Source organism: Macrococcus epidermidis, assembly GCF_024205965.1.
GTDB lineage: Bacteria > Bacillota > Bacilli > Staphylococcales > Staphylococcaceae > Macrococcoides > Macrococcoides epidermidis.
On the sequence record NZ_CP073819.1, the window covers coordinates 1,499,458 to 1,555,078 of the forward strand.

Sequence of the window (55,621 nt, forward strand, 5' to 3'; positions counted from 1 at the left end):
AGCAGTCTTAATCGTACGCGAACCAATCTTATAAGGCTTAATCTTCATGAATGAATTAACGTTCCTCACAATGCTCTTCAAATAAAGCTTGAATGTTTGTAATAACACTCATTGGATCGTGACCTTCTATTTCATGTCTTTCGATCATTTTTACAATCTTACCATCTTTAAGTAAAGCAAATGATGGACTGCTTGGTGGATAACCTTCAAAGTAATCACGAGCTGTTTCAGTCGCTTCTTTATCCTGACCAGCAAATACAGTTACTAATTGATCAGGTAATTTATCATAATGTAATGCATGCGCAGCAGCAGGACGAGCGATACCGCCAGCACAACCACATACAGAGTTGATCATAACAAATGTTGTACCAGGTTTATCAAACGTTTCTTTAACCGCTTCAGGCGTTGTTAACTGTTTGTAACCCGCAGTTTCGATTTCTTGACGTGCATTGTTTACGAAATCTTCCATAAACATATTAAAATTCATATCCATTGATAAAACACCTCTTCTAAATTGATACAACTATCATAACGAATAAAGACCGTTAAATCTAGTGATTAATTCGTGAAATATTAAAAGGTGTAGATAATATATAGCTTATTGATTGCTAGAAGCGTATAACATAATATTTCATATTCGCGGTTGTTCGTTTGCTAACTTACTCAATGATATATAACAGTTGTATAATTGAAATAATCTAGGATTAATTATTAAGCATCCCTATTTTATTGACATACACACCGCGCTTCATTACTATTTACAGTAATCTTAAAGGAGGTATCCTTATGCCTAATACAATTCAAATCAGATCAATCCAACAAAAAGATAATCCCATCATCCATAAAATCATTCAAACGTCTCTTGAATCGTTCAACTTAGATATCCCTGGATCAGCATACTTTGACCCAGAACTAGCACAACTATCATCATATTATGGTGAACGTAAATATGCCCAATACTGGATAGCAGAGCAAAATGGAGAAGTTTTAGGTGGTGTTGGCATTGCTCCATTCAGTGAAGATGGGACGATATGTGAACTTCAAAAACTATATCTCTTAGAATCTTCACAAGGCAAAGGTATCTCTAAACTATTAATGGACCAGGCATTAGCATTTGCTTCACACTATTATAAGTCATGTTATTTAGAAACAATGAGTAAGCTAGAAGTTGCATGTATACTCTATGAAAAGTATGGCTTTCAATTATTAGAACAACCAATCGAAGGCAGTGACCATTCAGCAATGGATCGCTGGTATATAAAATCACTATGAAAAGAATAATCTCATTCTTCATTATATTATTATCATTATTTCTGCTTTTTATAAATCAAGATAGGATAATCGATAACTACTACACATTACGCATTGAACTTATGCCAGATCCGATGGCTATAAATACTTATGATAAAGGACAATGTACTTATTATGTATTTGATAAAGTAAAGAAAGACGGCAACATGATAGAACGATCCTGGCGTGATGCCAAGCACTGGGCGAAACTTGCTAAACAAGATGGATATAATGTAAACCATTCGCCACGAAAAGGTGCGTTACTTCAATCACCAAGAGGCACGCAAGGTCATGTAGCATAAATTGAACATGTATATCAAAACGGTAATGTAAAAGTTTCAGAGATGAATTATACACAGCCATATGAAATAACAGAGCGTATTATATATAAGAAAGATCTATCGAGATATAAAATTATCCATCCAAAGATAAATCCAAAAAAAGTACTAACTGATATATAAACAGCTAGTACTTTTTTTGATCTTATTAATACAATAAATTATTACCATTCTATAATAATAGTAAGATAATCTACTTTTCTTCATCAAACTCTCTTACTTTTACATCTTTTGTCGTTTCATCTCTTAATTGAAATAACATGATAAAACAGATAACAATTAAGCTTGCTGGTATGATAAACGGTAAATAATTTAAAAACTCATTGTCGTGAATCCTTACCAAATAATAAATGAAAAACATCCAGCATGCATTTAAAAATAAAATAAATAGTTTGTCTCCAAAATTCATATTATCCACCTCTTTATTTAATATTGACTGTTATTGAACCCACATTACCTACTTCATGTCTAATACTGTTCTTTGATGATGCTACAATTTCATTCCCTATCGTAATATCTAATTGCTGACCATCAATTTTAAGTGATTTATTAAAGGTTTGCATACGCTTTGATATTAATAAATCATCAACAACACGTGTTACTATACGCCCTCCACCACTATTGTGAATAACAGCTACCGCACCATATTGATTACCATCCATCTCATAATCAGCAATCATAACTTTAAGATTTTTAGGATTATATGGGGGCGTTAGAGTTACTACAGCCATTTCTAATGCATTCAGACTTTCAATATATTCATTTGAAATAATATCATCTAATCTTTGTGTATTATGTATAATCTGGTCTGTAAATTTAACCGTAAGATTTGTTGCTTCATCAATCACGCCAGATTCATATTTTTCAAGTTTATCATCTTCGTTATGCCCAGCATAGAATGTCGAAACAGTATTGCCAATGACAGTTTTCTTTGTTATACCTGTCATACCTTCTTCTAATTGGATGCCTGTATCCACAATATCTAGATGATATGTTTTTGATTGCGAATTATAAATGGCATATCCAAAAGCGTAATTTTTGTTTTTGTCATTTTTATCTTTCTCACTAACAAATATAGAGTAAAATTTAGGATTTGATTGCTTATCTGGATTTACAATCATACCTTCACTCTTTGAATGAGGAAAAAGCTTTTCTTTAAAATCTTTCATCGCAGCTTCACCATTTGCATACGCGTTACTTTCCAATTGTTTAATCAGTAAGCTCTCTTTTATCGGTTTAGATTTAACTTCTTTTTTTGTAGACTCAGAATACAAGATTCCTGCTGCGATTAGAAAAATGATTATAACAGAAGTTATTACACGTTTTGTGAAAGTCATCTTCATCCCTCCTCGTATTTTAAATTGATATTACCATAGTTTAACACTTAATTACATATATTATATAATTAACTTAATATGACAGTAAATATATAAAAAAATCTATCCAAAACTATGGATAGATTGTAATATATATATTCTTTCGTAAAATAATTACTGAATTGCATTCCAGACTTTCTTAGCCACGCCTTATGGCGATTGTGGATTTTGTCCGGTTATTATTTTTATATTATTATCATAAAACACCTTAATTGAAATGATTAGAGTATTAATTATTATTACTATGATATTCATACTTTAATTACACTACAAATTTGAACATACTTTCCAAAAAGTACGATTGTTATAATTTTTTAATCATTAATGTATCTTCATCTCTAACAGCAATTGGTTTAAATCCAATATTTTTATATAATTGTTGTGCATAATTTCCGTTCGTAACACTTAATGAAATTCCATTAACATTATTATTTTTTAATAAATAAATTAATTGTTCCATAAGAACTTTTCCTAAACCTTGTTTTCGAAAATCTGGTAATATCGAAATATTTAATTCAACAAAATCATCCTTATAGAACCCATAACTTTTATCAGTTTCATTAAATTGTCTACACCATGCTAATCCTATTACTCTATTATTTATTACTGCTGCCATAGTATAATCATCTTTTCTTCCAAAATCTTCATAATACTTTAATAATTCTTTTTTATCTACGATTGATTTATTAGGTTTTTTACTCCCTTCAGGAACATAAATTGCATGGTACAAAAATTCTTTTATAATGGAATATTCTTTTTTATCTAAAGATCGTATCCAAACTTCAGGTACATCTTTTTCCATTTTTGTATATTCTAGAATCTTCTCTGCATCTTTTACTTCAACCGATCGTATTATCATAATCTCACCTCTCTAAATTTTTTTATAATTATATCACTTTAAATTAATAATATTCTAAAAAAAAATTATAAAAAAGTTAAACTCCATAAAAAACAAACCATCCAAATATAGACAGTCTGTTTACATAATATTGTTATATTAGAATTTACTTAATTGCACTCCAAACTTTCTTCGCAACAATTTTAGGTGATTGTGGATTTTGTCCAGTAATGATATTACCATCCTGAACGACTTTCGAAGCCATCGGTAATACCGCTTTTTTATAATTCGCACCCTTCTTCTTAAGCTCATCTTCTAATAGAAATGGTACTTTATTCGTCTTTCGCACCATTTGTTCTTCTAGATTAGAGAATCCGGTTAACTCTGTATCTTTCAAACGATTGTCCTCAAAGTTCAGTAAAGCTGCTGCACCATGACATACAGATGATATCACTTTCTTTTCTTTATCCATTTCTTTAAGAATTCGAGAAATATCTTCATTATCAACGAAATCAAACACAGTACCATGTCCACCAGTAAAGTAAACTGCGTCGTAATCACTTACATCCTCTTCATGTATAGACTTTGTATTATCTAATAATTTCATAAACTCAGGATCTTTCATGTAATTCTTAGTCTTATAATCTAACATCAAAGTACTCACGCTAAATGGATCAATCGGTACTTTACCACCATTAACACTGTATAAATCTATCTCAACGTCTTTGTCTTTAAAATAATCATAAAAATGAACAAGCTCACCTAACCATAAACCTGTTTTTTCCTCTAAACCTTTATAATGATCTGTATTTGTATTTATAATCATAATTTTTTTCATTTAAATTCACTCCTAAAAAATATATACATATATATACCCATATTCATATGTAATTAATACTTTTTTGGTTTATACATATAATACAAAACAGCAAATAAAGTATAGAGAATAGCAATTGTAAAAATCATTTGTAGTATATTTATTAAAAAATTGATTATAGGTGCTTCTGATAAATATTCAATTCCACCATAAAAAAATGGTAAATGATCACTTAACAAAAGCGCGTAGAGAAATCCAATTAGAATGCCATATAAAAAATGCTTTAAGAGATATTTTTCAAAAATTGAATACATAATATACACCCCTATTTTAAAATGGATAATAAGTAATTTAATACCATTATAAGTTACCATGTTAATTTAATCTATCAAATATTTACACGACATATCATATTTTGACTATATTTTACATTTATGATTAAATGGTTACAAGAACTTTTAAGATCGGAGTTATAAAAATGATAAACATCACCGGTAAATATACACATGCGGTTATCATGACAGATAACATTGAAGACGCTGCCAGAAATAGAGTTCAGAATATGACGAACCTTGATTTTCTATCTGGCACTAATATTGTGATGATGCCTGATGTACATGAAGGAAAAGGTTGTGCGATTGGTACATCTATTCTAATGAACAAATCTAATGCCAAGATTCCACCTGCATTTATCGGTGTGGATATTGGTTGTGGGATGATGAGTTATCCATTAGGTAAACTTGATAATATTAACTTTCCTGAACTTGATCAGTATATAACTGATAATATTTCAACATATCTAAGAACCGATGAACTAAAAAATCCTGTATTTAATAATATACCTCAAGAAATTAAAGCAATTATTTTAGATAATTTAAAAGAAATTCAAACATCTTTACTATTTCAAAATGTAAATATGATTCAATTAATCAATTCAGTCGGAACTTTAGGCGGTGGTAATCATTTTGTTGAGATCGGCAAGAACAAATCAGATGAATATTACCTTACGATTCATTCTGGTAGTCGCTTCTTAGGGGCAAAAATAGAAAAACACTATCAGGACTTAGCCAAAGAGAGTCATAAAAATATTGATGTTACTCCTATTATCAATGTTCTAAAGGAACAAGATAAACATCATGCTATTCAACCAATGATAAAATTTGTAAAACAACTGAATCAGGAAAATCATTATGATGAAGAAGTTAGCTATCTTAAAGGTGAAAGTTTATCGCATTACATTAATGATATGACAGCTGCTTGCCGCTTCGCAGAAACGAGTCGTTTAATGATGACAGCCGTTATCCTCGATTACTTTGGAATACAGATGGACAATGCAAAAATCATAAATTCACCTCATAATTTTATAGAGGTAAAAGATAAAGAATATTTAATTCGTAAAGGTGCATGTGATGCGAGTCTTGATAGAGATGTTGTTATTCCAATCAATATGCGTGACGGCATCATCATTGGAAAAGGTAAAGGCAATCCAGAATGGAATTATTCTGCGCCACACGGTGCAGGACGCGTATTATCTCGTTCAAAAGCTAAACAGACGCTCAACTTAGAAACATTTGAAAAGCAAATGGAAGGGATATATAGTAGTACGGTTGTGGAGGATACTTTAGATGAAGCACCTGATGCATATAAACCGATTAATGAGATAATTAAACATATTCATGACTCAGTTGAAATTATTGACATCATTAAACCAGTATATAATCATAAAGGTATTGAAACACCTAAATGGTGGCAGAAGAAGAAGTAAATACTTATTTAGGAGATGTTATTATCAAATATTTAAGCTATAACAATCCAAATTTAGATAAAATGAATTTAGTACCACCTATATTTTCACTCATTATCTCACTTACATTCATCTTAATTAATATTCGTACTCTAAGCATACGCGATGAATTATGGGTTAAAATTGCAGTTTCTATTTCGCTAATAATCTTTGTAGCTTTTACAATTGTCAATATAATAACGATCTATCTCATTATTAAAAGAAAAAGTATTAATAAAAAATAAAGTAAGTGTCAATCAATCGACACTTACTTTATTTTTTGTATGAAATGATATAATTTTTCGATGTCATCTAAATGTTGATTACACACATTGCTATCATGACAAATATAATCACCCTTTTTCGTATATGTTCCGTCACTATTCGCTTTTGTCTTATTTAAGAATAATGAAACATCAGATTCATGGTGACAAATCGAACAAAATCCCTTCACTTTAGTTGGAGCTAATTCCCCGTATATACTTTGAAAAGCACCTTTACTATCTTTATAGACAATATACTTTCGATTTGCAGAATGGTCATTCCATCCGAGATAGCTCATCACCTGAAGATCATATTGATCACTTGGTGGTGTCTTTAATTTCTTTACCTTTTTGAATAACTTCTCTACTTGTTTAGCGGAAAGCATTTCAAAAGGTTCAACAAACTGTTTCATTTCTGAAAGAATCATAGTAGCTTTCGTCTTGGAAAGCCGAATATCATCAAGTTGAGTAATATACTCACTTGCATCTATACCATTCACAATGTAAATCGCTCTAATTTCGTCTAATATAATATTTTTTTGTGCTTTATTCGTCGTTGGATCATTTGTTTTATAAATCTTAAGTAACTGATTCACATTATTCATAACTTGCGCAAATTCATATGCTTTTATCATTATATCTATACCTCACTTTAATGATTTGAGTATAGCATAATATTAAAATGATAGTAAAAGTTAAAGTTGATGTGAGCATCTCCAATTTCGATAAGAAATGTTAGTTCGAAATTGGGGTTTTACCAATTTCAGATTGAATCTGTCTGCCTAAATTGGGGTTCTACCAATTTCATAACGAAATTGTGAGACGAATTTGGGGTTTTACCAATTTCAGATTGGATTTTCCTGCCGAAATTGGGGTTTCACCAATTTCAAATTAAATTTGTCTGTCGAAATTGGGGTTCTACCAATTTCAATCTCCTACTTCACATAAAAAGCAATTCCGAAAATAATAATCGAAATAATAATTCTAACTATAATATGAGATAAATGAAAATCTTTTATCATTAAGCCATGTATTATCGCTAAACCGCAAAATAATACCAATGATGTCGCTAATAGAATAAGATTTAAAGTCGGATAAACTGAAAATATCATTAAAATTGAATTTAACGCGAACAAAAGATACATGAAACTAAATCCACTATTTAACAGAGCTCCTACCGAAGCAATAATTGTCAGTAATGCATATATCATTACTAAAATGATTAACATTATCATCATTTAATCTCCTTCAATTTATTATTCATATTGTTTAATAGCTTTGCAGCAATTTCTAATTCATTTTTAATTCGGTCTATCTCTTCAATTTTTCTATTAATGAGATCTTTTAACAAAGACAAATCATCTTGTGGCATATTGTAAATCTCATCCATCGAATTAAATTTATTATCATATTCAATAAAAATTTTAATCTCCATAAGGCTAAATCTTGCTGTTTTTAAAATTTGAATACTTTTTAAACGTAATATATCTTTTTCTGAATAAATTCTAACTTTATTAATTATTGCTGGAGATATTAATCCCATCTTTTCATAATAACGAATCGTATCTTTGCTTAAGTCTACCGTTTTACTTAATTCTCCTATCTTCATATATTCGCCTCCTTATCTAAACAATAAATGATGGAGTTAACTCCATGTCAATCAACTTTAAAAATATATTGTAATTTTCATAATTATCTTATATATTATATCTAATAATAAAAAATAGCATTGATGAGAAGTTTTAATTCATAAAATAGAGAGCTTCGGTAGCTGAAAAGAAGTAACGAATTAAAGGATGACTCTAAGCTTCGCAAAGAAAGTTTGTATGAGTAGATTGCGACGTGCCCAGCGTTAATGGATTAAAGTTATTAACTTTATGAGGTATATTATGTGAGTAATATACGAACTTAGGTGGTACCACGAATATTATATATCGTCCTAATCGCATTTTTGCGATTGGGACTTTTTTTATGGAATTTAAGGGGGAGATTTAGAATGACAGTATTTATTGGAGGAGCATGGCCGTATGCAAATGGTTCTTTGCACATTGGTCATATCGCAGCACTATTACCTGGAGACATTATTGCAAGATATTACAGACAGACTGGTGAAAATGTATTATATGTGTCTGGAAGTGATTGTAACGGAACACCTATTGCACTACGTGCCAAACAAGAAGGAAAGACTACTCGAGATATTGCTGATACTTATCATCAGGAATTTCAACATTGCTTTACACGATTAGGGTTTACTTATGATTTATATACTAGAACAGACTCAAACAAACATCATGAAGGTGTAAAGTCATTATTCTTAAAATTATATGGTAATGATATGCTTTATCAAAAAACGATAGAGCAAGCGTATTGTGAACATGATAAGCAGTTTTTACCTGATCGATTGGTTGAAGGTGAATGTCCTAATTGTGGCGCAAAAGCACGTGGTGATCAATGTGATCAATGTTCAGCAATACTCGATCCACTTGATTTAATCAATAAGCGTTGTAAATTGTGTGGTAACGAACCGGTAATAAGAGAAACAAATCATTTATATTACAAATTTAGTAGTCTTCAGGAACAACTTGAAAAGTATTTTAAAGAAACGAGCACGAAATATCACTGGCGTCAAAATGCATTGGCACTCACTGAAAGATATTTAAAAGAAGGTATTCCTGATCGTTCTGTGACACGTGATTTACCTAATGGTGTGGATGTGCCAATCAAAGGATTTGAAGATAAAAAGATATATGTCTGGATTGAAGTGGTAGCTGGATATTTAACAGCATCAGAAGCATGGGGAAAACAAAATAATAAGGATTTTCAACAATTTTGGACGAAAGGAACAAAATCTTATTATATTCATGGGAAAGACAATATTCCGTTTCACACTGTAATTTGGCCATCAATTCTAATGGGCGCAAATATTGAAGGATTTCCACAATCAATCGTATCAAGTGAATATATGACATTGGAAAAACGAAAAATATCAACCAGCCAAAATTGGGCAGTCTGGATACCGGATTTAATAGAACGATATCACCCTGATACGATTCGCTATTTCTTTACAATCAATGCACCAGAATCTCGAGATGCAGATTTCTCTTTTAGAGAATTTATATATAGTCATAACAGTGAACTTCTTGGTGCATTTGGTAATCTTGTTAATAGAACATTTAAGTTTCTGGAAAAATCATATGATTTAGAAGTCCCTCAAGCTGAAATTGATAAAGGTATTAAAAATGAATTACATTCACTTTATCAAAAAGTTGGGCATTTAATAGAAGCAACTAAAATTAAAGAAGCGTTAGAATTAATATTTGAATTTATAAGAACATGTAATAAATACTTTGACGAACAACAGCCATGGATTACATTTAAAGAAGTAAAAGAAAAATGTGATGAAACTTTAGCTACATGTGTATTTATTATTCAAAATTTAAGTCAATTATTGAATCCCTTCCTCCCATTTAGTGCAGAAAAACTAAAAGATATGCTGGGAATAGAAACATTAGAATGGCATGTAATCGAGGATTTACCAAAAAGACTTGCATCTGTTTCACCATTATATGAACGAATAGATGTTAAGCAAATTGATGAAGAAATAGAAAGATTAAATAACAAAAATATGAACTAATGTTTGCGAAAATTACCACTACTATAATTTGACAGAGTATGTGGGAATTTTGATACTAATTTTTAAGAATAGTCACCGTATAAATGAATCTCAAGTGGAGTGTTCTCAGCACTCCACTTTTTTATTGATTTGTCGGTAATATACTAGCTGAAACAATCGTACAAATTTTGTTCAAGAATTCATCGCTTACCTTCTCAATTGTTTTATATTCTCTAGCATTTAAATCAATTGTCTTTGGATGTTGACATAATACTTTACCTTTAGTAAATAAGTTATCTTCTAGATTAATATGCAAAGGGAATGAATTAGTGATTGAATAAATAGGACATAAAATTACTAAATTTGTGAATTCATTAAAATCTTTATTACTTATTACTAATGCAGGATGATATCCAGCTTGTTCCTTGCCTTTAGTAGGATTAAGATCTAGCTTGATGATAGTACCCTGCTCTACCATATTTCATTACCTCTAGGTTTACCCCAATCAAATTCGCTTGGCTTATTTTCTGTTTCATAGTTTTCAAATAATTCTCTTATTAATGAGACATTTTACTGCTGCTTTGTTAAAATAATTTTTTCATCTTGCATTGTTAAATCAAATTTTTGATTTTTATCAAGATTCATTTCATTTACTATTGATTTTGGTATTCTTATGCCTTGACTGTTACCCCATCGTTGTAGAGATACCTGTATTTTATTCACCTCTTATAAAGTATACGTAGTATATACTGAAAGATATTTTTTGTCACTTATTACACTAAGAAATGATTCTATAAATCTTTCCAATAAAAGTATTGTCCAATATCTCCATAACATTTATCAATGTTAAACAATAATTTATATCCATGTTTTTCATAAAATTTTGGTGCTTGAAATGAAAAAGTATTAAGATACACATGCATTAATCCTTCTCTCCTACCTTTTTCCTCTACATAGGTTAATAATTTTGTGCCTAATCCATGTTTTCTATATGATTCATCAACAAATAAAAATTCAATCTCAATCGTAGAAAAAGTTGATTCCCCCACGATACCGGCAATAACTTTACCGTTATCTTCGATATTAAAATTATACGATTTTCTATCTCCCCAATTATGTTCATTATATTCTTTTATCTTCTGATGAATATATTCATTTGTAGCTTGTGAGCTTTCGTTTATCTCAAACATTAATCCACCTCAATTATTTTTTTGATTATTTTTTCTATCGTATTTACTTCATATATTGAAATGTCCTTTTGAATATATCGCTCAATTACTTTTCTCATATCATCTCTAAGTTTTATCAACTTTTTAACCATTTCAGTTTTATTATCAATCAAGGCGATTTCTGATTCAATCCAAGGCGAAGTTATTTTATAGCATTCACCTATTGGAGAAATTGAAATTAATGGATTGTATTCATCCTCAACTTCCATTGTATGATATTGAAATTCATCATTACTGCTTCCATTCAACCAATCATTCAATTGTAACCAGAATTCTATAATGGCAATATCTTCATCAAAATAAATAGTATTATTGTATTTGATTTTCAAATTTGCATCCAATGCCATAAAGTTTCCAGGTTTCGCACGTTCTTCATCTGAAAGTTGGTCCATAGGACTTTCTACTAAATGAAAGTCAAAGTTTAACATTATTGTACCCTCGTTCCCTGGTGAAAATACAATTTCCAACCATCTTCATTAACCCAAATTGAACTACGGTTAGATTTATTGTTCGTTACTTTATCTATCAATATATATGTAGCTAGCTTACTGTTATCAGAAAGATCTTTCACACGATAATCTATCACTTCAAAATCACTTTCAGGCATCTTAAATCCAACATAATCTGATTTCCTAGTCACTCTTCCTGATTGACCAAACTCCATATAGTCATCATGTAGAATGTCTGCATATTCACCACTTAATCTTCTAGCAGCATCTAAATGTAACATTTCGTATTCGAGCATAATTTCACCTCATTTATAATTTTCAGATAAAAACATATTAATTTCGTAACTTAATTCTAATGGATTAGATATATGAATATTATGATTCGACTTATTAATAAATTTAACAATTGAATTAGAACTTAGTTTTGACTGATTCAATATTAAATTATGCCAAATCTCCTCAAATTTTTTTGCATTATCTTCAGTCATATCATTAGATTTAATATTTTCTTTAATAGTAAAATTCTTGTCTCTACCTATGACCAGTAATGGATTATTGATTGTAATAAAGCTCTCTTTTAAGTTAGTTGCATCTTGGCTCCAATTCTTTGTTTCGAAATAGAGAACTCTATAAAAGTTTGGAAACATACTTGCATTTCGTTCATTTATTTTAAGATTGATTTTACCTTTTAATTGTATATGAGTCATCATTGATTTCTCTTTGCAATAATTCAGCCATGCGTCATCAGAATTTTGATTTGAAGTATTATTTTCATCAATTACATCTAATTGCTTATAATCAACTGAAGTAGAATCAATAAGAATAATTGAATTTTTTGATTTATATCTTGACACATAAACTTGAATACATAGCCCTCCATAAGAATGACCTATCAATGGTGCCTTTTCAATATTTTTTTGTTTAATAAATTCATCAAGCATCATAGAGGTGTTTTTAATCGAAATTTTTGAATCTTCGACTTCCCCATATCCAATCCCTGGTCTATAAAAAACGTAAATTTTATATTCATGTTTCAAAAGTTTTATAAATTCATACCATTCATCAAGAATACCATTCATCCCTAATAATAATACTATCGGCTTTCCAGAACCAAATTTAAAATATTCAATACTTTGTTTTTTATAAATAAACTTTAGCATCTTAATTCTCCATTATATTTAATAATTATTTTAACAATTATCTACTATAATTAATTCTATCTATATGCTCTTTGCTATCTCCAAACCTATAAAGAATTTATCCATATTATGATTTGCGTCACTTAAGCCGTCAACATTGTATTCATTTTCTGCAAGTACATCACCCGTTACCAAAAAGTTATAAAGTTCAAACCCATGGAAGTCACTAACCGCTTGAACACCTGCAAGTTCCATTTCGACTGCAATACATCCATCATTTTTGCGCATTTCAACATTATTTTTAGTTTCTCTCATCATAGCATCTGTTGTCCATACCTTACCTTGCACATAGGGTAATTCTAATATATCAAATATTTCAGCTACTTTATTACTATTATTAATTTCAATATAATCATTTGCTTTTGCGTAATGATAAGACATACCTTCATCTCGATAACTTTCCGTTGGAATCACAAATTTATTATCCGTCTTTTCTTTATCTAAACTACCTGCTGAACCTGACATTATAAACTGAGTAGCACCAGTTAACCAGTTAGCTTCTATACAAAATTGAGACGCTAGTGTTGATCCAATACCACTTAAATAAAATCCAATATCTTTACCTTCATGAATAAATTTATATATTGGATAACTACCGTTACAAGCATGGATCTCTCCAATTTTTTCACATTTATATATTTCAAAAATATTGTCATAAATATTTTTCGATAAAATAATCATACATATATCTAAAATCTTTTTCTGCTCCCCATAAAAACTTTTCAAAGTAACAATCGGTTCCGAATTATTATCGAAAGCATCTATAATCATAAAATCACCTCATATTTTTTCAAAAGTATAGCAATATTCCTGAATAAGAAAAATAGACAAATTTATGATTTTGTCCACAATTAAGGTTTAAATAAATGTAAAATACTTTTGACATTTCAGGAATGACTTGCTATATTATAAATGTAAAAAACATTTTACATTTGGAGGTTTGATTTATGATTATTCAACTAATTTTTGCTTTTTTGTTAACAATCATTGCTTTTATGTTTATCGTTAAATTTTTAAATTTTGGACCTGGTCATAGTGAATATGATGAAAGAACTCAAAGAATAGGAAATGAAGTATTTACAACAACTTTAACCTATCTTATTGCTTTCTGGATATTCAGTTTAATTATGAAAACCATAGATTTTAATAATATTAAATTTGATTATTTAAATGAATATCCAGAATTAATTAATTTAGCATTAGCTACTATTTTAATTATTTTCAATTACATTCGAATCAACAAAAAATATAGTGTCTAAAGGAGAAATTGTTATGAAAGTACTTGGTTTTATATGTATATTTTTATTTGCTGGTCTATGGGGATTTGTGATTAAAAAAGTTTTACCTAAAGATTTGATTGAGGGTAACAATAACAAAATTGATGAAAGATCATCGAAAATATTATGAGAAGTTTTTTCAAATACGTTAGTTTGGGTGGTATACGCGTTATTATTAAGTATAATATTAAAAATATTTAAACTGGGAAATCCAGAAAAAGCTATTCTACCTGAATTTCCTGAAGTATCGTATTTGCTAGTAATTATAGTTATATTTTTCATGAGTTTGATTTATACTAAAAGTAAGTATAGTGCTAAAGGTTGATGCTATTTGAAAAATAAAATCAAAGAGTTAAGAAAAGAGCTTGGTATGTCACAAGCTGAACTTAGTGACAAAACAAACGTTTCAAGACAAACGATCAATGCCATTGAAAATGATAAATATGATCCTACCCTATCTCTCGCATTTAAATTAGCTAAGTGTTTGAATGTCACGGTTGATGAGTTATTTTCATAAAAACGGAAATATAGTTATATTTCCGTTTTATTTTGTTCTAAAATAACTTAAAGCTCTCTTCTCCAATGCTACAACGTAATCGCGTTTAGCATTTCTATATTCAGGTGTTTCATCATATGATTGTGCAAGTTTTGTCTTTAAATCACTATAAGCCGTTACTTCCTCTGGATGTTCAAGTAAATAATCTCGAACAGCTAAATGTCGATATATCTCAGGATGACCTTCTTGATAGATATGTATATGATGCGTTCTATCATCTCCACCTTTTCTTAATAATCTTCTACCTGTGATTCCCCATTCTCCCGCCACATCGTATCCTTCTTTTATAAATTTCGAATTATAACTATCAATTTGATTTATGTCTTTAACCAATACCATCATATCTATTACAGGTTTAGCTTTCATACCAGGAACCGATGTACTACCAAAATGTTCAAATCTTACAACTTCATCAGGAATCATATCAGAAATTATTAGACATTCATTTTTAAAACTATCTTTCCACTTAGGATTATAATCAGATAATCTTACTTTCATAAAATTCCTCCTCAATTAACACTTAAACTTTCAACATTATATCTAATTTTTTATAAAGAATAAAGTCTTGAATTTTTTATTATTGAAGTAACAAAATAGAAACTTTTGCAACTAATTAAAACATTGTCTACTGATTATCCTATTAATGATAAATTAAATATAAGGAGGAACCTGATATGAAATTTAATGTAAACTTTAATAATCATCTTAATAAGGATGTTATCCATTTAGAAAGTCACGAAAGTAACAAAGATCTTGTAAATAACCTAACCAATTTTTTTGAGACTAAAATTACATTGATTGATATTAAATCTAATAAATCTATAAAAGTATCTGTAAATCATATCGAATCTATTGAAACTTTTACTCATTTGTCCAAAGTAATTTTAGTTGATAATTCACTTTTTTATATCAAAGGTAGGATAAAAGAATTGAAATATTTAACTAAGTATAAAATAGTTAAAATCAATAATACACAGATGTTTAATCTAAGACATTTAAATCAATTCTCTTCAGATAAAGCATCAAGACTATTAATACAAAGTAATTCTAATAAAAAATACATCGTCAGCAGATACTATTCTAAAGAGATCAAGGAGATGTTATTATGATAAAAGAACTAACTCAAAACTTCTTTCAAACATCATTTTTAAGCTTAATTTGGGTAATGGTTATTACTTCAATGTCCAACACTGATAACTTAATTTATTATAATTACTTTTGGAGATTGATTTTGATTTCTATATTATTCGGACTTTCTTTTGGCGTACTATACCCTTATTTATGGAAGTATTCAACTACTAAATCTAATTTTAATGTTATTGTTTGTTCAACTGATAATACTATAATTATTTTATGCTCTATTTATTTGTATTCTCCTCATCTATTTAATCAAATCTCACCATATTTATTTGCCCTATTAGTGATAAATTTGATTTTACATTATGTAATCTTCAAGTTATATTCAGATTATTTAAATCAAAAATATATTATGGAAATTCAAAATAGAAAAAGGTTATAATTATTAAATTATTTACTTTGAATGTTATAAATAAAAAAGCAAAGGAGTACATCTTATCACTCCTTTGCTCAATAATTTATTAACATTATTTAATTCTCTCTATAATTACTTCGACAATAGAATCTAAATTCATAACATTTGTGTCAATTCTAGTTCCAAAATCAAAGCTACCAAAAGCTTTAATACATTGATTTATTTGGTCATATGGCCATCTGTCGGATTCATTTCTTGAATTAAGTCTATCAATTAAAGTATTATCATCCGCTACCAATAAAAATTGACGAATTATTTTAGAATCTAAACCTGATACAATTTCTTGATAATAATTTAAGTTTGTAATTGTCATTGGGATAATAATAATTTTATCAGTTCTCTCAATTAATTTTCTTAGAATTTCATTATTAATATTTCGCCATTCTATATAATCCTGAAAATTATCTTTCTTTATTTCCTCAGGGTAAATTTTATTCAGCATAGTTCCTGCAATCTCAGGATCAAAAATAATACTATTTATTATCTTTGCTTTAAGTAAATTTGCTACTGTCGTTTTTCCTACACCAAAAGCTCCATTTATCCAAATAACCCTCAACTGATTATTTAATATCATACTTATATCTCCAATATTGAATCTTATATTTGATTTTTTTAAAAGAATTACTTTCTACCTATGTACATTTTATTTTATTCACTTTTAAACGCTTTATAAAATCTAATAGTTTCTTCGTAATCTTCTTAATCATTATATAAGTCTAAGACTTCTAACATTTTTATCGCAAAATCCACATATTTATTAGGTGGAGTTACAAGTAAATTATCATGTAAAGTAACTTTCTCTGTATTAAGCTTATCAAATTCAATTTCTTATTACACACTTAAAATATATACACCACCACAAATAATAGTGCCGTTAATGTTTAATTTAAATAGAAAAATATCTACATTTTTATACTAGTAGGTGCATAACATTCTATAAATCTTTACTTTTCATTTTATTTAATTCTATTACTTGTTTTTTATTATATGCTTTTCTTGCAGCATCATATTGACCACCTAAAACAACCATACCAATTACATACATTATTAAAACCGCCCATAATGGCCATTGATTGTCATTCATATAAAAGTATATTGCATATACTGTACATATAAGCGGAACAACCAGTCCTAACCATTTAAATTTTGTTGAAGATAATATATATTGAGCACCATAAATTGAAGCAAATATTAAAATTCGTATTATATAATCTGCCATACTAATTCTCCTTTTCACTATTATAAAGACTTATCAATTTCTTAGCTTCTTCCAAACTAATCTTTTCGTCGATTGCTAGCGATTTAATGTAACTCACAAGTCCTGAATTTTCTTCTTTAGATGCTAATTCCACTTTCTGTATTAAACTATTAAGTCTTATTCTGACTGTAGGATAAGATACATCATACATCTTTGCAATACTTTTTAAAGATCCTGATTCTAAAACAAAATTTTTCATAAATTCAATATCTTCTTTATCTAGTTTTAATAACCATTCTGGAATTTCATTTTTGTCCATAAGCAACCTCCTATAATGATTTTAATATTATTTTTATCATAATTCAATAATAAAATAACTTTATTATCAATAATATTAAAAAGTTCTTTAACTTTATTAAATTATAGTGTAGTATAAATTATGAAATAAATAAAAAATATACAAAAGGAGAATTTTCATGATAGCTATATTCGAATTAATAATTCTTATTGCAGTATTATTTGGAGCACAAAAATATTTATCAACTTTGGAACCAGGATGGATAGGATTAATCACTCCTATAATTTTCACCCTTTATATGTTTATTAAATTTTATTATCTCGATCAAGACATTGAATTCTTTTGGTTGAAATTAGGATTAGGTAATCTTGTTTTATTATCTGATTTTAATTTTGGTCAGAAGAAGAAAAAAGAACGTTATAAAAAAGAATTAGAAAATATGAAATCAAAAGACTTATAAAAGGAGAATATTATGATTGCCATTGCATTGAAAGAATTTACTAATTTATTTAAAAGTATTAAGAGTATTATAGTAATTTCAATGATATTTAGTGCAGCAATAGGCATTGCAAAATTACTAAATATTTTCAAAGATCAATTAAAAGATATGGGATTAGGTGAAAATCCAAATAGTTCAGGTTTAATGTTAATCATATTTATTTTTGGACCTATCTTTGTATTTATACTAAGTCACAATATTATAAATGAAGAAATGAAAACACGTACTATAAGATTTTTAGTTACTAAAACCTCAAGAAACAAAATCATTCTTGGTAAATTTTTAGGGGTTATAGCATTTTGGTTTTCCATCCTACTTATAACAATCATTGCCCTTGCCTTTTATACTAAATCATTCTACTTTATTCATATGTTGCAATGTTTAACTTTTTTATCATATTTTATTGCACTTGCTTTATTGTTATCGGTATTAATCGACAACCCTATATTGTCAAACTTTATTGGACTTGCTTTATCAATCATTATTTCTGGTCTAGGTTTTTGGAGTATACTGTCTGATAAATTAATATTAAAAATATTTAGTTATATAACACCTTACTATTTCATAAGTCAAGGTGATGGAATGGTATTTTGTACTATCATACTTACTATAATTTTATTAATTACTTCTTTAATTATATTTAAAAGGAGAGATTTATAATGTACGCTCTAAAAACAAATAAACTAACAAAAATGTACAAAGATAAAGTTGTCGTTAATAATATAAATTTATCTGTACCCAGAGGTTCTATTTATGGATTTTTAGGTAAAAATGGTGCAGGCAAATCCACGTTTATTAATATGGTAACTGGTATTATTATCCCAACTAGTGGTGAATTTAATATGTATAGTCCTAAAGATAAAATTGGGGTCTTACCAGATTATTCTTCATTTTATGACAATTTAACTGCAATAGAACATTTGAATTATTTTTCTCACATACTTGGACATAAATTATCAAAAGAAGAAATGGTGAATATTCTTAATAATGTTGGACTAGAAAAATCTAATAAAATTAAAGTTAAAAATTATTCATTTGGTATGAAGAAAAAACTAGGAATAGCACAAGCACTGATTAATAATCCAGATATTATTTTCTTAGATGAACCAACTTCAGGCGTAGATCCTAACTCAATATTAAACATACATAATTTAATTCGAAAGTTATCTGAGGAAGGTAAAACAATTTTTTTAACTTCACATAATTTAGACGAAGTCGAAAAATTATGTGATACAATCGCGATAATGGATAACGGCAAAATTATTATCGAAGGAAATTTAGAAGAAGTAAAAATGAATTATCAAAATGTGATTGAAGTAACTTACAAAATTCAATCTAAAAATAATGATATCAATGAACTGATAAATAATAAATTAAAAAAATATGCTTCTAATATAAATTATAATAAAAACACTATTATTTTGGAAACCACAGATAATGAGAATATCGCAAAGATAAATGAAATATTAGTAAATCATAATATAAAAGTTTATGGTATTAATGTTTATGAACCAACATTGGAAGAAATTTTTATTAATACAGGTAGTAAAAATTAATATTTAAAATAACACTAAATATAATTTTCATAATGAATAAGCACCTACAAAATCATTTGTAGGTGCTCATCATTTTTTACCCTCTACGTCTAGAGATCAAAGAATGTTCATTTAAACTAAATGTACTACGTACACGCATCATTTGATCAATACGTTCTTCTGCTAAACGTTCAGCTGCTAAAGCTGTAGAAATGTTATCACGTTTCGCGATTTCAAATACTTTATCCATCTGATCATAGATTTCATTAACTTTCTTTGTTGCACGATCTTCGTTATAGCCATTTAATTCATCAGCTACATTAATTACCCCACCAGAATTCACGACAAAGTCAGGTGCATAGATGATGCCACGTTCCTGCAACATCGCTGCATGTTTTTCCATGTCTTTCAACTGGTTATTAGATGATCCACATACTGCTTTAACTTTCAATTGTGGAATTGTGTCATCATTAAGAATCGCACCTAATGCACATGGTGCAAAGATATCCGCTTCTACACCGTAAATTTCATCAGGCTTCACTGCTGTTGCACCAAAGTCATTTACTGCTCTATCAATTGATTCCTGGAAGATATCCGTAACGATTAATTTCGCACCTTCTTCATGTAAATATTTACATAAAGTATAAGATACATTTCCTACCCCTTGTACAGAAATTGTCTTACCTGCTAAACTATCATCACCGAATGCTTCTTTCGCCGTACGTTTCATCGCACGATATACCCCTAATGCTGTCATTGGACTAGGATTTCCACTAGATCCGTAGCTTTCTGATAATCCTACGACAAAGTCAGTTTCTTCATGCATAATATCCATATCAGTAACTGTTGTACCTACGTCTTCAGCTGTAATATAACGTCCGTTTAAACTTTGAATATAACGGCCTAATGCTCTAAATAAAGCTTCTGATTTATCTTTTTTTGGGTCCCCGATAACAACTGTTTTCGCGCCACCTAAATTAAGTCCTGCTGCTGCATTTTTATATGTCATTCCACGTGCTAAACGTAATGCATCTTCAATTGCTGCTTCTTCTGTTTCATATGGCCACATTCTGCATCCCCCAAGCGCAGGGCCAAGTGTTGAATCATGAATCGCGATAATCGCTTTTAATCCACTTGCATTATCCTGGCAGAATACAACTTGCTCATAGTCATATTGTTCTAAAGTCTTAAAAATCATTTTATTTCCCCTTTTCATAAAATAATTATTAGATTAACACTTCCTATTTTACATTAAATATTATGTTTATAAAACAAAAATATTCATTTTTAAATTTATTTCTGTATATTTTATTTCGATTTCCGATATATTATTATATTCTATTGAATATTTATGTACTTCAACAAACTAAAGCGCTTACAACATGCTATTTAAGCGTATTTTAGATTCTTTTATTTATTCATCATTTTTATCTATTATTATATTTATATAATAATTTATTTATTATTAATATTATGATGTTTTTTTGTTATAATGCTATTGGTAGGTGAATTTATGAAAAAGATGATCGCACTTCTTGTATTAGTTATTCCAATTTACTTTGCAGGTTTAGGTATCAAATGGATGAGAGATGCTGTTTTTGGTATTCTTGTCCCAGAACTCCATTTTATTTGGCTGCAATTTGTAATTGGATTTATCTTAATGGTACTTGGTGTTAGTTTTGTAGGCGGCTATATTCTGCATATCGAAAAGAAAAGTAAACGTGCACAAGAAAAATTTTATAAAAAACAAGAGAATCAATCCTAATAATGGATGATTCTCTTGTTTTTTATATTTTAATCAATGTTGTTTTAACAAATAATCATTTTTTAGTTTAACCGCTACTTCTACTTCATCTGTTATAATGGCATCGATTTCTTCTTCCAGCCAATACTGTATTTCTTTTGCGCGATTAACGGTATAAACACGGGCTGGTAAATTATATCGTACTACTTCTTGTCTTTTCGCGTCGTTCATATAACTTTTTCCGTAAGGATGCACTGATTTAATACCATGTGACTCCATATATATCCACGGCTCTCCTAGTTCTTTATTCGTAAGTAATGCTGTGTCATAGCTCGGATCAATCTTTTCTATGTACAATAAACTTTCAAGATTAAAGCTTGATATAATAATACGCTCTTTCATGTCATATTGACTTAATAGTTTAATGAGTGTTTCTTCAAGGACACCTTCCGTAACACATTTTATTTCAATATTTAACGTCATATCGGTTGTAATGATCCAGTCCATCACTTCTTTTAACGTCGGTACTTGTTCATCAGTTACTTTAAATAAACCATTCTTATTACGTGCAATTTTGATTTCATCTAATGTTAATTGATTGACACGACCTTTTTGATTGGTAGTACGATTTAAGGTTGGATCATGGATGACAATAATTTCATTATCGACAGTCATATGAATATCAAGCTCTATACCATCTGCACCATGTTCATAGGCCTTTTTAAAGCTTAGCATCGTATTTTCTGGATAAAGTGCTGCATACCCTCTATGTCCAATTATTTTAGTCATGATAATCCTCCATAAGGTAATCAATCAGTTCGCCACTCGTCGGTCGATTTAATTTGCCACGTTTGTTAAAGACTTCCTGTAAACCGTTATCCCATGCTCTTTCAATTGCATGTCGAATAGAACGTTCTACATTCGCGTTCTTTACATTGTTTCTCTCTGCAATCTTTGGATATAAATCAATTGTTAAATGTACTTTCTTTGCTCGTTCCTGCTCGCTTCTGGCAAATAATATTTCAATGGCATCCTGTATATATCGCGTACCTTTATGTTTTTCTTTAAATCCTAACTGTTCTAATTTATTTTGTCTGAGGACAGATTCATCAATATTACAGATCTGACAAATACGATTGACAAAATTATCAAAATTAATCGGCTTTAAAATGAAATAATCAGCTCCGGAATCCATTGCTTCTGACAGCACAGAATCTTTTCCAAACGCACTTAAACAAATAATTTTAAAAGGATGATTCGTTGGAATATGCTCTTTTAACAGCGTAATTCCATCGATATGAGGCAATATCAGGTCAAGTAACAGTAAATCAAATTCAATATCATTGATCATATTAAGGGCATCCTTACCGTTATGACACATTCCGACGACCTGCAAATTATGTTTTTCCAGATGTGTTTTTATTGTTACTGCGAGTTCTCGTGAATCTTCAATAATCGCAACTTTAAGTACCATACTTCTTCATCCTTTTTTACTTCTTATTTTGATTGATTAATTCAGCTGCATGTTCTAATGTGAGTGGTGTCACTTCAACACCTGAGATCATTCTAGCAACTTCTTTTATGCGTGATTCTCCATCGAGTTCAGTTACTCTTGTAGTCGTCCTGTCATCTTGTTCTTTTTTCTCGATATAAAGATGATGATCACTAATTGCAGCAACTTGTGGCAAATGTGAGATACAGATAACCTGTATATGTTGTGAAATATCATACATTTTCTCAGCCATTTTTTGAGCGACTTTCCCAGAAACACCTGTATCTACTTCGTCGAATAAAATTGCTGTCTTGCCTTTAGATTCTGCAAATATACTTTTTAAAGCAAGCATCATACGACTTAGTTCTCCACCGGATGCTATTTTCTCAAGTGGTTTCAATGGTTCACCTTTATTTGGGCTAATCATAAATTCTAAAGATTCAATACCAGTTGCAGTTGGTTCTGTCTTTGTAAATGCCATTTCAAAGTTTGCACTTTTCATCTCTAAATTATGAATTTCATCCAAAATTTCATTGCGCAGTGTTTGAGCTACTCTACGTCTTGCTTTGCTTAAATCATTACCTAGTGATAAAAGTTTTGACTTTGTCTGTTGTATTTCGTTCATCAATTGAGTAGTGGATTCTTCAATATTTTCAATCGTATTAATTTCTTTTTCTAACTCATCAATAAAAGGTATCAGTTCATTTAGAGGTTTTCCATACTTACGTTCCAGAAATTGTATTTCATTCATACGCGTCTCTAACTGATTAAGTTCATTCTCATCATATTCATTTTGAGTCATTGCATCATGTAATGCATGTTTCGCATCATCTAATATATAATATAGTCCTTCAGAGTCTTCTAATGTCTTACTAAACTTGTTCGGAATAATTTCATCCACTTCTTTAAGTGATGCATTAAATTCAAATAGTAAATCTAATATTTGATTCTCTTCGCTTAATAGATTGACTGATTTCGTTAAAGCATCATTAAGTTTCTCATAATTCTGCAGTCGATTAATTTCTTCTGTTAACGTTTCTTTTTCTGAGGCGATTAATTTCTTCTCACTTAATTCTTTATGCTGATATTTTATTAAATCTAACCGTTGTAACAATTCTTCATCTTTTTGCTGTAAGTTTTTCAGTTCATTCGTTTTCTCAACATATTGTTTAAAGGTTGTCTTGTACTCCGATAGTAACGTATCATAATTACCTTTTGCATAATCATCTAATAATGTCAGATGATATTTTGGTTTTAATAGTGTCTGTGTTTCGTGTTGGCCATGAATATCCAAAAGCTCCTGCATGATACTTTTTAATTCTGTTAATGTTACGGTCTGATTATTGATCTTACATATGCTTTTACCCGTCTTTAAAATTTCACGTTTAACCAACATAAAATCATCTAATGGAATATCTTTTTCAATGAGCATATCCTTTACACGAGGATTATGGTCTATATCAAATATACCTTCAACAATCGCCTTATTCTCACCATGACGCACTAAATTCTGACTTGCACGCATTCCGATAAGTTGTCCGATTGCATCGATAATGATTGATTTACCTGCACCAGTTTCTCCACTAAGTACTGTTAAACCATCTTTTAATTCAATTTCTAATGCTTCGATTATTGCAAACTGTTTAATAGATAACGACAAAAGCATATAAAATCCCCCAATTAAAGCATGTTAAAAATACGTTCAGTAATCACTTCTCCTGCTTTTTTATCTTTACAGATTAATAGACAAGTATCATCCCCACAAATCGTACCGATGACTTCTTCCCATTCTAACTGATCTAAAATAGCACCGATTGACTGTGCATTTCCAGGTAAAGTTTTTAAGATAAGTAAATTGTCAGCACTATCCAATTTAACAAATGAATCCATTAAATAGCGTCCTAATTTATCAAGTGGATGGTATTTTCTATCTCGAGGTAATGAGTAGATATATTGGCCACTAGGTGTGGGTACTTTAATTAATTGTAATTCTTTTATATCTCTAGAAATAGTTGCTTGTGTTACATTTAAATTATATTCATTTAATTTCTCAACAAGATCTTCCTGTGTTTCTATTTGTTGATTGGAGATGATCTCTCTGATTTTAATTTGTCGGATGGTTTTATTCGCCATACCTACGCCCCCTTGTTCCTGTATAATTATACAAATTATTTTAGCATACATACAATTTATTGTATACGAAAAAACCACCGAATTTCCCCCGGTGGTTTAATCATTTAATATGTTAAATGCTTGTTCCACAATCATTGCTGTTGATTGTGACTGATTTTTATCAAAGGTAACATCGTTAATAATTTTATCATTATCAGCAATAACTTGACCATGTAATAAATATTCAATATTTCCTTTTTGACCTGTAATTGGTGAAAAGGTAATACCATTGACTTGAATATTCAGTTTCTTACATAGCTGAATCATTTCATCTAATACCCGGATATGTTCATCTTTATCGTGAACAATTCCTTTATCAACAAATTCATATCTTGCTTCAAATTGAGGCTTAATGAGTGCAATAATTGTCGCTCCGGGTTCAACTATTTCAACAAGTTTATTGAGAATCATCGATAAAGAAATAAAACTTACGTCTATCGTAATAAAATTCGGTAAAGGATCAAACTGTACTTTCGTCACATATCTAAAATTTGTCTGTTCCATAACTGTAACTTTATCATGAATGCGTAAACGATAGTCTAATTGATTCGTACCGACATCCAAAGCATATGAATGACGCGCGCCATTTTGTAATGCACAGTCTGTAAATCCACCAGTTGAAGATCCGATATCAAGATGAATGACATCAATTAAATTTAAATCAAAATAGTCAATTGCTTTTTCAAGCTTATATCCACCACGACTTACATATTTTTTTCGGTTATCTTTCACGCGGATTTTTGCAGTTATAGGATTAATTTTCTCACCTGCAGTGTCAATGCGGATATTATCATTAAAAATGAGCCCTGCCATGACAGCACGCATAGCGGCATCTTTTGTTTCATAATAGTCATGTTCAACGAGCCAATCATCAATTCTAATTTTTTTCATATTTACGCTTCAGTGATTGTTTTATTTCATTGATAATATTCGCCTTTGAAATTCCGATATCTTTCAGCAATAATTCTACATCACCATGTTCTATATATTCATCGTCAATACCGATTCGTTTAATATCTATATACTGATGTTTATCATTGAAGTAATTGACGATTAATGATCCAAAACCACCACTCAACATTGACTCTTCAACTGTAATTATCGCTTTATCTTCCTGTGCAATCTTATCCAGATAGTCTGTATCTAGTGGTTTAATAAATCGAGCATTAACCACCTCAATAGTGATACCTTCTTTTAATAGTTCATCACGCACTTCTTCAATAAGTTGTAATGTCGGTCCGAAACCTAGTACTGCGACATCCTCACCATCATGAAGTGTTTCCCATTTACCATAGGGTACGGGTTGCAAATTATCATCAACCTCTACACCAATACCATTACCTCTTGGATAACGTATCGCAATAGGTCCTGAGTATTCATAAAATGCACTATGCAGCATATGACGTGCTTCATTCTCATCTTTTGGCATCATAATTGTAATATTTGGCATATGACTTAAGAATGGTATATCAAAGACACCTTGATGTGTTTCACCATCTGCACCAACAAGACCTGAACGGTCAATACCAAATACAACATGTAAGTTTTGACGATCAACGTCATGTAACATTTGATCATAAGCACGTTGTAAAAATGTTGAATAAATTGCAACATAAGGTTTCATGCCATTCGCAGCTAGTCCAGCCGCCATCGTCACTGCATGCTGTTCTGCAATACCAACGTCAAAGAATTGATCCGGTAATTCTGCCTGAAACCTCGTCAACTTACTTCCTACAGGCATCGCTGGCGTAATTGCAACAATATGTTTATCATTTTCTGCAAAACTTTGTACCGTGTCACTGAAGATTTGACTCCATGCGGGTGCTTTTGAGCTACCTTTTACCTGTTCACCAGTTTCTAGTTTATATGGTCCTAATCCATGCCAAGTCCCTATTTTATCGTTCTCAGCAGGTCGATAACCTTTACCTTTTTTAGTAATAACATGAACGATAACCGGACCATTAATACGTTTAGATGTCTCAAAAGCTTCTTTAAGATCATTAAAATTATGCCCATCTACCGGCCCGACATATTTAATGCCAAGTTCTTCAAAGAATACACCTGTAACAACAAGATATTTCAGACTATCTTTAATGCGATCAGCTGAATCTCTTAACTTATGACCACCCGGTAATTTACTCAAGAAACCATCAATATCAACTTTTGCTCGATTATAATTTTGATTTGTACGTAATCGACCGAACATATTGTGCATTGCACCAACATTTGGTGCTATACTCATCTCGTTGTCGTTTAAGACAATCGTCATATCTGTTTTATCATGGCCGATATGATTTAATGCTTCTAGTGCCATACCACCCGTTAAAGCTCCGTCACCGATAATCGGCACGACATCATAATCTTCACCTAGAATATCACGCGCTTTCGCCATTCCAATTGCTGCTGATAATGACGTTGAAGAATGACCTGCTTCCCATACATCATGTGGACTTTCATTTAGTTTTGGAAATCCACTTAAACCTTTGTATTGGCGTAAAGTATCAAATTTCTCTCCACGGCCAGTTAAAATTTTATGAATATATGCCTGATGCCCTACATCAAAGATAAGTTTATCCTGTGGACTGTTAAAACTTCTATGCATAGCGATTGTTAATTCTACAACACCTAAATTTGCCCCGATATGTCCCCCGGTAATTGCACATTTCTCTATAAGAAACTGACGAATATCGCTACTTAATTCAACTAACTCATCATCTGTTAAATTTTTAATAAACGATGGATCTTTTATTTTCGATACATCCATGAATTCCCACCTACATCTCTCTTACTTTAATATGTTTCCTATTATATCATTGTTTACGAATGCATGAAAAATAAAAAAAGCCCTGCAAAGGCTTTTATTTGTTTCTATTGACAATAAAATCAATTAATTCTATAAGCGGCGCTTTGTTTAAAGTAATATTGCCAACAATTTCTACCGTCTCATTATAGATTTCATTTAGTCTTTGTTTAGATACTTCTAGACCAATTAGAGAGACGTATGTGCTTTTTGCATTTTCTACATCACTTCCAACAGCTTTTCCGATTGACTCGAAATCACCTTCTACATCTAAAATATCATCTTTTATCTGAAACATTAATCCAATATTTCTTCCTACTTTATCTAGTGACGACAGAAGATCATCTTTTTGTTCCAGAATAATACCAGCAGCATAGATAGATGCGTGAATTAAATCTCCTGTTTTATGATGGTGAATGGTCTCTAAAGTCATCATATCAATTGATTTATTTTCGCTCTCCATATCAAGCATCTGTCCTGCGACCATACCTTTTGACCCGGCAGCATCTGATAATAACGTTAGCAGTTTTATTTTAGTTACGTCTGAATAATTGCTTGATATTATTTGATGGAAACTATCCGTTAATAATGCATCTCCTGCTAATATCGCAGTCGCCTCACCGTACACTTTATGATTTGTGAGCTTACCTCTACGATAATCATCATCATCCATTGCTGGAAGATCATCATGAATCAATGAATAAGTATGTATCATTTCAACCGCCAAGCCAAATGCTAATCCATCATTAGGATTACCACCTAGACTCTCAAGCGTAGTCATTAACAGTAACGGACGTACACGTTTACCACCCGCTTTAAGCGAATAGACTATCGAATCATTTAATTGTGAAGACACAGCTTTTTCTTGATAGAGTTTATCGATTGCATCATTAATCGTATCAATATATGCCTTATTCATTAGTATCTGCCTCTTGAAGCTTTGCAATTTTCTCCTCTGCTTCTTTCAGTTTATCCTGACATGCTTTAGATAATTTCACACCTGCTTCATAAAGTTCTATCGATTTTTCAAGAGACACATTTTCATTATCAAGTTGTTTAACTATCGTTTCTAATTCATTCATCATCGTTTCAAAATCTTTAGCCATGAAAGACACCCCTAGTTATTTCTTTTCAATTATTTCACTGATTAGCTTACCATCCTTGATTTCAACTTCTAACATATCACCAATGTTAACATCATCTACAGAACGCACAATCAAATCATTATGACGTGTAATACTATATCCTCGTAATAATGTTTCTGTTGGACTTAAGCTGCTAAGCAGTGCCAATCGAGATTGAAATGCTGTTTGTTTCATTGACATCATATATTGAATTGTTCTATTCATTTGAAGATGTTTATTCTCAATATCTTTTTGAAGTTGACTGACTTTATCCTGTAAAGTTTTAGGCGTAATAAATTGTGTCAATGTTGATGTACGATGCTTTTGTTGTTGCAGCATCGTATTCACCAGGTACTTCATATTATTCTGAATTTCATCGATTCGCTGAACCTTTTGTTCAACAAGCATATATGGATTCTTAAAAATATAATAATTCTCAAGCTGATTTAAGTGCTGCATTTGATGACGTAATATATTGTTCATTTTATGATTCATGAATTCACGTGCTTTATTAATCTGCGCATCTAATTCACGGACGTCTGGCGTTGCAAGAACGGCCGCTCCAGTAGGCGTTGGTGCACGTAAATCTGCTACAAAATCTGATAATGTTGTATCCGTTTCATGTCCTACTGCTGAGATGATTGGTGTGCGTGCATTATAGATGGCTTCAACAACAATGGATTCGTTAAAAGCCCATAAATCTTCGATTGATCCTCCACCACGTCCAAGAATAATTACATCAGCATCGATAGCATCTGCCTGTTCAATATTTTTTACGATATCTTCTTTAGCACCTGCACCTTGTACAAGTGTTGATATATACGTTACTTCTGCTAGAGGATATCGATTATTTAAAGTAGTACGTATATCCTGTACAGCCGCTCCTGTACTTGCTGTAAGAACTGCAATATGTTTCGGATATTTTGGTAAAGCCTGTTTATGTTCTCTATTAAAATATCCTTTTTCCTGAAACTCTTTTTTAAGTTGTTCAAATTTCTCATATAATAACCCAATACCATCAAGCGTCATCGTATTAACATACAATTGATAGTTGCCTCGTGCTTCATAGGATGAAACGCGACCGGTAATAAGTACACTATCTCCCTCTTTAGGAGTAAAAGATAATTTACTGGCATCACGACTAAACATCATACATTGAATAATGGCACCATTATCTTTTAATGCAAAATAATGATGTCCACTGGAATGACGCTTATAATTTGAAAGTTCACCTTTAATATAGACCTCCTGTAAATAAGGGTCTCTATCAAACTTTACTTTTATATATTTACTTAACGCACTTACCGTTAAATACTTTTCCATATCATCACTACGCTTTATTTTTTATTATTTCACTTAAAATACCGTTGATAAATTTATAGCTGTCATCATCACTATAAGTTTTCGCTAAATTTACCGCTTCATTGACAACTACTTTTTCAGGTGCATCAGTGTATAGCAATTCAAAAGTACTCATTCTTAATATGATACGATCTATCTTATTGATACGGTCAAGCGTCCATTGTTTAAGATGCGGTGATATTTTACCATCGATTTCTGTTTCCTGAGCTTTCACACCACGAACGATTGATTCACAAAATTCATCCTTTAGAGGCGGTTCAATAATAAATGCTGTTGCTTCTTCAATTGTAATATCATGTTCTTTTGTTTCTAATTGAAATAATATTTGTACTGCATGTTGTCTTGATTCTGTTCTTGACATATGTTTCTCCTTCAAAAATTTAGAGGATGCAAGCATCCTCTAAATTAATTTTCTTTAAATTTTACATTAATGATATGCACATTGATTTGTTTCGGACTAATCGCAGTCATATTACCTAATGCATTTTTTATAGATTGCTGTACTTGTGTTGCCGTCTTAGAAATTTTTGTACCATAGTCGAAAGCACAGTATGCATCGATAATGATATCTTCACCCTTAACTTCCACGTTAACACCTTTTTGATTTTTAACGCCTAATTTATCGAGAGATTTGTTCTTTTGAACAAGTGATACACCTTTGACTTCAGATACAGCGATTGATGCGATGACTTCAATTACACTCGGTGCAATTTCAACTGTACCTAAATTGCCTTTTTTATTTGTTTCAATCATTGATATATGCCTCCCATCTCATATTAATACTATAACATGTTTTAAGTATAATATTAAATGCAAAATAAAAAAACGCATAAGCGCTTTTTTATGAAAGTATTTCATTTTGTTCTAAAAACTTCGTACTATATTTATTAGATTTAAAAATATCATTTTCCATTAATGCAAGATGGAAAGGTATCGTCGTATCCACACCGGTTACAACAAATTCATCTAGTGCACGTTTCGCGCACTCAATCGCTTCAGCGCGTGTTGGTTGATGTACGATTAATTTGGCCACCATCGAATCATAAAAAGGTGGGATTTTATAGTTCGTATAACACGCTGAATCTATTCTTACACCGTACCCACCTGGCACAACATATTGTGTAATTTGACCTGGAGATGGCATAAAATTCTTATAAGGATTTTCTGCATTAATTCTAAGTTCAATGGCATGTCCTGACATCTTAACATCATCCTGTTGTATTGTGAGTCTTTCCCCTGCGGCAATTTTTATCTGCCATTTCACCAGATCAATGCCTGTCACCATTTCAGTAACTGGATGTTCAACCTGAATACGTGTATTCATTTCCATAAAATAAAATGCTTTCGTTGCTAGATCATAGATAAATTCAACTGTACCAGCACCTTCATAGTTTACAGCTTCAGCTGCACGCACTGCTGCCTGACCCATTGCCGTTCTTGTCGTGTCATCTAAAATCGGTGAAGGTGATTCTTCTACAAGTTTTTGCATACGACGCTGAATGGTACAATCTCGCTCTCCGAGATGTATTACATTACCGTATTGATCGGCTAATATTTGGATTTCAACATGACGAAATTCTTCAATAAATTTCTCTAAATATAACCCTGGATTACCGAAAGCTGTAGCAGCTTCTTGTTCAGTCATCATATAACCATTGCGGAGTTCTTCATCATTTCTTGCTACACGAATCCCTTTTCCACCGCCACCAGCAGTCGCTTTTAAGATAACCGGATAACCCATTTGATTCGCAAGTGTCAATGCATCTTCAACACTTTCTAATAATCCGTCACTGCCAGGAACAACCGGAACATCAGCTTTTATCATTTCTTTCTTGGCTACGTCTTTGATACCCATTTTAGAAATAGAATAGTGGCTCGGTCCAATAAATTTAATTTGACATGCTTCGCACATTTCTGCAAAATTTGCGTTCTCAGCTAAAAAACCATATCCAGGATGAATACCATCGCAACCTGTAGAGCTTGCGATCATTAAAATATTCGGAATATTTAAATACGAATCTTTCGATTGTTTCGGTCCGATACAATAAGCTTCATCAGCAATTTGAGTATGTAAGGCATCACGGTCTGCCTCTGAATAGACAGCTACTGACTGTATATTTAACTCTTTTAACGCACGAATGATTCTTACTGCTATCTCGCCACGATTTGCGACTAATACTTTCTTCATATTATTTCACCTTAAATAACGGTTGTCCGTACTCAACCATTTGTCCATCTTCAACAAGAATTTCTACAATCTCTCCTGAGATTTCAGCCTGAATTTCATTAAATAATTTCATTGCCTCCAGAATACATACTGTACTGTCAGCATTGACTTTATCACCGACACTCACGTATGGTGCACTTTCAGGTGAAGGTGATTTATAGAATGTTCCGACCATTGGTGCGTTAATCGTCTTGCTAGTATCTATATGTTCTGCCTGTGTTATAGCGTTTGTTTGAGGTTGAGATTGTGTTTGTGACTGTATTTGCTGTGTAGGCATAACTGGTGCTGATGGTACTTCATATGTTGTAGTAATTGGTGTCTGTACTATTTCTTTTTCTTTTTTGATAACAATTTTATATTCATCCTGCTCTAAATTTAATTCAGTTAATGTTTTTGATGCGTCTATTAAATCTACAAGTTTTTTAATATCTTCAAATTTCATGATGTACCCCTTTTTTTATACAAGATTTTATGACTAGTTACTAATTTATTTTATCCTAGTGGTCAGACCAATACAAGAAAAAAATAAAAGACATGCAATATGTGCATGTCTTTATTAAAATTTATTGCTTATCCACGTGATACATATGAACCGTCAGTAGTATTGATAATTAATTTATCACCTTGGTTAACGAATAAAGGTACGTTTAAAGTATAACCCGTTTCAACAGTTGCTTGTTTTGTTGCCCCTTGAGCTGTATCACCTTTAATACCAGGTTCTGTTTCTGTTACTTCTAATGTTACAGTGTTAGGTAATTCAACACCTAACGTTTCTCCTTCATACATTTGGATATGAACTTCCATATTTTCTTTTAAGAATTTTAATTCGTATTCAATCGTGCTTTCTGGCAATTCTAATTGCTCATAAGATTCATTATCCATAAATACATGTTGATCACCTGAAGCGTATAAATATTGCATACGTTTATTATCGATTTGTGCTTTACCAACTTTTTCACCAGCACGGAATGTTTTTTCCTGAATAGCACCAGTACGTAAGTTACGTAATTTCGAACGTACGAATGCAGCACCCTTACCTGGTTTTACGTGTTGGAATTCAATAACTCTCCAAATCCCGTTATCTACTTCAATTGTTAAACCTGTCTTAAAATCGTTTACTGAAATCATTAAATTTCCTCCTAATTAGCTTTCTTATAAAATAATAAGGTCTTTTGTTGAATGTGTAAAGCGCTTTAGTCCATTTTTTGTAACTAAAACATCATCTTCAATACGTACGCCACCTAAACCATCGACATATATACCTGGTTCTAATGTTACACACATGTTTTCTTCCAGAATATGAGGTGATTTCGAAGATAACATTGGTCCCTCGTGAACTTCTAGCCCTATGCCATGCCCTAATGAATGTCCAAATTTTTCTCCGTAACCGTAAGATTCAATCACATCTCTCGCAATTTTATCAGCTTCTATCCCTGACATACCCATCTTAATCTCATTTAATGCTTTCATCTGTGATTCTAATACGATGTTATAAATCTTTACCATTTCTTCACTAGGATCACCAACAGCAATCGTACGTGTTATGTCTGATATGTAACCATTATATATCGCACCGTAATCAAATGTAATCATCTCACCAGACTGAATCACTTTATCACTCGCAACACCATGCGGTAATGCACCACGCAGACCACTTGCAACAATTGTATCGAAAGAAGAACCCGTTGCCCCTAGTTCACGCATTTTCATCTCCATTAAGTTATTAACCTGCATTTCAGTCATACCAGGCTTCGTTACTTGTAAGATATACTCAAAAGTTGCATCAGCGATATCGGCCGCTTTCTGGATGATTTCAATTTCGTGCGGCTCCTTTATCATTCGAATACGTTCTACTTCTCCAGCAACATTAACAAGTTCATAATGATTGCTTAATAAGTTTTGATGTTGCTGATATGTAATAAGATCTCCCTCAAATCCAATAGATTTATAGCCATATGTTTCTATCAACGTGCGAATCTCATCAAGTATCGGTTGACTATGTTTAACAATTTCAAATGCAGATGCTTGATCAGTAGCCTGTTCAATATATCTAAAATCTGTTACTAAAATTTTCTTATCTCTAGAAATGATTAAAGCACCGCTTGAACCTGTAAATCCAGATAAATATCTTCTGTTATACTGTGATAGTACAATAACAGCATCTAATGATTTATCATCTAACAATTGATTTACTTTTTCAAATTTCATATTTTTACTTCCTCTCTATATATAAGCTTTTTTATAACATTATATATATGTTAACATATATAAAGACACTATTTGAATTGAGGCGTAACAAAATGAAAAAAATATTTTTACTATTATCGACGAGTCTATTACTAACTGCTTGCGGACCTTCAGAAGCAGAACAACTTACGAAAGAAAAGAACACTTTATCTAAAGAAGTTGAGCATTTAAAAGAAAAAGTTGAAAACGAAAAAACGAAACATATTTCTAAAAATAACACATTGAATAATATAGAAAATGAACTCAAACAAGCTAAAAGTGGCAATACAATAACAAATGACTTGTACACTCAAAACTTTAAAGCATACACTACTCAATTAGCTACTGCATTTAAAACATACTCTGACATTGAAGGTAAGATTGATCAACTGAAAGGAGATGCGATGGTGTCAGATCGTTTATCTGAAGTAAAACAAACGATCGATGATGCGGTTCAAACATATGAAGCACCATTTAAAAAAGCGAATCCACCTAAAACGTTTGAAGATATCCATGACCAGATTCAGGATGCTAACAAGCATATGAAAATAGCCATTTCTAAGATTGAAAAAGGATATGATAAAAAGGATAAGGCGCTTGTTTCTGAAGGAAAAGCTACCTTACAGAAAGTAATCGATCAATTCAATGAAATACAGTTCCAATAAGAAAACTGGTATGATTCCTTAAATGAATCATACCAGTTTTCTTATTTATAAATGCATGACTTAAAGTAATCATTTTCGATATGTCCACGCATCGCTTTTATATTTTTCCATTAAACGATTCGTCTCATCTCTTAATGCATCGTTCATTTCAAAAGGAACTAATTTTTTATTTAAACCTTTTTCAAAACCTTTAAAGAATGCTTCTTCCATCATTTCTATCGTTATTTCTTTATCTGTTAGATCCTGTATACTGACCGCCTTAGAATAAAAGGCTTTTTTCATCTTATCTTTAAGTCTCGGATTTTGATATGTAAATAAGTCAAAAAGCTCGTCAACGTCAATGGACTGCAAAATAGAACCATGTTGAAGTATCACACCTTTTTGACGGGTTTGTGCACTGCCAGCAATTTTACGCCCCTCTACAACCAGTTCGTACCAGCTAGGTGCATCAAAGCAGACTGAACTTCTAGGATCTTTCAGTTTAGCGCGTTGTTCTTCTGTTCTGGGAACAGCGAAATAAGCATCAAAGCCTAAATCAATAAAACCTTCGAGTAGACCTTGAGAAATAACACGATAAGCTTCAGTAACAGTCTTCGGCATTTCAGGATGCGCTTCAGGTACAATAACGCTATATGTAAGTTCTTTATCATGTAGTACACCACGACCGCCTGTAGCACGTCGTACTAAACCATAGCCTTTTGATTTTACCTTTTCTAAATCAATTTCTTTTTCTATTTTTTGAAAATAACCGATTGAAAGTGTCGCAGGATTCCATCCATAAAATCGAATAACAGGAGGCAGCTTACCTTCTGAAACAAAATTAAGCAATGCTTCATCCAACGCCATATTAAAGTAAGGATCATTTTGCTTCGTATTTAAAAATAACCATTCTTCTTTTTTACTATTTTCCATCTCAATCAAACTCCCCAACGTAATCACACAAAATAAAAATAAAATAAAAGTAAAATAACTTTGAAATCATATGATTTTATTACTATAATAAATCTATGATTATAAAAGGAGGACTACTAAAATGACGATGTGGTATATTTTAGGAATCGTACTTCTTGCTTTGTTAGTTTACATTCTAATTAATTACTCTATCAATCGTAAAGCTGTTACTGAATTAAGTCAAGATGACTTTAAAAGCGGTTTAAGAAAAGCGCAGGTCATCGATTTACGTGAAAAAGCAGATTATGATTACGGACATATTAACGGTGCAAGAAACATTCCAATGACAATATTCAGAACGAGAATGCTTGGGTTACGTAAAGATCAACCAATCTACTTCGTAGATGCAAATGGTATCTCAAGTTATCGTGCAGCGCGCATGCTGAAAAAACACGGCTACAATAATCTTTATATGCTGAAAAATGGCTATAAAGACTGGAAATATGATTTAAAAGTGAAAAAATAATTTTATAATTCTTGACGAGACAAATTTGTCTCGTTTTTTTATTTTTAATATAAATAAGCAAAGCACGAAAGAATTCATGCTTTGCTTAAACTTAAAACTCTATATTACTTTTCAATCGTTCCTGAATATTTTAATACTGGTTTACGTGCTGCCATTGTTTCATCAAGACGGCCGATAACAGTATCATGTGGTGCTTCTAATACGATATCTGGATTTTCTTCTGCTTCTTTAGCGATTTGAATCATCGTATCACAGAATGAATCCAATGTTTCTTTAGATTCAGTTTCAGTAGGTTCAATCATCATACATTCCTCAACGTTTAATGGGAAATAGATTGTTGGCGGATGGAAGTTAAAGTCTAACAGACGTTTTGCCATATCTAACGTTCTCACACCAAGTTTCTTCTGTTTAGAACCACTGATTACAAATTCATGCTTACAATGACGATCGTATGGTAATACGAAGTAGTCTTGTAATCTTCTCATCATGTAGTTCGCATTTAATACAGCCACTTCAGATGCTTCTTTTAAGCCATCTGGTCCCATTGTACGGATATACGTGTATGCACGTAAGTAAATACCAAAGTTACCGTAGAATGGCTTAACACGTCCGATAGATTGTTCACGATCATAATCAAATTTAAATCCATCTTCAGTCTTAATAATATGTGGTTTTGGTAAGAATGGTACTAAATCAGCTTTCACACCAACTGGTCCAGATCCTGGTCCACCACCACCGTGTGGTCCAGTGAATGTTTTGTGTAAGTTTAAGTGAACTGCGTCAAATCCCATATCTCCAGGACGTACTTTACTCATGATTGCATTTAAGTTTGCACCATCATAGTATAATTTACCACCCGCAGCATGAACGATTTCACGAATTTCTAAAATATCTTCTTCAAATAAACCTAATGTATTTGGGTTTGTTAACATGATCGCAGCTGTATCTGGTCCAACTACACGTTTTAAATCTTCAATATCAACTAATCCAAATTCGTTTGATTTTACTGTAACTGTTTCAAAACCAGCAACTGTTGCTGATGCCGGGTTAGTACCATGCGCTGAGTCTGGTACGATTACTTTTGTACGGTTGTGGTCTCCATTCGCTTCGTGGAACGCACGAATCATCATTAATGCAGTCCACTCACCATGTGCACCTGCTGCAGGTTGAAGTGTAACTTCATCCATACCAGTAATTTCTTTTAAGTGTTCTTGTAAATCATAAATCACTTCTAACGAACCTTGAATCGTTTTTTCATCTTGTAATGGATGCGCTGCTGCAAATCCAGCCATACGAGCAACTTTTTCGTTGATTTTTGGATTGTATTTCATCGTACAAGAACCAAGTGGATAGAATCCAGAGTCAACACCGTGGTTTTTGTTAGATAATTCAGTGTAATGACGCATTAAATCTAATTCAGCGATTTCTGGTAACATCGCACGTTCTTTACGAATGAACTTGCTATCTAAAATATCTTCAACTTTTTTATTTTCAACTTCTAATTCAGGTAATGAATAACTGAAACGATTTTCTTTTGAACGTTCAAAAATTAATGGAGAGCTTCCTTTAAGCATTGAACACACCTACTTTCGCGATAAATGTATCGATCTCTTCTTTCGTTCGTAACTCAGTAACAGCGATTAACATATGATTTTCATACTTGCTATCCACTTGACCAAGATCATAACCACCAATAAATCCATCTTCTAATAATTTTTCATTGATTTCAGAAATTGGTGCGTTAAATTTAACTACGAATTCATTGAAAGTTGTACCAGCTAATACTGTGAAACCTTCTTCAATCATTTTTTCTTTCATATAATTAGCTTTTTGTAAGTTCTGGTTTGCCATTTCATAAACACCATTCTTACCTAATGCGCTCATTGCAACAGATGCAGCCAATGCATTTAAAGCTTGGTTCGAACAAATATTTGAAGTCGCTTTATCACGACGAATATGTTGTTCACGTGCCTGTAAAGTTAGTACGAAACCACGGTTACCTTCGTCGTCCTGAGTTTGACCAACAAGACGTCCAGGCATTTTTCGCATTAATTTGTTTGTTGCTGCGAAATATCCACAGTGTGGTCCACCAAGTTGAGCTGGGATACCAAATACTTGTGCATCCCCAACTACAATGTCAGCACCAAATTCACCAGGTGGTGTTAACAATCCTAAGCTCATAGGGTTACTTGATACTACGAATAATGCTTTTGTACCTTCTGTGTATGATTTAATCGTTTCTAAATCTTCAATACTACCAAAGAAGTTTGGGTATTGAACCATAACACAAGCAGTATCTTCATCGATTGCTGCTTTTAAAGCATCTAAATCTGTCACAGTATCTTTAACATCAATTTCAACAACTTCTAAATGTTGACCCGTCGCATAAGTTTGTAAAACAGCACGTGATTGGTCGTTAACTGCTTTAGATACAATAATTTTTTTCTTTTTAGTGTGTCCACATGCTAACATCGCCGCTTCAGCAAAAGATGTTCCACCATCATACATAGATGAGTTAGCGCAATCCATACCTGTAAGTTCAGCAATCATCGTCTGGAATTCAAAGATAGCCTGTAATTCCCCTTGAGAGATTTCTGGTTGATATGGTGTATACGCTGTATAGAATTCACTACGAGAAATAACATGATCAACTACTGTAGGTATATAATGATCATAAACACCAGCACCTAAAAATGATGCGTGTGTGTCACTCGTAATGTTTTTATTTGCAAGCGCAGATAATTCTTTTAATAAAGGTGTTTCTGCTTTACGAGGTTTAATATTTAAATCCCCTTGAAAACGTACGCGTTCAGGAATGTCCTGGAATAATTCGTCGATAGACTTGATACCGATTGTATCCATCATTTCTTTTTTATCAGTTTCTGTTAATGGTATATAACGATGACTCATTTTTTCAACCCCTTAATTTTTATGGAATGGTGTTTTCACAATTTTTGCTGGCACTAATTTCTTACGGACTTGAACAAATACTTCATTACCAATTTCTGTCTGATCGATATTAATCAATGCTAACGCAATTGAACGACCAGTAGATGGTGATTGGGTACCACTTGTAACATAACCAATTTTATTGCCATCTTTATCTTGAACTTCATAATCTGTACGTGCGATGCCACGTTCTAACATTTCTAATCCAGCTGATTTACGAGCCAAACCTTCTTCTTTTTGTTTTGCAAGAACTTCACGACCAATAAAATCGCCTTTATCTAATTTTACGCTGAAGCCCATTTTAGCTTCATAAGGAGTAATGTCAGTAGATAAATCTTGTCCATGTAATGGTAACGCTGCTTCTAAACGTAATGTGTCACGCGCACCTAAACCACAAGGTACAACACCTAAATCTAATAAACCTTCCCAAATTGCAACTGTGTCTTCTGCAGCACAGTAAATTTCAAAGCCGTGTTCACCAGTATAACCAGATTGACTAAAGATAACGTTCTTACCGAAGATTTCAACATCTTGAATAAATTCAAACATTTTTAATGATGCAATATCTTCTTTAACTTGTGACTTTAATATTTCTAATGCTTTAGGACCTTGAACCGCAATTTGTCCGTATTCTTTCGATACGTTCGTTACAGTTACACCATCAATTGTATGTTGTTGTAACCATTCAAAATCGATGTCTGTATTACCTGCATTTACTACTAATAAATATTTGTTTTCATCAAGTTTGTAAGCAACTAAATCGTCGATTACGCCACCATTTTCGTTACAGATCATTGTATATTGTGCTTTTCTGTCAGTTGCCTTTGAAATATCGTTCGTTAAAACATTTTGAAGATATTCTACAGCATTTTCACCTTCAACAATGATCTCGCCCATATGACTTACATCGAACATTCCAACATTTTCACGAACAGCAATGTGCTCTTCTTTGATGCTAGAGAATTGAACAGGTAAACCCCATCCAGAAAAGTCAATTACTTTTGCACCGTCTTCAATGTATTTGTCATACAATGGTGTTTTCTTTAATTCAGTCATGATTATCCTCCTAAAAATATAATTAAAAAAACAGCATAGCAAATGCTATCCTGTTGATTTCTTCAGGTTACGTCCGAAAATTATCCTTTTGCCTGAGAGTTTATATAGCTTGCCCCTTCGGCGATGATCACTCATTCTCTCTAATTTTCATCATCCGTCATTATTTGATTGTGAATTTCCTGCACACTTAAAGTTACATCATGTTCATTATAGACCTTGATGTATGCGATTTCATTATAACGTGAAATTCTACTGTTGTACAACTTTTTAATTTCTTCAAACGATTTATTCTGAGCATTGGGACGGTTATTATCACCAACAATTCTATTATACACAGTATCAATGTTCGCATCTACCCAAATATTTAAATTGTTTTGCTTTAATATTTCTATATTGTTCGGATTTTCAATTATACCTCCTCCAGTTGCTATGATAATATTCTTGTTTATATATGTTTTTAATACATCGTGTTCCAATTTACGAAAATAGGCTTCTCCAAATTTTTCAAATATTGCAGGAATCGATAAATGCTCTAATTCTACTATGGCTTTATCTAAATCTATAAAGGGTATATTCATTTTACGAGAAAGTAATTCTCCAACAGTTGTCTTTCCTGCACCCATAAAACCAATTAATACTATTGCCATCATTTATCCCCCTATTTAAAAAAAGCTATTTCTTTTGTGAAATAGCTTCAATAATTTCATTAAAATAATAATGCTCAAGATTATCTAATGTATTAAATTTTAACATGTATCTTGTGCTGAAGTAACTCAAAAATAATATTGTAAGCATTAACAATATCAGCATAGATGGAAAGATAAAGCCTTCAGATGATTTGATACGTAACTGTATGCTTGTTGAAACGTTCAATAGATAGGTATACTGCATTATCATGTATTTCAAAATATGCATTTTTGACTCCTTCCAACATAATAATATATCCCTCTTGATTAAGCTTTCTGATAATGCGATGTTTATGATATAGATATTGTATAATATCATCTCCGGTATATATCCAAAGCTGATTATTTACGATTTCAACATAATCAGCATTATTTAATTCGTCATAGAGATCTCTTTGGAACATAGCATTATTAACATCAAAATGATCTGTGCTTTTTCCACTTAATTGATAAATGTTCATATAAATAAGCGGTAACAAACTCATAATCATTATTATAATTGATAAATTTATCATCATTTCGATCATCGTAAAACCATTACTTTTTCTTAATGCAGTATACTTTATCTTTCTTATAACAGATCTGGTCACCTTCAATGAAACCACCTCTTTCATTGATGACTATTTCTACATATGCTATTCGATACATTTCCAACGATTTTTTCTTTTGCTCATATGTATGAGATAATGTGAAATACATTGGCAACAAAGATAAAGTAATTAAAGCGACTACTGAAAAAGAAAGCAAGCTATCAATCAGCATAAATCCATCATACTTTTTCAATTCGTATTCTTCCTCTGTGTATCTGTACAACGATTTGATAAAGTGTATCACCAATATAATATTTAATCGTTCCACCTGTTCTAACTCCATTATTCTTAAAAATGATTTCACTATTTGCTAAACTATTTCCTTCATATATTTCACCTTGATTAATTATATATTTACTATTAATCCCTAAAACTTTTGATTGAATATAGATTGTATCGTTCCTTGGTGGGAACGATACAACTATAACTTCACCTGTTTCATAAGATTTCGTTTGATAATAATTTAGTAAAGAAATAATTTCATCGTTAATTTCTTCATCTAGCACTTCATTTTCATCAATTTTTGTGACTGGAACGATGATAATGATGATAACGATGATTAACAATACAAGTAATGATTCAATATAACTAAATCCATTATTATTTTTGTGCCACCGCTTCTCCATTTTCAATATTGATTGGATCACCATTTTTACATTTCACCTGATTTTCCTTTAAAAATTCCGGTACAAGTTCATTAATCGACGTTGGCGTCTTTCCATTCTGAAGTTTATATGCTTCTATTTGTCCTTGTACCATCTTCACCTGTGCTGTACAACCTGTATTCTGAACATTATCAGATTGTTTTGCGATATTTGGAATAATCACAATGATTAATACCGAAATAACAAGCAAAACAAGCAGCATTTCTATTAAAGTAAATCCATCATTTTTACTGAATTGATTTTTAAAAGATCGAACAAAATGATTACTATGTGTTTTAATAAATTTATACATTGTTATTCCTCCTATTGAATGCCCTCCATCATCTGGAGCATCGGTAATATAATGACTAAATACATTGCGACAATTAATAATCCTAAAACAATAAAGATGATTGGCTGGATACTTTTAATCAATTTGAAAATCCTCAGTTCAAATTTTTTAAAGACGTACTGACTATAATATTCGAGTTCTCTATCTAACTTCGAATTCTTCTCTCCATGCTGCATAAATTGAATCATAGACTTTTCAAATAACTGCAATTTAGAAACTGCATCAGGAAGTGCTTCACCTTTGATCAATTCCTGGTTAATGCAAGCTGCAATATAACTTAACGTTTGATCATTATTTTGACCTTCTAAAATTGAGATGACGTTTTTCATCATGACACCATTACTTAAAAAGAATGAAAGTTCAGCACTTACACGATAAGTTATAAATAAACGAAACAGTTGATTAATAACGGGAATTTTTTTAATGGTATAAAGTTGATTTTTAATATTGGATTTTTTAAAAATAAGAAAATAATAAAGTATTAGAGAAATGAGAAGTAATATTGTATATATAATTATTTGTGGAAGTGTATATAGTATATTTGTAAGGATTATGAGTTCTTTGCTTAAGGTCACACCCATTGAACTATACATATTTTTAAATTGTGGGAGTACAGTATGATTAACAGTAATGATTAATGCGATAAATATAATGATAAGTACTAACGGATATTGAATCGTCTTTATAAACTGCTGTTTCAGTTTCCGTTTTGAAAGATTATAAGCATAGCAATGTTTTAACGTTTCGTTAACATTTCCAAATGACTCACTGAAATGAACCTGCATTACAATATGATTACTATAGTTTAATAACTTCAGACAATCCGATAAAGTTTTGCCTTGTTCAAGTGCAGATAATACTAATTTCTTATCTGAAGATTTTACTTCATCATATTGAGAAAATAAAAACTTAATTGCTTCATATTGTGTAAAGCCGTTTTGCGTCATCTCACTTAAGCGGATTAAAAAATCATCTTCATATAATTTTAATTTGTTTCTATTCCAAAGCATAACGTTCATACTCCAGCTGCGTAATCTTTTCTTCGTCGTGCATAACTTGCAATTGTTCTGATAAAGGATGATAATGCTGAACTTTTCTATCATTTAAATAATTACGTACATCGCCTTTTATCAACTGCTCAAAAATACGTGTTCGATTTGTAGTAGTATTTACTAATCGCTGATTAATGATTATTTCCAGACACTGCTCAAGTTCAACTTTGGTTACCCCCATTTCCATCAACCGATGAATAGCACCAAAACATGTATTTGCATGCAGTGTCGACAGCACAAGATGACCACTTAAACTTGCATTGATGACTTGTTTTGCAGTTTCAGCATCACGAATTTCTCCTATCATAATAATATCCGGATCACAGCGAAGAATGGCCTTTATTGCATTCTGATATGTTATATTAGCTTTTTTATTTACATTGATTTGAATCATACCTTGAATTCTCTGTTCAACGGGATCTTCAATCGAAATAATCTGTTTATTTAAATTTAGCGCTGCATAATTTAACATTTGGTACATCAATGTACTTTTTCCGCATCCCGTAGGACCACTAATCAAAATTAATCCGCTTCCTTTATGCATTAAAGATAATAATTCCTGTTCGATTGAAATATTTTGACTAAATAATGCTGGAATTATTCGCATCACACAAGCTTCATGTCCAATCGTATGCGGTAATGTCGATGCCCTGATATTGTAAAGTATTTCATCCTTCTCATAGGTCAATATACCGCTCTGTGCTTTATTTTTTTCAGAAACATCAAGATGTGTTATAAACTTTACATATGATAATAATTTTTCGAATTGTTCAGTATTTAACTGATTATAAGCATACATATTACCTCCAATTCTGAATTTCATCATGACATTATCAGCTTCGGGTATAAAGTGTACGTCTGAAGTTTTTTTAGTGATTGCATCATTCAATATTGTATGTAATAGTTTTTCCATAAATCCCTCCTCTACATTAATATCGGGAACTTCTTCTATTTTATTTTTTTACATCAGAATTTTTATTTCATTAATTTATTTTCTTATGAAACGGTTGAATAAATCCATTTATTTCCATCATTTTTACAAAATTAGAGGTTTACTTATTAAATGCTTATCTTTATAATAATAAGTGATATGAAGAGTTTGAATATAGGGGGAATAACCATATGGATAAAGTTTTTAAAACTTTAGGATTCTGGACAGCGATATTTGCAGTAATGTTCTACGTTGGCGGTATGTCAATGATGTCATTCATTTTCGTTGCTCAAACTGGATTTTTTGTATTATTAGGTTACTTAAAATTAACTGAAAGAATGTATATGTATATTTTTGCAGCATACTTAGTTGTATGTTTCGTAGGTTTCACATACTATTCAACTTTCTTATTAGAGCCAAGTTTTGGCCATCACGAATAAAAAACCTTCCTTTACGGAAGGTTTTTTTTAATAGCCATTTAAAAACGGATTACGATCCATCTCATGTTGAACTGTGGTATATGCACCATGTCCCGGACAAATAATAAATTGCTCATCAAGTGTCATGAGCTGCTGATCAATACTATTTAATAATTGTTGTGTGTTACCCTCGTATAAGTCAGTACGACCGATACTTTCTTTGAATAATGTATCGCCAACTATTGCAAAGTTATTAAAAATAAAAGATTGACTACCTGGCGAATGTCCGGGTGTATGACGCACATCAAACGTAAACGAACCAATCGTCTGCTTCCCAAGTTTCATTATTAAAGGCTTTGTCTTTGCAATCACTGGTTCTAGACCATACTGTTTAAATTTTTCTGAACCATTTTTAATCGTATCCGTTAACCAGTATTGCTCTTCTTGTGATACATAGACCGGTACATTAAATCGCTCACAAATCGCATCTACTGCTCCGATATGATCAAAATGTGTATGTGTTAGAATAACAGCGATCACTTTCTTATTTAGTGGTAATACAGCATCGATAATCTTTTCTGGTTCATCTCCAGGATCAAAAATCAATATTTCAGAATCATTATGTATGATATAGCAGTTTGTTTGTATTTGCCCTAAAGATAATTTTATTTTATCCATAAATTGCTCCTCCTAAAAAATGTACTCGACAAAGTTATTTATTAATTATACAATATTAATGATAATAAAAGTAATTTCATGGGGGTTATGTTATGCCGTTTATTAACACAGGCGAATTATTTGAAATCTTTGGTACAAAAATTCATATTGGTGTAAATATCTTTTCACTTTTAATGTTAGCAGTATTTTTCTTATCAATCAAAGCTTTATTAAATGCTGTTAAATCTAAAAATGTATTAGGCATTATCTTTGGCTTATTAGCTACTTTATCATTTGGATTCTTTTCACTAGCAACAATCTTCACATACGGATATCCAATTTTACATCACTAAAAATAAGACCAGGACATTTTGTCCTGGTTTTATTTTTTATTTCAGATGTTTATTTACTGCATCTATCTTGTCAATCATCTTTCGTTTTTTATCTCTTCTGTCATCAATTCTAATATTTGTACATACACGATCTAATCCCTGCTTAAAAGGTGACTCATGTATAGCTTCTAAAGCCATGAGACATTCGTGTAATTCTCCTTCTATTAAAGTACTCATTGGTGTTAACATATAATCGATTTTACCCTGCTGCTTTAAATCTTCTAATATTACTTGAATTTCCGCGATATACTTACTCACACTGATCGACTTACCGTCTAAAGGAATTACTACAACATCAATAATTGCCATTATACTTGCTCCTTTTTCACATATTGTTTGATCAAACCTGCAGCACCAATAATTCCAGCATCATTGCCTAAAGTCGCTGTTACAACTTTAGTACCTTGCGTTGCAGGCGTAAAAGTTATTTCACGATAGACATCTTCAATATGCTGAATTAAGAAATCACCAGCTTTAGATACACCACCACCAATGATGATATATTTAGGATTCGTTACAACACTAAATACACTCAATGCATATGCTAAATTTCTCGCAACTTTCTTTATAACGTATGTCGCAAATTCATCTCCAGCTTTTGCAGCATCAAAAACCATTTTAGCCTGTAGTGTTCTATTTTTTATCGCATCTTCAATTACCGTCTGGAATTGTAGTTCAGCATAGTAATGATAAGATAGGTTAACAACGCCTGTCGCACTCGCAACTGTTTCTAAGCAACCTTTCTTTCCACAGTTGCATTGGAATCGTTCTTTAAAATCAACTTTAAAATGCCCAAGTTCTCCACCAGAACCATTGTGACCATGGACAAGTTCATTATTGCTTATTATACCGCCACCGACACCAGTACCAAGTGTCACACAAATCACATCAGGTTCATTCTGTCCAGCACCTTTAAATTTTTCTCCTAAAGTTGCCACATTAGCGTCGTTGTCAACATAGACCGGTAATCCACTTAACTTTTCAAATTGTTCTTTAATATTGATCTTTCCATGCCAGTTTAAATTTATCGCACCATTAACAACACCCGTTTTAAAATCAATTGGACCGGGAACACCTAATCCTATACCAAGAACATCATTCATATCATAATTTTTATGTTTCGCGTTAACTACAAAAGAGTCATATACGTTCTTCAATATACTTTCGCCATTATTTTCGGTTTTGGTTGGAATCTCCCATTTATGTAGTATTTCTAAGGTTTCATCAAGAACACCTAACTTACAAGTAGTGCCCCCAATATCCGCAGCTAAAATAATCATATTTTTCCCATCTTTCTCTGATTTAATATTAAACGTGCCTGCACAAACTGTTCATTCGTAATAATACCGGCATCATGTAATGATTTTATCTCCTGATTCATCATTTCAATCGTATCTTTTTCATCTTTAAAATATATAATAATACCAAATTGTTTAAGTAACTGTTGCACATCGTAAAATGACTGCATTGTTTCACCTGAATTCTTTAAATTCTTTTTGAAGTTTTATATAAGAAGATATTCTATTGCGTTGAATTGCCTTGTTCAAATATTTATTAGCGCTATCATAATCATCCATTGCACGCATAGCCAAAGCCATCTGATAGTTTAATTTATCGCTATCTGGAAACTTGTTCAATCCTTTTTTCCATTCAGCAATACCGTTTGATAAACTTTCCTGTTTTGTCTTCAGCAAACCAAAATAAACATATGTTTCGTCATTATCATAACCTTTTTGAATAGTAGTAGTTAGAATTTCCTTCGCATCCTGATCATTTCCTGCAGCTATGGCCTGTGCAGCAAATTCATTATAAATATGGTGTTCTTTTTCAGAAAAAATATTAAAGAGTAACAAAATTACTATAATACCTAAACCAGCACTCATCCATTTAAAATACTGACTTTTCATATTATATAAATGTATTAGCATTGCAATGAACAAACCGCCAAATAAACCACCAAAATGAGCATAGTTATTAACATTGGCAAATAAAGAACTTGCTGCGAGATAGATAATACTACCTATTAGTATTTGCATAATAAATTTTTTATCAAATTTCCCACTAAAGATGATATACGCTATTGCTGCACCCATCAATGCACAAATAGCTCCACTTGCTCCAACAGATATAGAAGTCGTATCAAATGCCAGAGAAACTAAATTACCTATAATACCACCACAAATATATATCAGAAGATACTGTCTTTTTAGATATAAATATTCTATAATTTTGCCGAGAATAAATAGTGACATCATATTAAACAATAAATGCTGAAAATCAAAATGGAGAAACATTGAAGATATCACTCTGTAATAATCACCATGAACAAAATTAAAATGCGTTAATCCACCTTTTTCAACGAGCGTATCTACTTTATGCGTCATATGCCAAATATTCATTGCAATGAAACAAATGATATTTATCAAAATCAATAAATACGTAAGCGGTGTAAACTTAATCATAGCAGTATCTATCGGATTTTTTTTAATTACTCTATTTTGATACCACGATACAGATTGTGGCTTTGTTTTATTCGATATCGCTTTAAAAGGTGTGTTTAGTGTTTGTTTTACTGACTGAGAATTCGGACATGATATCACTTTAATATTTAGAGGCATCTCATTGATTTGGATTTCCTGGTCGATAAGCAATATTTCATAATGTTCAACCGATTGACTTACTAAACGCTCAATTTCTTCATGATGATCCATTATTTTCTGAACCATAAACATCGTTGATTGTGCTGTCTGTTTACTGAGTATGATACGTTTTAATGTTTTTTTACTACGACTATACAGCCATACATCATCCAATGCCTCTGAAGTTGTTATAAAATCATAATCAGTATATTTTATATATTCATAGATGTTTTTCCATATAAACTTCTCTGTTATCATTGATTGTCCTCATTAATTATTATTCTTTTCTCAGTAATAAGCATTGAAACAGGAATATCATGTGGTTCAATTAACACTTCACCAAGTTGAACTTCAAAGATTAAACTTACTGTTTGTCCTGTATAATGACTTAAAAATTTATCAAAATAACCGCCACCGTATCCAATACGATAACCATCTTCATTAAAAATGACACCAGGAACAACAAGTAATTCTGGCTGCGTACCAACTTCCTGCTGATGGTTCATGATATCTATACCATATGAATCTTTTACAATGTCCTCTTCTGAAGTATATCTTACAAAGTGCATCTGTTTCGTTTTATAGTCACAATATGGAACATATACTTTTTTTCCAAGACCCGCTGCATATTCTATTAACCATCTCGTATCTAATTCATGATTCATACTCATCGTGATACCAATTGAATTCGCATTTCTAAATACATCTTCATTAATAAAAGTATGTATTATCGAATCTTCTTTTTCAGTTTTATTTTGGTTATGCTTTAACTGCGCAAGCATCGCTAATCGTAAATCTTTTTTATCTGATTTAATTGTCATTTTCTCACCTCACTTATATTATACAATATAGCATAAAGAATGGAACGCACATAAAAAAACAGACATGAAAATTCATGTCTGCTCAAAAATTATTTAGTTTCTCTGTGTAAAGTTTTTTTATTATCTCTTGCACAGTATTTTGACATTTCAATACGTTCTGGGTTATTACGTTTATTTTTTTTAGTGATGTAGTTTCTTTCACCACATTCAGTACAAGCTAAAGTAACATTAACGCGCATAGTTGTTCCCTCCTCACGTTTCTAAATATCCATACGACTTTTCTATAATAACATGTGTCGCATGAATTATCTAGTACTAATTTATGAATTAGTTAAATCTTTCACCAGTAATCGTGAAATAAACACTTTCAGCGATATTAGTAATGTGATCACCAATTCTTTCAAGGTAACGACCAGCTAAATGTGCTTGTCCAGAAATATATGGATCATTGTCGATTAAATATGCACTATTAATAATTTCTTTATATAAATCATCAATATCATTATCTCGCTCAATAATTTCTTTAACTAAATTCACATCATTATTTTTGTGTGCTTCTTTAAGATCAGCTAGCATTAACATACTAAGTTTTCCCATTGTTTTAAGACGCATCAAAATATATTCATCTTCAAATTTTACTCTTTTACGAATCTTAGCTATATTTGCTGCATTATCTCCCATTCTTTCAAGTTCTGAAGATATTTTGCTTGAAGATAAAATCATTCTTAAGTCTGTAGCAATAGGTTGTTGTTTAGTAATTAAACTGATAATCTGATCGTCTATATTACTTTCCATAGCATTAATAACCTGATCATGTTCAATAATTTCTCTAGCAACAGATTTTTCATCATCACTTAATACATTAATACTTTTTTCGATAGTTCTATAAACTTCATCGGCAAGTTTTAAAACACTTTCTTCTAAATGTTGTAAACTTTCTTCGTATATTTCTCTCATATCAACCAAACCTTCCTGAAATATAACGTTCTGTTTGTTCGTCAGCTGGGTTAGAGAAGATCTTATCCGTTGTATCATACTCGTTGACGTAACCATTTAAGAAGAATGCTGTTTTGTCTGAAATACGAGCAGCTTGTTGCATGTTATGCGTAACGATAATGATTGAATATTGATTTTTAATTTCCTGAACTAACTCTTCTACTTTTAAAGTTGAAATTGGATCTAATGCAGATGTAGGCTCATCCATTAATATAACATCTGGCTCAATTGCTAAACAACGTGCGATACAAATACGTTGTTGTTGTCCACCAGATAAACCATAAGCATTTTTATCTAATCTGTCTTTTGTTTCATCCCAAATTGCAGCACCGCGAAGAGATTTTTCAACGATTTCATCTAAGATTTTTTTATCAGTTATCCCATGGATTCTTGGCCCATAAGTAATGTTATCATAGATAGATTTTGGGAATGGGTTAGGCTTTTGGAAAACCATCCCTACACGAGTTCTTAAGTGTTCAACTTTATAACTTTTATCAAAAATATTATCTCCACGGTATAGAATTTCTCCAGAAGTTCTTACGCTTGGGATTAATTCAATCATACGATTTAAAGTTTTGATATAAGTTGACTTACCACAACCTGATGGTCCGATAATTGCTGTTACTTCATTTTCTAAAATATCTAAATTGATATTTTGTAAAGCATGATGATCACCATACCATAAATCTAAATTTTTTGTTTGATAAACTATATTACGATTTGTTGGATTTGGTGTTTGACCTGTTACGATATTACGTTCTTTTTTTATATTTTCACTGCCTGTATTGTTTACTGTTTCAGTTGTAACGATAACTTTTTCATTATTCTTTACATCATTTGAAACTTTTACGTTGTTATTCATTATAAGACCCCTCTCAAATTAAAAACTAGAATTTTTTCTGATATTTATTACGGATAAAAATAGCAATTGAGTTCATAGCAATTAACATAATTAATAGCACGATAATCGCAGCTGAAGATACAAACTGGAATTCAGCTTTCGGTAATTTAGCCCATGTAAAGATTTGCATTGGTAAAGCCTGGAATCTGTCCATAATACTATCAGGAGTTTTCATGAAGATAGTTGGAATACCGATAACTACTAATGGTGCAGTCTCACCAATGGCACGAGATAAAGCTAAAATTGTACCCGTTAAAATACCAGGAATTGAAGCTGGTAATACAACATTTGTAATCGTCTGCCATTTCGTTCCACCTAATCCTAATGAAGCTTCACGAATCGCATTAGGTACTGCTCTGATCGCTTCCTGACTAGAAACGATTATAACCGGTAAAATCATTAATGACATTGTAAGTGCTGCAGCTAAAACCGACTTTCCAAGAGAAAGTGATTCAATACCGGCACCACGTACAAATAATGTTAATCCTAACAATCCAAATACAACCGATGGTACAGATGCTAAGTTAGCGATATTAACTTTAATAAATCTAGTAAATGCATTATCTTTTGCATACTCTTCCATGTAAATAGCAGTTGCCACACCTAACGTTACTGCGATAGGCGCAATTGTCATCATTAACCATAATGTTCCGATCAAAGCACCTTTAATACCTGCTTTTTCTGGTGTTGTAGATGAGAAGTTTGTAAAAAACTGAGGCGTTAAATATCCTGCCCCTTTACGAATAATATCAAATAATAAAATTGCCAGTACAACCAAACCGATCATTGTACATAAGAAGAAAAGAAATTTAACAATTTTATTTTTTGACAGTCTGCCAGAGAGTTTCTTTTCAACTGTTTCATGATTAATTAATTCCATATTAATACTCCTCTCTGAATCGTTTAGTAACCCATTGTGAAATGAAGTTCATAATTAAGGTAAATACGAATAATGTAAATCCTACTGCATAGATACTGTAGTAGATATCAGATCCGTAAGTAGCATCACCAGTCGCAACCTGAACGATAAATGCTGTCATCGTTTGTAATGAGTTCGTGAAATCTAAAGAGAATTCTGGTGAACTACCAGCAGCAAGTGATACGATCATTGTTTCACCGATAGCACGTGATACTGCTAATACGATAGAAGCTAAAATCCCAGATAATGCTGCAGGGAAAACTACTTTGATAGCAGTTTCTAATTTCGTCGATCCTAAACCTAAAGCTCCTTCACGAATTGCTTGAGGTACTGCACTCATCGCATCTTCAGATAATGAAGCAATCATCGGTACAATCATAATACCAATTACTAAACCAGGACTGATTGCATTAAAACTTCCTAAGTCTGGCCATACAGCGCGTAATAACGGCGTTACAAATGTTAATGCAAAGAATCCATAAACGATTGTTGGAATCCCCGCTAAGATTTCTAAAATAGGTTTAATGATTCTTCGCGCACGGTCACTTGCATATTCACTTAAATATAATGCTGCACCTAAACCAACAGGTACTGCAAATATTGTAGCGATAAATGTTACTTTTAATGTTCCTAAAATTAAAGAGATAATACCAAATTTCGGATCTTGGCCAAACGCATTCCATTCTTTTTCAAGGAAAAAGTCTGCAAATGAAACACGGGTAAAGAACGTAATTGTTTCAGTTAATAATGTAATCAGGATTCCAATTGTCGTTAAAATTGAAATTGAAGCAATGACAGCTAAAATTGTTGGAATCATCTTTTCAATGATGTTTTTCGAAGATCCTTTACTCTTGTTTTGAGCAATCAAATCTTGTACAGAAATTTTATTTTCCATAGTTTAGACTCCTTCATTTTAAAAGGGACGAAAAATTTCGTCCCTTAGAAAAATTTCATATTTGAATAATTATTAAGTTAATAATTATTTAACTTCTTCTAATTTTTTTAAATCTTCTTCATATAATTTATCTTCTAAAGCAACATAACCAGATTCAGTAGCAGCATCTTTAGCTTTTTCTAAAGTGAACTTTAAGAATTCTTTGAATGCAGCGTTTTCTTTAATTGAATCGTTTTTAGCATAGATGTATAATGGACGGCTTAATGGGTAAGAACCATCTTTAACTGTTTCTTCAGTCGCTTCAACACCTTCGCCTTTACCTTCTTTTTGAATCTTAACAGCTTTTAAGTTATCTTTGTTTTCCTGGAAGAAATTATATCCGAAGAAACCGATACCAGTTTTATTATCTTGTACTGATTTAACGATTACGTTAGTATCAGCGTTTTTCTCTGCTTTGATTTCACCTTTATCTAATACTTCTTCACTAAAGAAGTCATAAGTACCATGTGATTGGTCAGGAGAAAATGCTTTAATTTCTTCAGCTGGGAAGTCAGCACGAACATCTTTCCAAGTTTTAGCTTTTCCAGAGTAAATCTTAGCTAATTCTTCAAATGTTAAGTAATCTACAAAATCATTATCTTTATTTACAGCAACAGTTAAACCGTCAGTAGCAATTTTGAATTCAGTATATTCTATTTTTTTATCTTCTAAAGCTTTTTTCTCTTCGTCTTTAATGTCACGTGAAGCATTTGAGAAGTCAGTTTCACCAGCGATGAATTTCTCAAAACCACCACCAGTACCTGAAGTACCAACAGATACAGTTACATCTGGATATTCAGCATTGAATTCTTCATTGATTTTTTCTATGATTGGAGCTACTGTTGTAGAACCGTCACCTTTAACTTCACCTTTAATATCTTTAGCTGCTGTATCAGTACTAGCACCTTTATCTTCAGAAGCATTATCTTCTTTCTTGTCAGCTGCTCCACCACAAGCACCTAATAATAATGCAGTACCTAAAACAGTTGTTGAACCTACTAATTGCCATTTTTTCATTTTGAAAGTCCTCCTAATTGAATAGACGAATAATTTGTATTTGTTTATTACACTACTTACTATAGTGTAAGATTGTTAATTCAAGATGAATGTAATGTAAATTTTATGTAAAGAAAAAAAGACAATGCATAGTCGCATTGCCTTTTACTCAAGAAATCTTATTTTTTTAGGATTTATAATCGTTGAATACATTATTGTGTATTATTCTGCTCAGCACCATTTGATATCGCACTTTGTACACCCGAAGAACCTGTTTCTATCACTTTAGTTTTCTTACCCGCTTTGTCTTTAAAATATTCATTTATAATATCTCTTCCTAAATCTCCG

General features: G+C 31.5%; 75 protein-coding genes and 1 riboswitch (2 of these 76 running past the window's edge). Of the genes, 16 read left to right on the plus strand and 59 right to left on the minus strand.

Features of this window, described 5'->3' with window-relative positions:
- Together KFV12_RS07890 and KFV12_RS07895 are read right to left on the minus strand one after the other, a co-directional pair.
- Positions 1-48, minus strand: the start of a protein-coding gene (locus KFV12_RS07890) for an aromatic acid exporter family protein (protein ID WP_111715087.1). Its footprint begins 921 nt before the window's first position; only the first 48 of its 969 coding nucleotides appear in the window; it begins with the start codon at positions 46-48; the stop codon falls past the left edge of the window.
- Between the two features lie 7 nt (positions 49-55).
- The gene (locus KFV12_RS07895) at positions 56-493 is read right to left on the minus strand and encodes a BrxA/BrxB family bacilliredoxin (RefSeq protein ID WP_111715088.1); all 438 of its coding nucleotides are present in this window, start codon (positions 491-493) and stop codon (positions 56-58) included.
- Positions 494-786: 293 nt separating this feature from the next.
- Here KFV12_RS07895 and KFV12_RS07900 point away from each other — a divergent pair, with 293 nt between their 5' ends.
- Positions 787-1,272 carry a GNAT family N-acetyltransferase gene (locus tag KFV12_RS07900; RefSeq protein WP_436970146.1) on the plus strand — a complete coding sequence of 162 codons (486 nt, stop codon included), beginning with the start codon at positions 787-789 and terminating at the stop codon, positions 1,270-1,272.
- Positions 1,269-1,592, plus strand: coding sequence for a CHAP domain-containing protein (locus KFV12_RS07905; RefSeq protein WP_254256519.1), 324 nt, complete (start codon positions 1,269-1,271; stop codon positions 1,590-1,592). Before KFV12_RS07900 ends, KFV12_RS07905 begins: the two co-directional genes overlap by 4 nt.
- A gap of 229 nt (positions 1,593-1,821) precedes the next feature.
- On the opposite strand, the gene KFV12_RS07910 is transcribed toward KFV12_RS07905, so the two are convergent.
- The 4 genes from KFV12_RS07910 to KFV12_RS07925 form a co-directional block, all read right to left on the minus strand.
- Entirely contained in the window at positions 1,822-2,037 is a 216-nt protein-coding gene (locus KFV12_RS07910) for a hypothetical protein (RefSeq protein WP_111715091.1), read from the minus strand.
- Between the two features lie 13 nt (positions 2,038-2,050).
- Positions 2,051-2,965 (minus strand): hypothetical protein, encoded by a 915-nt coding sequence (locus tag KFV12_RS07915; RefSeq protein ID WP_254256520.1) that lies wholly within the window; start codon positions 2,963-2,965, stop codon positions 2,051-2,053.
- Between the two features lie 343 nt (positions 2,966-3,308).
- Positions 3,309-3,863: a GNAT family N-acetyltransferase gene (locus tag KFV12_RS07920; RefSeq protein ID WP_254256521.1), complete on the minus strand. Its 555-nt coding sequence runs from the start codon at positions 3,861-3,863 to the stop codon at positions 3,309-3,311.
- 145 nt (positions 3,864-4,008) lie between these two features.
- Entirely contained in the window at positions 4,009-4,680 is a 672-nt protein-coding gene (locus KFV12_RS07925) for a type 1 glutamine amidotransferase domain-containing protein (protein WP_254256522.1), read from the minus strand.
- Positions 4,681-5,137: 457 nt separating this feature from the next.
- On the opposite strand from KFV12_RS07925, the gene KFV12_RS07930 reads away from it, so the two are divergent.
- Complete coding sequence (locus KFV12_RS07930; RefSeq protein WP_254256523.1) at positions 5,138-6,424, plus strand: RtcB family protein; 1,287 nt, start codon at positions 5,138-5,140, stop codon at positions 6,422-6,424.
- Between the two features lie 286 nt (positions 6,425-6,710).
- Here KFV12_RS07930 and KFV12_RS07935 read toward each other — a convergent pair whose 3' ends face one another.
- From KFV12_RS07935 to KFV12_RS07945, 3 genes are all read right to left on the minus strand, one after another.
- Complete coding sequence (locus KFV12_RS07935; RefSeq protein ID WP_254256524.1) at positions 6,711-7,340, minus strand: FusB/FusC family EF-G-binding protein; 630 nt, start codon at positions 7,338-7,340, stop codon at positions 6,711-6,713.
- Positions 7,341-7,640: 300 nt separating this feature from the next.
- Positions 7,641-7,940 carry a hypothetical protein gene (locus tag KFV12_RS07940; protein WP_254256525.1) on the minus strand — a complete coding sequence of 100 codons (300 nt, stop codon included), beginning with the start codon at positions 7,938-7,940 and terminating at the stop codon, positions 7,641-7,643.
- Positions 7,940-8,314 (minus strand): MerR family transcriptional regulator, encoded by a 375-nt coding sequence (locus KFV12_RS07945; protein WP_111715106.1) that lies wholly within the window; start codon positions 8,312-8,314, stop codon positions 7,940-7,942. The genes KFV12_RS07940 and KFV12_RS07945 overlap by 1 nt, the downstream gene beginning before the upstream one ends.
- A 387-nt stretch (positions 8,315-8,701) precedes the next feature.
- Between KFV12_RS07945 and metG the strand changes: the two genes are divergently transcribed.
- Entirely contained in the window at positions 8,702-10,339 is a 1,638-nt protein-coding gene (metG, locus tag KFV12_RS07950; RefSeq protein WP_254256526.1) for a methionine--tRNA ligase, read from the plus strand.
- Positions 10,340-10,460: 121 nt separating this feature from the next.
- Here the strand turns inward: metG and KFV12_RS07955 are convergent, their stop codons facing one another.
- The 7 genes from KFV12_RS07955 to KFV12_RS07980 all read right to left on the minus strand — a co-directional run bounded on the left by KFV12_RS07955 (position 10,461) and on the right by KFV12_RS07980 (position 13,966).
- Positions 10,461-10,796 (minus strand): type II toxin-antitoxin system PemK/MazF family toxin, encoded by a 336-nt coding sequence (locus KFV12_RS07955; protein ID WP_254256527.1) that lies wholly within the window; start codon positions 10,794-10,796, stop codon positions 10,461-10,463.
- A 92-nt stretch (positions 10,797-10,888) separates the two neighbouring features.
- The gene (locus KFV12_RS13390) at positions 10,889-11,041 is read right to left on the minus strand and encodes an AbrB/MazE/SpoVT family DNA-binding domain-containing protein (protein WP_367304744.1); all 153 of its coding nucleotides are present in this window, start codon (positions 11,039-11,041) and stop codon (positions 10,889-10,891) included.
- 68 nt (positions 11,042-11,109) lie between these two features.
- Positions 11,110-11,508 carry a GNAT family N-acetyltransferase gene (locus tag KFV12_RS07960; protein WP_254256528.1) on the minus strand — a complete coding sequence of 133 codons (399 nt, stop codon included), beginning with the start codon at positions 11,506-11,508 and terminating at the stop codon, positions 11,110-11,112.
- Positions 11,508-11,975 carry a DUF7878 domain-containing protein gene (locus tag KFV12_RS07965; protein ID WP_254256529.1) on the minus strand — a complete coding sequence of 156 codons (468 nt, stop codon included), beginning with the start codon at positions 11,973-11,975 and terminating at the stop codon, positions 11,508-11,510. Before KFV12_RS07965 ends, KFV12_RS07960 begins: the two co-directional genes overlap by 1 nt.
- A complete protein-coding gene (locus tag KFV12_RS07970; RefSeq protein ID WP_254256530.1) occupies positions 11,975-12,292 on the minus strand; it encodes a nuclear transport factor 2 family protein in 318 nt (105 codons plus the stop codon). The genes KFV12_RS07965 and KFV12_RS07970 overlap by 1 nt, the downstream gene beginning before the upstream one ends.
- Before the next feature lie 9 nt (positions 12,293-12,301).
- Positions 12,302-13,156 carry an alpha/beta fold hydrolase gene (locus tag KFV12_RS07975; protein WP_254256531.1) on the minus strand — a complete coding sequence of 285 codons (855 nt, stop codon included), beginning with the start codon at positions 13,154-13,156 and terminating at the stop codon, positions 12,302-12,304.
- Between the two features lie 60 nt (positions 13,157-13,216).
- Positions 13,217-13,966, minus strand: coding sequence for a nucleoside phosphorylase (locus tag KFV12_RS07980; protein WP_254256532.1), 750 nt, complete (start codon positions 13,964-13,966; stop codon positions 13,217-13,219).
- Between the two features lie 176 nt (positions 13,967-14,142).
- Between KFV12_RS07980 and KFV12_RS07985 the strand changes: the two genes are divergently transcribed.
- The 3 genes from KFV12_RS07985 (at position 14,143) to KFV12_RS07990 (ending at position 14,989) form a co-directional block, all read left to right on the plus strand.
- On the plus strand, positions 14,143-14,454 hold the full coding sequence (locus KFV12_RS07985) for a hypothetical protein (RefSeq protein WP_254256533.1): 312 nt from the start codon (positions 14,143-14,145) through the stop codon (positions 14,452-14,454).
- A 13-nt stretch (positions 14,455-14,467) separates the two neighbouring features.
- Positions 14,468-14,602 carry a hypothetical protein gene (locus KFV12_RS13300; protein ID WP_302054708.1) on the plus strand — a complete coding sequence of 45 codons (135 nt, stop codon included), beginning with the start codon at positions 14,468-14,470 and terminating at the stop codon, positions 14,600-14,602.
- 201 nt (positions 14,603-14,803) lie between these two features.
- The gene (locus KFV12_RS07990) at positions 14,804-14,989 is read left to right on the plus strand and encodes a helix-turn-helix transcriptional regulator (RefSeq protein WP_133446754.1); all 186 of its coding nucleotides are present in this window, start codon (positions 14,804-14,806) and stop codon (positions 14,987-14,989) included.
- A 27-nt stretch (positions 14,990-15,016) separates the two neighbouring features.
- Here KFV12_RS07990 and KFV12_RS07995 read toward each other — a convergent pair whose 3' ends face one another.
- On the minus strand, positions 15,017-15,526 hold the full coding sequence (locus KFV12_RS07995) for a GrpB family protein (protein ID WP_239243513.1): 510 nt from the start codon (positions 15,524-15,526) through the stop codon (positions 15,017-15,019).
- A gap of 176 nt (positions 15,527-15,702) precedes the next feature.
- Here KFV12_RS07995 and KFV12_RS08000 point away from each other — a divergent pair, with 176 nt between their 5' ends.
- Entirely contained in the window at positions 15,703-16,137 is a 435-nt protein-coding gene (locus KFV12_RS08000) for a LytTR family transcriptional regulator DNA-binding domain-containing protein (RefSeq protein ID WP_254256534.1), read from the plus strand.
- A gap of 495 nt (positions 16,138-16,632) precedes the next feature.
- Here the strand turns inward: KFV12_RS08000 and KFV12_RS08005 are convergent, their stop codons facing one another.
- From KFV12_RS08005 to KFV12_RS08015, 3 genes are all read right to left on the minus strand, one after another.
- Positions 16,633-17,154, minus strand: a complete 522-nt coding sequence (locus KFV12_RS08005; protein WP_254256535.1) for an AAA family ATPase — start codon at positions 17,152-17,154, stop codon at positions 16,633-16,635.
- Between the two features lie 360 nt (positions 17,155-17,514).
- Positions 17,515-17,799, minus strand: a complete 285-nt coding sequence (locus KFV12_RS08010) for a hypothetical protein (protein ID WP_254256536.1) — start codon at positions 17,797-17,799, stop codon at positions 17,515-17,517.
- Position 17,800: 1 nt separating this feature from the next.
- Complete coding sequence (locus KFV12_RS08015) at positions 17,801-18,097, minus strand: DUF2089 family protein (protein WP_164942256.1); 297 nt, start codon at positions 18,095-18,097, stop codon at positions 17,801-17,803.
- Between the two features lie 157 nt (positions 18,098-18,254).
- Here KFV12_RS08015 and KFV12_RS08020 point away from each other — a divergent pair, with 157 nt between their 5' ends.
- From KFV12_RS08020 to KFV12_RS08030, 3 genes are read left to right on the plus strand one after another with little or no spacing between them, the layout of a single operon-like run.
- Positions 18,255-18,536, plus strand: a complete 282-nt coding sequence (locus KFV12_RS08020; protein ID WP_254256537.1) for a hypothetical protein — start codon at positions 18,255-18,257, stop codon at positions 18,534-18,536.
- Between the two features lie 12 nt (positions 18,537-18,548).
- Entirely contained in the window at positions 18,549-19,235 is a 687-nt protein-coding gene (locus KFV12_RS08025; protein WP_254256538.1) for an ABC transporter permease subunit, read from the plus strand.
- The gene (locus KFV12_RS08030) at positions 19,235-20,131 is read left to right on the plus strand and encodes an ABC transporter ATP-binding protein (RefSeq protein ID WP_254256539.1); all 897 of its coding nucleotides are present in this window, start codon (positions 19,235-19,237) and stop codon (positions 20,129-20,131) included. Before KFV12_RS08025 ends, KFV12_RS08030 begins: the two co-directional genes overlap by 1 nt.
- A 76-nt stretch (positions 20,132-20,207) precedes the next feature.
- Here KFV12_RS08030 and KFV12_RS08035 read toward each other — a convergent pair whose 3' ends face one another.
- Complete coding sequence (locus KFV12_RS08035) at positions 20,208-21,308, minus strand: Glu/Leu/Phe/Val dehydrogenase dimerization domain-containing protein (RefSeq protein ID WP_254256540.1); 1,101 nt, start codon at positions 21,306-21,308, stop codon at positions 20,208-20,210.
- A gap of 315 nt (positions 21,309-21,623) precedes the next feature.
- Here KFV12_RS08035 and KFV12_RS08040 point away from each other — a divergent pair, with 315 nt between their 5' ends.
- Positions 21,624-21,875: a DUF2627 domain-containing protein gene (locus KFV12_RS08040; protein WP_254256541.1), complete on the plus strand. Its 252-nt coding sequence runs from the start codon at positions 21,624-21,626 to the stop codon at positions 21,873-21,875.
- Positions 21,876-21,908: 33 nt separating this feature from the next.
- Here the strand turns inward: KFV12_RS08040 and KFV12_RS08045 are convergent, their stop codons facing one another.
- From KFV12_RS08045 to KFV12_RS08115, 15 genes are all read right to left on the minus strand, one after another.
- A complete protein-coding gene (locus KFV12_RS08045; protein ID WP_254256542.1) occupies positions 21,909-22,643 on the minus strand; it encodes a glycerophosphodiester phosphodiesterase family protein in 735 nt (244 codons plus the stop codon).
- Positions 22,636-23,328 carry a response regulator gene (locus KFV12_RS08050; protein ID WP_239242751.1) on the minus strand — a complete coding sequence of 231 codons (693 nt, stop codon included), beginning with the start codon at positions 23,326-23,328 and terminating at the stop codon, positions 22,636-22,638. The genes KFV12_RS08045 and KFV12_RS08050 overlap by 8 nt, the downstream gene beginning before the upstream one ends.
- 16 nt (positions 23,329-23,344) lie before the next feature.
- The gene (recN, locus tag KFV12_RS08055) at positions 23,345-25,012 is read right to left on the minus strand and encodes a DNA repair protein RecN (RefSeq protein WP_111715135.1); all 1,668 of its coding nucleotides are present in this window, start codon (positions 25,010-25,012) and stop codon (positions 23,345-23,347) included.
- 14 nt (positions 25,013-25,026) lie between these two features.
- Positions 25,027-25,479, minus strand: a complete 453-nt coding sequence (gene ahrC / locus KFV12_RS08060) for a transcriptional regulator AhrC/ArgR (protein WP_099578398.1) — start codon at positions 25,477-25,479, stop codon at positions 25,027-25,029.
- A 96-nt stretch (positions 25,480-25,575) separates the two neighbouring features.
- Positions 25,576-26,409, minus strand: a complete 834-nt coding sequence (locus KFV12_RS08065; RefSeq protein WP_254256543.1) for a TlyA family RNA methyltransferase — start codon at positions 26,407-26,409, stop codon at positions 25,576-25,578.
- On the minus strand, positions 26,396-28,282 hold the full coding sequence (dxs, locus tag KFV12_RS08070; RefSeq protein WP_254256544.1) for a 1-deoxy-D-xylulose-5-phosphate synthase: 1,887 nt from the start codon (positions 28,280-28,282) through the stop codon (positions 26,396-26,398). Before dxs ends, KFV12_RS08065 begins: the two co-directional genes overlap by 14 nt.
- 94 nt (positions 28,283-28,376) lie before the next feature.
- A complete protein-coding gene (locus KFV12_RS08075) occupies positions 28,377-29,237 on the minus strand; it encodes a polyprenyl synthetase family protein (RefSeq protein ID WP_111715140.1) in 861 nt (286 codons plus the stop codon).
- Entirely contained in the window at positions 29,230-29,424 is a 195-nt protein-coding gene (gene xseB, locus KFV12_RS08080) for an exodeoxyribonuclease VII small subunit (RefSeq protein WP_255724882.1), read from the minus strand. Before xseB ends, KFV12_RS08075 begins: the two co-directional genes overlap by 8 nt.
- 15 nt (positions 29,425-29,439) lie before the next feature.
- Positions 29,440-30,765 carry an exodeoxyribonuclease VII large subunit gene (gene xseA, locus KFV12_RS08085; RefSeq protein WP_111715143.1) on the minus strand — a complete coding sequence of 442 codons (1,326 nt, stop codon included), beginning with the start codon at positions 30,763-30,765 and terminating at the stop codon, positions 29,440-29,442.
- A 7-nt stretch (positions 30,766-30,772) separates the two neighbouring features.
- Complete coding sequence (gene nusB, locus KFV12_RS08090; protein ID WP_254256545.1) at positions 30,773-31,165, minus strand: transcription antitermination factor NusB; 393 nt, start codon at positions 31,163-31,165, stop codon at positions 30,773-30,775.
- Between the two features lie 44 nt (positions 31,166-31,209).
- Positions 31,210-31,557 (minus strand): Asp23/Gls24 family envelope stress response protein, encoded by a 348-nt coding sequence (locus KFV12_RS08095; protein WP_111715147.1) that lies wholly within the window; start codon positions 31,555-31,557, stop codon positions 31,210-31,212.
- 88 nt (positions 31,558-31,645) lie between these two features.
- Entirely contained in the window at positions 31,646-32,992 is a 1,347-nt protein-coding gene (gene accC / locus KFV12_RS08100; protein ID WP_099578411.1) for an acetyl-CoA carboxylase biotin carboxylase subunit, read from the minus strand.
- A gap of 1 nt (position 32,993) precedes the next feature.
- Entirely contained in the window at positions 32,994-33,473 is a 480-nt protein-coding gene (gene accB / locus KFV12_RS08105; protein WP_111715150.1) for an acetyl-CoA carboxylase biotin carboxyl carrier protein, read from the minus strand.
- 128 nt (positions 33,474-33,601) lie between these two features.
- Positions 33,602-34,159 (minus strand): elongation factor P, encoded by a 558-nt coding sequence (efp, locus tag KFV12_RS08110; protein ID WP_096076375.1) that lies wholly within the window; start codon positions 34,157-34,159, stop codon positions 33,602-33,604.
- A 24-nt stretch (positions 34,160-34,183) separates the two neighbouring features.
- Positions 34,184-35,239, minus strand: a complete 1,056-nt coding sequence (locus tag KFV12_RS08115) for a M24 family metallopeptidase (RefSeq protein ID WP_111715152.1) — start codon at positions 35,237-35,239, stop codon at positions 34,184-34,186.
- Positions 35,240-35,331: 92 nt separating this feature from the next.
- Between KFV12_RS08115 and KFV12_RS08120 the strand changes: the two genes are divergently transcribed.
- Positions 35,332-35,922, plus strand: a complete 591-nt coding sequence (locus tag KFV12_RS08120) for an LXG domain-containing protein (RefSeq protein WP_111715153.1) — start codon at positions 35,332-35,334, stop codon at positions 35,920-35,922.
- Positions 35,923-35,991: 69 nt separating this feature from the next.
- Here KFV12_RS08120 and KFV12_RS08125 read toward each other — a convergent pair whose 3' ends face one another.
- Positions 35,992-36,834, minus strand: coding sequence for a lipoate--protein ligase family protein (locus tag KFV12_RS08125; RefSeq protein WP_240837203.1), 843 nt, complete (start codon positions 36,832-36,834; stop codon positions 35,992-35,994).
- 121 nt (positions 36,835-36,955) lie between these two features.
- Between KFV12_RS08125 and KFV12_RS08130 the strand changes: the two genes are divergently transcribed.
- A complete protein-coding gene (locus KFV12_RS08130; RefSeq protein ID WP_096076370.1) occupies positions 36,956-37,339 on the plus strand; it encodes a rhodanese-like domain-containing protein in 384 nt (127 codons plus the stop codon).
- Between the two features lie 104 nt (positions 37,340-37,443).
- On the opposite strand, the gene gcvPB is transcribed toward KFV12_RS08130, so the two are convergent.
- From gcvPB to comGA, 9 genes are all read right to left on the minus strand, one after another.
- On the minus strand, positions 37,444-38,913 hold the full coding sequence (gcvPB, locus tag KFV12_RS08135) for an aminomethyl-transferring glycine dehydrogenase subunit GcvPB (protein ID WP_099578421.1): 1,470 nt from the start codon (positions 38,911-38,913) through the stop codon (positions 37,444-37,446).
- Positions 38,906-40,249 carry an aminomethyl-transferring glycine dehydrogenase subunit GcvPA gene (gene gcvPA / locus KFV12_RS08140; protein WP_111715156.1) on the minus strand — a complete coding sequence of 448 codons (1,344 nt, stop codon included), beginning with the start codon at positions 40,247-40,249 and terminating at the stop codon, positions 38,906-38,908. Before gcvPA ends, gcvPB begins: the two co-directional genes overlap by 8 nt.
- Positions 40,250-40,261: 12 nt before the next feature.
- A complete protein-coding gene (gene gcvT, locus KFV12_RS08145) occupies positions 40,262-41,347 on the minus strand; it encodes a glycine cleavage system aminomethyltransferase GcvT (RefSeq protein WP_111715536.1) in 1,086 nt (361 codons plus the stop codon).
- A gap of 67 nt (positions 41,348-41,414) precedes the next feature.
- Positions 41,415-41,498: riboswitch (glycine riboswitch) on the minus strand.
- A complete protein-coding gene (locus KFV12_RS08150; protein ID WP_111715158.1) occupies positions 41,485-41,991 on the minus strand; it encodes a shikimate kinase in 507 nt (168 codons plus the stop codon). It overlaps the preceding riboswitch by 14 nt.
- Before the next feature lie 182 nt (positions 41,992-42,173).
- Entirely contained in the window at positions 42,174-42,620 is a 447-nt protein-coding gene (locus KFV12_RS08155) for a competence type IV pilus minor pilin ComGF (protein WP_239242759.1), read from the minus strand.
- A gap of 179 nt (positions 42,621-42,799) precedes the next feature.
- Positions 42,800-43,270, minus strand: a complete 471-nt coding sequence (locus tag KFV12_RS08160; RefSeq protein WP_170122460.1) for a hypothetical protein — start codon at positions 43,268-43,270, stop codon at positions 42,800-42,802.
- Positions 43,221-43,577: a competence type IV pilus major pilin ComGC gene (gene comGC, locus KFV12_RS08165; protein WP_255724760.1), complete on the minus strand. Its 357-nt coding sequence runs from the start codon at positions 43,575-43,577 to the stop codon at positions 43,221-43,223. The genes KFV12_RS08160 and comGC overlap by 50 nt, the downstream gene beginning before the upstream one ends.
- Positions 43,578-43,588: 11 nt before the next feature.
- Complete coding sequence (gene comGB, locus KFV12_RS08170; RefSeq protein WP_170122461.1) at positions 43,589-44,626, minus strand: competence type IV pilus assembly protein ComGB; 1,038 nt, start codon at positions 44,624-44,626, stop codon at positions 43,589-43,591.
- On the minus strand, positions 44,613-45,581 hold the full coding sequence (gene comGA / locus KFV12_RS08175; protein WP_254256546.1) for a competence type IV pilus ATPase ComGA: 969 nt from the start codon (positions 45,579-45,581) through the stop codon (positions 44,613-44,615). The genes comGB and comGA overlap by 14 nt, the downstream gene beginning before the upstream one ends.
- A gap of 209 nt (positions 45,582-45,790) precedes the next feature.
- Between comGA and KFV12_RS08180 the strand changes: the two genes are divergently transcribed.
- The gene (locus tag KFV12_RS08180) at positions 45,791-46,039 is read left to right on the plus strand and encodes a DUF2626 domain-containing protein (protein WP_099578437.1); all 249 of its coding nucleotides are present in this window, start codon (positions 45,791-45,793) and stop codon (positions 46,037-46,039) included.
- Positions 46,040-46,066: 27 nt separating this feature from the next.
- Here the strand turns inward: KFV12_RS08180 and KFV12_RS08185 are convergent, their stop codons facing one another.
- On the minus strand, positions 46,067-46,696 hold the full coding sequence (locus KFV12_RS08185) for an MBL fold metallo-hydrolase (RefSeq protein ID WP_254256547.1): 630 nt from the start codon (positions 46,694-46,696) through the stop codon (positions 46,067-46,069).
- Between the two features lie 92 nt (positions 46,697-46,788).
- Here KFV12_RS08185 and KFV12_RS08190 point away from each other — a divergent pair, with 92 nt between their 5' ends.
- Positions 46,789-47,028 carry a DUF2759 domain-containing protein gene (locus tag KFV12_RS08190; protein WP_096076359.1) on the plus strand — a complete coding sequence of 80 codons (240 nt, stop codon included), beginning with the start codon at positions 46,789-46,791 and terminating at the stop codon, positions 47,026-47,028.
- 36 nt (positions 47,029-47,064) lie between these two features.
- Here the strand turns inward: KFV12_RS08190 and KFV12_RS08195 are convergent, their stop codons facing one another.
- The 12 genes from KFV12_RS08195 to KFV12_RS08250 form a co-directional block, all read right to left on the minus strand.
- Positions 47,065-47,376: an MTH1187 family thiamine-binding protein gene (locus KFV12_RS08195; protein ID WP_111715170.1), complete on the minus strand. Its 312-nt coding sequence runs from the start codon at positions 47,374-47,376 to the stop codon at positions 47,065-47,067.
- Entirely contained in the window at positions 47,376-48,347 is a 972-nt protein-coding gene (locus tag KFV12_RS08200) for an ROK family glucokinase (RefSeq protein ID WP_111715172.1), read from the minus strand. Before KFV12_RS08200 ends, KFV12_RS08195 begins: the two co-directional genes overlap by 1 nt.
- Entirely contained in the window at positions 48,344-48,535 is a 192-nt protein-coding gene (locus KFV12_RS08205) for a YqgQ family protein (RefSeq protein WP_111715173.1), read from the minus strand. The genes KFV12_RS08200 and KFV12_RS08205 overlap by 4 nt, the downstream gene beginning before the upstream one ends.
- 4 nt (positions 48,536-48,539) lie before the next feature.
- Positions 48,540-49,964, minus strand: a complete 1,425-nt coding sequence (locus KFV12_RS08210; protein ID WP_111715175.1) for a rhomboid family protein — start codon at positions 49,962-49,964, stop codon at positions 48,540-48,542.
- Positions 49,961-50,527, minus strand: a complete 567-nt coding sequence (locus KFV12_RS08215; protein ID WP_111715177.1) for a 5-formyltetrahydrofolate cyclo-ligase — start codon at positions 50,525-50,527, stop codon at positions 49,961-49,963. Before KFV12_RS08215 ends, KFV12_RS08210 begins: the two co-directional genes overlap by 4 nt.
- A gap of 89 nt (positions 50,528-50,616) precedes the next feature.
- Positions 50,617-50,766: a 50S ribosomal protein L33 gene (gene rpmG, locus KFV12_RS08220; protein WP_096076353.1), complete on the minus strand. Its 150-nt coding sequence runs from the start codon at positions 50,764-50,766 to the stop codon at positions 50,617-50,619.
- Between the two features lie 88 nt (positions 50,767-50,854).
- Positions 50,855-51,493, minus strand: a complete 639-nt coding sequence (gene phoU, locus KFV12_RS08225; RefSeq protein ID WP_111715179.1) for a phosphate signaling complex protein PhoU — start codon at positions 51,491-51,493, stop codon at positions 50,855-50,857.
- Positions 51,486-52,385: a phosphate ABC transporter ATP-binding protein PstB gene (pstB, locus tag KFV12_RS08230; RefSeq protein ID WP_239242764.1), complete on the minus strand. Its 900-nt coding sequence runs from the start codon at positions 52,383-52,385 to the stop codon at positions 51,486-51,488. Before pstB ends, phoU begins: the two co-directional genes overlap by 8 nt.
- A gap of 25 nt (positions 52,386-52,410) precedes the next feature.
- On the minus strand, positions 52,411-53,304 hold the full coding sequence (pstA, locus tag KFV12_RS08235; RefSeq protein ID WP_111715180.1) for a phosphate ABC transporter permease PstA: 894 nt from the start codon (positions 53,302-53,304) through the stop codon (positions 52,411-52,413).
- Position 53,305: 1 nt separating this feature from the next.
- Positions 53,306-54,238 (minus strand): phosphate ABC transporter permease subunit PstC, encoded by a 933-nt coding sequence (gene pstC, locus KFV12_RS08240; RefSeq protein WP_111715182.1) that lies wholly within the window; start codon positions 54,236-54,238, stop codon positions 53,306-53,308.
- Between the two features lie 84 nt (positions 54,239-54,322).
- Positions 54,323-55,294: a PstS family phosphate ABC transporter substrate-binding protein gene (locus KFV12_RS08245; RefSeq protein WP_111715183.1), complete on the minus strand. Its 972-nt coding sequence runs from the start codon at positions 55,292-55,294 to the stop codon at positions 54,323-54,325.
- 191 nt (positions 55,295-55,485) lie between these two features.
- A protein-coding gene (locus tag KFV12_RS08250; RefSeq protein ID WP_242444227.1) for a peptidoglycan D,D-transpeptidase FtsI family protein crosses the window boundary here: on the minus strand, positions 55,486-55,621 show its 3' end. It continues 1,943 nt past the right edge of the window; only the last 136 of its 2,079 coding nucleotides appear in the window; its start codon lies off the right edge, out of view; the stop codon is at positions 55,486-55,488.

Bases quoted from the DNA above. Each gene is read 5' to 3' on its own strand.
- KFV12_RS08050 (WP_239242751.1), bottom strand. From the start codon at position 23,328: ATGGTACTTAAAGTTGCGATTATTGAAGATTCACGAGAACTCGCAGTA.
- KFV12_RS08205 (WP_111715173.1), bottom strand. From the start codon at position 48,535: ATGCAGTCATTTTACGATGTGCAACAGTTACTTAAACAATTTGGTATT.
- KFV12_RS08115 (WP_111715152.1), bottom strand. From the start codon at position 35,239: ATGAAATTTGAAAAAGTAAATCAATTGTTAGATGATAAATCATTAGAT.
- KFV12_RS08215 (WP_111715177.1), bottom strand. From the start codon at position 50,527: ATGACAATTAAATCAGATAAAAAAGATTTACGATTAGCGATGCTTGCG.
- KFV12_RS08160 (WP_170122460.1), bottom strand. From the start codon at position 43,270: ATGGTGATCCAATCAATATTGAAAATGGAGAAGCGGTGGCACAAAAAT.
- KFV12_RS08020 (WP_254256537.1), top strand. From the start codon at position 18,255: ATGATAGCTATATTCGAATTAATAATTCTTATTGCAGTATTATTTGGA.
- KFV12_RS07915 (WP_254256520.1), bottom strand. From the start codon at position 2,965: ATGACTTTCACAAAACGTGTAATAACTTCTGTTATAATCATTTTTCTA.
- KFV12_RS07965 (WP_254256529.1), bottom strand. From the start codon at position 11,975: ATGTTAAACTTTGACTTTCATTTAGTAGAAAGTCCTATGGACCAACTT.
- rpmG (WP_096076353.1), bottom strand. From the start codon at position 50,766: ATGCGCGTTAATGTTACTTTAGCTTGTACTGAATGTGGTGAAAGAAAC.
- KFV12_RS08000 (WP_254256534.1), top strand. From the start codon at position 15,703: ATGAAATTTAATGTAAACTTTAATAATCATCTTAATAAGGATGTTATC.
- comGB (WP_170122461.1), bottom strand. From the start codon at position 44,626: ATGCTTTGGAATAGAAACAAATTAAAATTATATGAAGATGATTTTTTA.
- KFV12_RS07920 (WP_254256521.1), bottom strand. From the start codon at position 3,863: ATGATAATACGATCGGTTGAAGTAAAAGATGCAGAGAAGATTCTAGAA.
- accC (WP_099578411.1), bottom strand. From the start codon at position 32,992: ATGAAGAAAGTATTAGTCGCAAATCGTGGCGAGATAGCAGTAAGAATC.
- gcvPA (WP_111715156.1), bottom strand. From the start codon at position 40,249: ATGAGTCATCGTTATATACCATTAACAGAAACTGATAAAAAAGAAATG.
- KFV12_RS08075 (WP_111715140.1), bottom strand. From the start codon at position 29,237: ATGAATAAGGCATATATTGATACGATTAATGATGCAATCGATAAACTC.
- KFV12_RS08210 (WP_111715175.1), bottom strand. From the start codon at position 49,964: ATGATAACAGAGAAGTTTATATGGAAAAACATCTATGAATATATAAAA.
- KFV12_RS08185 (WP_254256547.1), bottom strand. From the start codon at position 46,696: ATGGATAAAATAAAATTATCTTTAGGGCAAATACAAACAAACTGCTAT.
- KFV12_RS08200 (WP_111715172.1), bottom strand. From the start codon at position 48,347: ATGATTATTTTAGCTGCGGATATTGGGGGCACTACTTGTAAGTTAGGT.
- KFV12_RS07900 (WP_436970146.1), top strand. From the start codon at position 787: ATGCCTAATACAATTCAAATCAGATCAATCCAACAAAAAGATAATCCC.
- KFV12_RS07970 (WP_254256530.1), bottom strand. From the start codon at position 12,292: ATGCTCGAATACGAAATGTTACATTTAGATGCTGCTAGAAGATTAAGT.
- KFV12_RS07995 (WP_239243513.1), bottom strand. From the start codon at position 15,526: ATGAAAGTAAGATTATCTGATTATAATCCTAAGTGGAAAGATAGTTTT.
- KFV12_RS08030 (WP_254256539.1), top strand. From the start codon at position 19,235: ATGTACGCTCTAAAAACAAATAAACTAACAAAAATGTACAAAGATAAA.
- KFV12_RS13300 (WP_302054708.1), top strand. From the start codon at position 14,468: ATGAAAGTACTTGGTTTTATATGTATATTTTTATTTGCTGGTCTATGG.
- KFV12_RS07935 (WP_254256524.1), bottom strand. From the start codon at position 7,340: ATGATAAAAGCATATGAATTTGCGCAAGTTATGAATAATGTGAATCAG.
- KFV12_RS08130 (WP_096076370.1), top strand. From the start codon at position 36,956: ATGACGATGTGGTATATTTTAGGAATCGTACTTCTTGCTTTGTTAGTT.
- gcvPB (WP_099578421.1), bottom strand. From the start codon at position 38,913: ATGCTTAAAGGAAGCTCTCCATTAATTTTTGAACGTTCAAAAGAAAAT.
- efp (WP_096076375.1), bottom strand. From the start codon at position 34,159: ATGATTTCAGTAAACGATTTTAAGACAGGTTTAACAATTGAAGTAGAT.
- KFV12_RS07980 (WP_254256532.1), bottom strand. From the start codon at position 13,966: ATGATTATAGATGCTTTCGATAATAATTCGGAACCGATTGTTACTTTG.
- KFV12_RS08150 (WP_111715158.1), bottom strand. From the start codon at position 41,991: ATGGCAATAGTATTAATTGGTTTTATGGGTGCAGGAAAGACAACTGTT.
- comGC (WP_255724760.1), bottom strand. From the start codon at position 43,577: ATGTATAAATTTATTAAAACACATAGTAATCATTTTGTTCGATCTTTT.
- recN (WP_111715135.1), bottom strand. From the start codon at position 25,012: ATGCTTTTGTCGTTATCTATTAAACAGTTTGCAATAATCGAAGCATTA.
- KFV12_RS08005 (WP_254256535.1), bottom strand. From the start codon at position 17,154: ATGATATTAAATAATCAGTTGAGGGTTATTTGGATAAATGGAGCTTTT.
- metG (WP_254256526.1), top strand. From the start codon at position 8,702: ATGACAGTATTTATTGGAGGAGCATGGCCGTATGCAAATGGTTCTTTG.
- xseB (WP_255724882.1), bottom strand. From the start codon at position 29,424: ATGGCTAAAGATTTTGAAACGATGATGAATGAATTAGAAACGATAGTT.
- pstC (WP_111715182.1), bottom strand. From the start codon at position 54,238: ATGGAAAATAAAATTTCTGTACAAGATTTGATTGCTCAAAACAAGAGT.
- KFV12_RS08120 (WP_111715153.1), top strand. From the start codon at position 35,332: ATGAAAAAAATATTTTTACTATTATCGACGAGTCTATTACTAACTGCT.
- KFV12_RS08095 (WP_111715147.1), bottom strand. From the start codon at position 31,557: ATGATTGAAACAAATAAAAAAGGCAATTTAGGTACAGTTGAAATTGCA.
- xseA (WP_111715143.1), bottom strand. From the start codon at position 30,765: ATGGAAAAGTATTTAACGGTAAGTGCGTTAAGTAAATATATAAAAGTA.
- KFV12_RS07930 (WP_254256523.1), top strand. From the start codon at position 5,138: ATGATAAACATCACCGGTAAATATACACATGCGGTTATCATGACAGAT.
- KFV12_RS08040 (WP_254256541.1), top strand. From the start codon at position 21,624: ATGAAAAAGATGATCGCACTTCTTGTATTAGTTATTCCAATTTACTTT.
- KFV12_RS07960 (WP_254256528.1), bottom strand. From the start codon at position 11,508: ATGTTTGAGATAAACGAAAGCTCACAAGCTACAAATGAATATATTCAT.
- KFV12_RS07955 (WP_254256527.1), bottom strand. From the start codon at position 10,796: ATGGTAGAGCAGGGTACTATCATCAAGCTAGATCTTAATCCTACTAAA.
- comGA (WP_254256546.1), bottom strand. From the start codon at position 45,581: ATGGAAAAACTATTACATACAATATTGAATGATGCAATCACTAAAAAA.
- KFV12_RS08180 (WP_099578437.1), top strand. From the start codon at position 45,791: ATGGATAAAGTTTTTAAAACTTTAGGATTCTGGACAGCGATATTTGCA.
- accB (WP_111715150.1), bottom strand. From the start codon at position 33,473: ATGAAATTTGAAGATATTAAAAAACTTGTAGATTTAATAGACGCATCA.
- KFV12_RS08190 (WP_096076359.1), top strand. From the start codon at position 46,789: ATGCCGTTTATTAACACAGGCGAATTATTTGAAATCTTTGGTACAAAA.
- KFV12_RS07905 (WP_254256519.1), top strand. From the start codon at position 1,269: ATGAAAAGAATAATCTCATTCTTCATTATATTATTATCATTATTTCTG.
- pstB (WP_239242764.1), bottom strand. From the start codon at position 52,385: ATGAATAACAACGTAAAAGTTTCAAATGATGTAAAGAATAATGAAAAA.
- KFV12_RS08125 (WP_240837203.1), bottom strand. From the start codon at position 36,834: ATGGAAAATAGTAAAAAAGAAGAATGGTTATTTTTAAATACGAAGCAA.
- KFV12_RS08025 (WP_254256538.1), top strand. From the start codon at position 18,549: ATGATTGCCATTGCATTGAAAGAATTTACTAATTTATTTAAAAGTATT.
- KFV12_RS08010 (WP_254256536.1), bottom strand. From the start codon at position 17,799: ATGGCAGATTATATAATACGAATTTTAATATTTGCTTCAATTTATGGT.
- KFV12_RS07940 (WP_254256525.1), bottom strand. From the start codon at position 7,940: ATGATAATGTTAATCATTTTAGTAATGATATATGCATTACTGACAATT.
- KFV12_RS07975 (WP_254256531.1), bottom strand. From the start codon at position 13,156: ATGCTAAAGTTTATTTATAAAAAACAAAGTATTGAATATTTTAAATTT.
- pstA (WP_111715180.1), bottom strand. From the start codon at position 53,304: ATGGAATTAATTAATCATGAAACAGTTGAAAAGAAACTCTCTGGCAGA.
- nusB (WP_254256545.1), bottom strand. From the start codon at position 31,165: ATGTCAAGAACAGAATCAAGACAACATGCAGTACAAATATTATTTCAA.
- dxs (WP_254256544.1), bottom strand. From the start codon at position 28,282: ATGGATGTATCGAAAATAAAAGATCCATCGTTTATTAAAAATTTAACA.
- KFV12_RS08245 (WP_111715183.1), bottom strand. From the start codon at position 55,294: ATGAAAAAATGGCAATTAGTAGGTTCAACAACTGTTTTAGGTACTGCA.
- KFV12_RS08045 (WP_254256542.1), bottom strand. From the start codon at position 22,643: ATGACTAAAATAATTGGACATAGAGGGTATGCAGCACTTTATCCAGAA.
- ahrC (WP_099578398.1), bottom strand. From the start codon at position 25,479: ATGGCGAATAAAACCATCCGACAAATTAAAATCAGAGAGATCATCTCC.
- KFV12_RS07925 (WP_254256522.1), bottom strand. From the start codon at position 4,680: ATGAAAAAAATTATGATTATAAATACAAATACAGATCATTATAAAGGT.
- KFV12_RS08015 (WP_164942256.1), bottom strand. From the start codon at position 18,097: ATGGACAAAAATGAAATTCCAGAATGGTTATTAAAACTAGATAAAGAA.
- KFV12_RS07945 (WP_111715106.1), bottom strand. From the start codon at position 8,314: ATGAAGATAGGAGAATTAAGTAAAACGGTAGACTTAAGCAAAGATACG.
- KFV12_RS08035 (WP_254256540.1), bottom strand. From the start codon at position 21,308: ATGATTTTTAAGACTTTAGAACAATATGACTATGAGCAAGTTGTATTC.
- KFV12_RS07910 (WP_111715091.1), bottom strand. From the start codon at position 2,037: ATGAATTTTGGAGACAAACTATTTATTTTATTTTTAAATGCATGCTGG.
- KFV12_RS08195 (WP_111715170.1), bottom strand. From the start codon at position 47,376: ATGGCAATTATTGATGTTGTAGTAATTCCTTTAGACGGTAAGTCGATC.
- KFV12_RS07985 (WP_254256533.1), top strand. From the start codon at position 14,143: ATGATTATTCAACTAATTTTTGCTTTTTTGTTAACAATCATTGCTTTT.
- KFV12_RS07895 (WP_111715088.1), bottom strand. From the start codon at position 493: ATGGATATGAATTTTAATATGTTTATGGAAGATTTCGTAAACAATGCA.
- KFV12_RS08065 (WP_254256543.1), bottom strand. From the start codon at position 26,409: ATGAAAAAAATTAGAATTGATGATTGGCTCGTTGAACATGACTATTAT.